The following is a 56,901-nucleotide window of genomic DNA, read 5'->3' on the forward strand; positions in this document are numbered from 1 at the left end:
GATCGTTCCCACCGCGCTCCGCATCGTCTGCGACCATCCCGGCGCGGCGGAGGCCGATTTCAGCTTCCTGCGCTATATCTGCTATGGCGGATCGCCGATGCCGACCGATCTGCTGCGGCAGGCGATCGCGATCTTCGGCTGCGGCTTCGCGCAGATGTACGGCATGACCGAGACGGCGGGCACCATCACCGGCCTCCCGCCGGAGGATCATGACGTCGCTGGCAATGACCGCATGGGCAGCGTCGGCCTGCCGCTGCCCGGCGTCGAGATCCGCATCCTCGACTCGGAAGGGAATGACGTGCCGCAAGGCGACGTGGGCGAGATCGCGATCCGCTCGCCGGCCAACATGGCTGGCTATTACAACCGCGCGCAAGCCACCGCCGAAACGATCGACGCAAATGGCTGGCTGCGCACCGGCGACGCCGGCCGGCTGGACGCGGACGGCTATCTCTACCTCGCCGACCGGATCAAGGACATGATCATCACCGGCGGCGAGAATGTCTATCCGGCCGAAGTCGAAAATGCGCTCTTCAGCCATCCGCACATTCAGGACGTCGCCGTGATCGGCGTTCCCGACCCCAAATGGGGGGAGGCGGTCCGGGCGATCGTCGTGCCCGTCGCAGGGACGCAGCCCGACCCCGCCGACATCATCGCCTGGGCGCGCGCCCGCGTCGCCGCCTACAAGGCGCCCAAGTCGGTGCTGTTCACCGACAGCCTGCCCCGCAACCCCTCGGGCAAGGTATTGCGCCGCCTGCTGCGCGAGCGCTCAACCTAAGATTTTCAAGAGTAGGGGCGACGGCGCAACCGGCATAGCCTCTCGCCCAAGACAGCAGATCAGGAGAGACGCATGAGCCGCAACCATAGCGGACCGCTGGAGGACCGCATCGCCATCCGCGAGCTTATGGAAAGCTATGCCGACGCGGTGAACCGGGTCGATCGCGATCTCATGACCAGCCTCTGGGCGGAGGAGAGCCATTGGGATCTCTCCCATTATCCGCAGCTCGGCGTCGTCTCCGGTCGCGATGCGATCATGGACCTCTGGGCCAGCGCCATGCCCGGCTATCCCGAACTCTCCTTCATCGCCATGCCCGGCATGATCCGCGTCGATGGCGACACCGCCGTCGCCCGCACCTATTTCTCCGAAGTCTATACCGACCCCGAAACCGGCAAGGATAAGCGCGCCCGCGCCTGCTACAACGACAAGCTCGTCAAGCAGAACGGCGAATGGCTCTTCGCCGAGCGCGTCTTCACCATCCTCCACCAGACCTGAGTCGGACTAACAGCAATGTGCATTGATTATAGCCGATAATATGTTGTTCCCCGGCGAAGGCCGGGGAACGCCGATAATTGTTCCCGCAAGGCCGGAATTTGCCGGCATCCTCTCTCCATATCGGATGCCGACAAGCGGAAGGGCTGGATCGTCCGGACGATCCAGCCCTTCTTGCAGTTTGTGAGGATCAGACGGCTCAGCGCGCCGTCATCCCCCCGTCGATCACCAGTTCCGACCCGGTCATGAAGCTCGCCGCCGGGCTGGCGAGGAAAGCGATCCCCTCGGCAATCTCCGCCGGCCGTCCCATCCGCCCCACCGCATGGCCCGCCGACACCGCCGCGCGCGCCGCATCCATGTCGGGGAACAGACCTTCATCGACATAGCGGGCGAAGATCGTGTCCATCATGTCGGTTTCGATCCCGCCGGGGTGCACCGAATTGACCCGGATCGGCAGCTTGAGCGCCGCGAACTCCAGCGCCGCCGACTTGCTGAACAGCTTCACCGCCCCCTTGCTCGCGCAATAGGTGGACATCATCGCCGCGCCGCGCAGCCCGCCCACGGACGACAGATTGATGATGGACGAACCGCCCTCGCGTCCCTCACCGCCTCGCGCCAGCAACGGCTGCGCCGCGCGGGTGCCCAGAAACACGCCCTCGACATTGATCGCGAAGCATTTGCGAAATTCGGAGAGGCTCGTCGCCGCGACGCTGTTGGTCACGCTGATCCCGGCGTTGTTCACCAATCTATCCAGTCGGCCGAACTCCCGCTCGATCCGGCCGATCACATCCGCCCACGCCGCTTCGCTCGTCACGTCCAGCGGCGCATACATCGCCGCCCCATCGACCTGCGCATTCACCCCGATATCGCTGGCGATCACCTGCGCCCCCGCCTCCGTCAGCGCGCCTACCGTCGCCCGCCCGATCCCGCCGGTCGCGCCTGTCACCAATGCTACCGTGCCGGTCAGGTCCGTCTTCGCCGTCATATCCTCTCCTCCTTCAGCGCGCGGTCCAGCCGCCATCGACCACAACCTCGCTGCCCGTCATGTAGCTGGCGTCGTCGCTCGCCAGGAAGGCGACCACCTTGCCGATCTCGACCGGCTGCGCCAGCCGCTTGAACGGCGTGGTCTGCGCCATCGCCTCGATCATTGCGTCCGCCGTTGTCCCCTCGCGCGCGGCCCAATTCTCGAACCCCTTGCGCAGCAAGGGCGTCTCGACAAAGCCGGGATGCACCGAATTGACGCGGATCGGCACGCCCGCATCGGCAAATTCCAGCGCGTTGGATTTGGTAAACAGCCGCACCCCGCCCTTGGACGCATTGTAAGCGCTCACCTCGCCCATCCCGACCAGCCCCATGATCGAGCTGATGTTGACGATGCTGGAGCCATAGGGGGTGGACGCCCCCGCCTTCGCCAGCAGCGGCTGGAACGTTTTGGTGCCCAGAAACACCGTATCGAGATTGAGCGTGATGAGCCGCCGCCAGTCGGCCAGCGCCAGATCCTGCACCTTGCCGGTCAGGTCCGCGCCGACATTGTTCACCAATATATCGAGCCGCCCGAAATCCTGCTCCACCCGCGCTCGCGCCGCGATCCAGGCGTCCTCGCTGGTGGCGTCGAGCTGGATATAGTGCGCCGCCGCCCGCGCCGCCTCGCTGTCCGGCGCGTCGAGATCGGTCGCATAGACGACCGCTCCGTCCGCCTCCAGGCAATCGCAGATCGCCTTCCCGATGCCGCGCAGCCCGCCGCTCACCAGCGCGATCCTGCCCTCCAGCCTGCCCGCCATGCCGCTCTCCCATATCTTTATCCAGCGTCCCGCCTTGTCCTCGCATGGGCGCACAGAGGCACCTGCTTCTTTTTGCAGGGTGACGCGCCCCGCGCCAGCCGGCATGGTCGGTCAAAGCCACAGGAAGAGGACGCCCCATGGACATGGAACGCTACGCGCAGGTCAAGGCCATGGTCGAGCGCATCTATCAGCTCAGCGCCACCGGCCAGTGGGACGCGGTCGACGCCATGCTGACCGACGATTTCGTCATCCATGAGGCGGAAAGCCTGCCCTTCGCCGGCTTCTACCACGGCAAGCGCGCGCTCCAGGAACTATACGGCAAGGTGTTCGGCTATTGGGACGATCCCGCGCTCGAAACCGGCGACATCTGCGTCGGCGAAGATCATGCTGTCGTCATGGTCGTCGTCACCGCCACGGCCAAGCATAGCGGCGAGCGGCTGCGGATGCCGCTCACCGAAGTCTTCCACCTGCGCGGCGACAAGTTCAGCGGCATCACGCCTTATTATTTCGACACCGCCGCCATCGCGCGCGCTACCGGCCTGATCCCGGCCTGAAGTCAAGGACAGGACGATATGGCAAATCTCACCGGCAAGGTCGCGCTCATCACCGGCGGCACATCGGGCATCGGCCGCGCCTGCGTCGAGCGGCTGGTCGCCGACGGCGCGCGCGTGGTCTTCACCGGATCGAATGCGGAAAAGGCGCAGAGCCTGTGCGACGCGACCGGCGCGACCTTCATCCGCGCGGCGGTGCAAAGCCCGGAGGACTGGGCCGCCGTCGAGCAACAGGTCGCCCGCGACTTCGGCCGGCTCGACATCGCCTTCGCCAATGCCGGCACCGAACGCGGCGACGCCAATGTCGAAGCGCTGTCGCTCGACGCCTGGAACGAGATCGTCGCGATCAACCAGACCGGCGTTCTCCTCACAATCCAGTCCGCCATCCGCCTGATGAAGGGCAATCCCGGCGGCTCCGGCGGCTCGATCGTCGTCAACAGCTCGATGAACGCCAACCGCGCGCTCAGCAACTATCTGAGCTATTCGGTGACGAAGGCGGCGGTGGTCGCGATGGTCAAGTCGGTCGCGATCCATTGCGGCCTCGAACGGCTCAATATCCGCTGCAACGCGATCCTCCCCGGCGTGGTGGAGACTGATCTCATCTCCAACATCATCGCTAAATGCCCCGACCCGGACGCCGCCCGCGCCGCTTATAACGGCATGTCGCCCATGGGCCGCATGGCAAGGCTGGAGGAAGTCGCCGGTCTTGTCGCCTATCTCGCCTCGGACGAGGCCGCCTTCATCAACGGCGCGGACTATGCGATCGACGGCGCGACCACGGCCGGCATGACCGGGGTCTGACCTGATGACGCAGCCGCCCCGCCACCCGCTGACGCTGGACGGCCGCGATCCCGCCAATCTGCGCGGCGACCCGATCACCGGCGATCGCTACACGTCGCGCGATTTCATGCAGCGCGAATGGGACCATATGTGGACCCGCATCTGGCATGTCGCCGGCCGCACCGCCGAGCTTGCCGAGCCGGGCGACTATGTCGTCCATGATTTCCGCCACGAGAGCGTGATCTGCGTGCGGCAGGACGACGGATCGGTCCGCGCCTTCTACAATAGCTGCGGCCACCGGGGGATGCGCCTCGCCGATGGCGCGTCGAGCGTCCGCGCCTTCACCTGCCCCTATCATGGCTGGACCTGGGGCCGCGACGGCGTTCTCGCCCACGCGCAGGACGCGCACGACTTCCCGCAGGGCAATCCCTGCGGCAAGCGCACGCTGCGCGAATTGCGCTGCGCGACCTGGGGCGGCTTCATATGGTACACGATGGACGATCAGGCACCCGACCTGCTCGACTATCTCGCGCCGCTGCCCGATCTCTACCGTGCCTATCCAATGGACAGCGCCGTCCGCGTCTTCTGGATGCGGATCAACCTTGATACCAACTGGAAGTTCGCGACCGACAATTTCTCGGAAAGCTACCATACCCGCACCGCCCATCCGCAGGTGCCGCCATGGATCGACCAGGATGTCGATACCGCCCGGCATGAAATGTATCCGGGCGGCCATGGCCGCACCGTCCAGCCGATGCGCCCATCGCTTAGCGACCGCCTGCCCGACGGCGTGCCGCACCCCTTCGATCACATCCTGCGCCAATCGGGCATCGATCCCGACGCCTATCCCGATTATGAAACGAAGGCGATGCAGGGCTGGCGCGACCTAAAGGCCGCCAAGCGCCGGCTCTGGCGCGAATGCGGCTACGTCCATTACGAACATATGGACGATGAGCAGATCACCGACAGCCCGCACACGGTGATCTTCCCCAATGTGACGATCAGCTTCCTGCCCGACAATCTCATCTTCTTCCGCACCGAACCGCACCCGGACGATCCGGGCAAATGCCATTTCGACCTCTGGTGCATGGCCTTCCCGGTCGCGGGGCAGGACGTGGTCGAATCGATCATGGCCGGGCCTCGGCCATTGCGAGAGGCGGAGCTTGAAGTCCGCGATTTCGACAATGGCCGGGGCGTGCCCGAACTTGCCGGACAGATCGTCTATCAGGACATGATGCTCGCCGAAGGGATGCAGCGCGGGATGCACTCGCGCGGCTACAGCGACGCCTATCTCGCCGCGCAGGAAACCCGCGTCCGCTACTTCCACGAAGTCCTGAACGACTATCTCGAAGGACGTCGCTGACGTCTCACATTAACGCGCATTCGCCAAGAAACCCTTGTTCCCCGGCGCAGGCCGGGGTCCAGTTCAGAGCGCGGGACTGGACCCCGGCCTGCGCCGGGGATCACATTTATTCTGCCCATCCTACAACAGGTCGAGCATCAGTAGGTCACCGAAATTCCGACCTTGCGCTGCTCGCCGATCCGCCGGGCGACCACCTTCTCCGCCATCCGCTCCAGCGCGATGCTGACCCGTCCGTCGCCCACTGGGATATTGTCCAGCATCAGGTCGTCGATCAGGTCGGGGAGGGTAGGATTGTCGAGCCGCGCCACCCCTTCGGCCGCATCGAGCCTGAGCCCGAGGAAAGACTGGATCAGCATCAGCGGCGCGCCCGCCGACCAGGCCTGCGGGCTGCACGCCACCGGATAGAAGGTCGGCCCCTGCGCCCGCCGCCTCGGAAAGCCGCAGAACAGCTCGGGCAAGCGCAGCAGATCGACATAGGTCGCCGCGCTCACCAGCCCCTCGAACACCTGCTTCGCTTCCCGCCGGTAGCCATAGCGCGAAAAGCCTGCCGCAATCAGTGCATTGTCGTGCGGCCAGATCGAGCCATTATGATAGCTCATCGGATTATAGCGCGCCTCGGTCGACGCGATCGTGCGGATGCCCCAGCCCGAAAAGGACGCCGGCGCCATCAATGTGCGCACCACGCTCTCCGCCCGCGCCTCCAGCGCCAGGCCGGTGAACAGCACATGCCCTGCGTTGGACGACCGCACCCGGCACGGCTTCTTCTCGCCGTCGAGCGCCAGCACATAGGTGCCGATCTGCGTATCGAAGAAAGCGGCGTCGAACCGCTCGCGCAACTGCTCCGCGCGCGCCGCATAGTCCGCCGCCCGCGTGCCATCTCCCCACGCCGCGAACAAGGCCGCCGCGCTCGTCCACGCGCCGTAGACATAGGCCTGCACCTCGGCGAGCGCGATCGGCCCCTTGGCGATGCTGCCGTCGGCATGGAACACCGAATCATGGCTATCCTTCCAGCCCTGATTGACGAGGCCCTGGTCGGTAAAGCGCCCATATTCCACGAAGCCGTCGCCGTCCCGGTCGCCATGCTGATCGATCCAGTCGAGCGCCGCCTGGATGTTCGGCCGCAGCGACGCCAGAAAATCCTTGTCCCCCGTCCGCTCCAGATAGGCTCCTGCCAGCATCAGGAACAAAGGCGTCGAATCGATGCTGCCATAATAATGGCGGAACGGAACCTCACCCAGTTCCGCCATTTCGCCATGGCGCACCTCGTGCAATATCTTGCCCGGCTCGGCATCGGACGCCGCGTCGAACGCGGTCGCCTGATGCGCCGCCAGATAGCCCAGCACCCCGCGCCCGATCGCCGGGTCGAGCCACAGCGTCTCCAGCGCGGTGATGATGGCGTCGCGGCCGAAGATGGTGCTGAACCAGGGGATGCCCGCATAGGGGTAGGGGCCATATTCGGTCTGGGTCGAGAGCATGTCGATGTCCGCGACCGAACGCTGCGTCACCTCGTTGAACAGGCTGTTGGACGATCGCAGCGTGCCGCCCCGCGACCGCGCCGCGCGCGCATCCTGCATCTTGCCGCGCAATGCCCGCAGAAATTCCTTGGGCAGGGGCGCGTCCGCCGCTTCCGCGTCGTCGCATGTCGCGCGCAGGAACAGCGTGCAGCGCTCGCCCGGCCGCAGGTCGATCTCGAACCGCGCTTCGCTCTCGGTCAGATGATCGGGCTTCGGGTCGAACCGCAGGTGCGTCTGCCGCAGCAGTTCGTCCCGGCCCCTATAGCCCAGCCTTACCGCATCCGCGCCGACCTCGGCGGGAAGCATCTCGCCCTTGCGCAGCCGGGTCATCCCCCGGATTTCGAACAGGTCGGCAAAGTCCGCCGCGAAGGCGAGGCTGATCGTCGCCCGCCGCGCCACGCTGTCGAAATTGCGCAGCGTGATCCGCTCGTAGATCGCCGCCTCGTGCAGGAAGCGCGTCCGCCGCATGTGCAGCAGGTCATGCTCGATCGCGACCCGCCCGTCCTCGCCATAGAAGTCCGGGTTGGTGAGGTCGCAGGTCAGCAGCGTATTGTCATCGCGCAGCGCCGAACTCAGCAGCATCGGCCGCATGCCGTTGATGGTCAGGAAGAGATGGGAGAGGTGCCGCGTGTCGCGATAATAGAGCCCCTCCGGGCTGCCGATCCCCGCGATCGCATCGCCGCTATGGTCGAATACTGCGAAGCTGTCACCATGCTTGAGCGTCCGCGGCCGCCGCTCGTGCAGAGAGGCGGTCGCGGGGATGAAGAATTGCGTCTGCGCCTGCGAGAGATTTTGGCCCGGCTCAAGGCCGGGTTCGACCTGCGGCATGGACGACATGGCGGCTCCTTAGGCTACGATCTGCAATTCGGCTTCCTCCCCCCGCTCCCGGCGCAGCCGCGCCGCTTCGGTGCGGGCGCCGGGCAGCGCATGGTAGAGCGAGACATAGTCGATCGCCATCCGCTCCGCCGTGAAGCGTGCGTCAAATGCGGCGCGCACGCCGCGCGGATCAAGGTCGGACAGGCGGGCGAGCGCCGCCACCGCCTCGTCCTCGCTGTGCACGATAACGCCCGACCGGCCATGGTCGATCACCTCGGGCACCGATCCGCAACGGAATGCAATAACCGGCGTGGCGCAGGCCATCGCCTCGATCATCACCAGCCCGAACGGCTCAGGCCAGTCGATCGGGAAGAGCAGGGCGCTTGCCCGGCCCAGGAAATCGGCCTTCTGATGCTCGTTGATCTCGCCGATAAATTCCACATTGGGGTAGAGATCGACGAGCGGCTTGATCTCGCTCTCCCAATAGGCGCGATCGACATTGTCGATCTTCGCCGCGATCTTGAGCGGCAGGCCGGCGCGGGCAGCAATGCGGATCGCCCGGTCGGGCCGCTTCTCCGGCGATATGCGACCCAGGAACGCCAGATAGCCGTCCTTGTCGTAGCGCGGCGGCAGAAGGTCACTCGGCAACCCGTGATAGACCGTGCCGGCCCAGTTGACCGGCGGCATCGGCAGCCGCTGATGGTCCGAAATCGACACCAGGCTATGATCGGGAAAGGCCCGGTAGAAGGGTGCGAGGTCGGGCAGGTCGAGCCGCCCGTGCAGCGTCGTGATCGTCCGCCCGGCGAAACCCTGCACCATCGGATGATGCAGCAGGTCGATGTGGAAATGGATGGCGTCGAACTCGTCGGCGCGCTGGCGCACCTGCTCCAGCAGGATCATATGATGCGGGATGGGGTCTTTGATCGCCGGGTTGAGCCGCACCGCCGTTTCAATGACCGGCACCAGTTCGGCGGCGGTGACAGAATCGCCGCTCGCGAACAGCGTGACCTCATGCCCCTGCCGCACAAGTTCTTCCGTCAGATAGGAGACGATCCTCTCGGTGCCGCCATAGAGTTTGGGCGGAACACTTTCGGCAAGCGGTGCAACCTGGGCGATCTTCATGCAGCGGTCCTTTGTCCTGGACGCCAACGGCATCGGCGCTGCGCCTCCAATCCGCGAAACGCACGCAGGTTGCGCAGTGATTTGCCGCGCTAAGCGCCGCCATTTCAGCTAACTAGCTGATTAAGAGGCATATCGAGCACCCAATCCTGATCCTTGTTAATGACATTTTTAAGGGAGGCACGGGTCGGATCACTATCGTTTGGCCGACGCCAGCGCTCGGTCACAGGCGGCGATCAGCCGGCGGAAATGCGCCTCCTCGCTGAAGCGCGCCGTAACGTCGCAATGCGCCGCCGCGCCCAGCGCCCGGCATAGCGCGTCGTCTTCCCACAGCCGCCGCATCTGCCGCGCCAGGTCGCCCGCATCGTCGGGCGCGAAGTGCAGCCCGGTCGCATCCTCGCGCACCGTGTCGCGCAGCGCGCCGATCCGCGCGGCAATCACCGGCACGCCCTGCGCCATCGCCTCGCCCGCCACGATGGCGAAAGTCTCGAACCAGCGGCTCGGCACCACCAGCGCCCGCGCGCCGCGATAGAAATCGCGCAACGTCGCGGGATCGCCGCCGATCGTCACCGACACGCCCTGCGCCTCGAACGGCGCGGGGTCGCACCCCGCCGGCCCGGCCATGCGGATCGGGATGCCGGTCATCCGTGCCGCCGCCAGCAGCAGGCTCACGCCCTTTTCCGGCACGAACCGCCCGGCAAAACCGATATAGCGCCCCTGCGCCGGATCGACTGGATCGGGGTCGGCGGGGATCGCGCATTCGTTGACGCTGATCCGCTCGGCCGGAATGTCCGCGTGGGTCGATAGCCAGCCCCGGCTGAACTCGGTCAGCACGATGAACTGGTCGACATGGCGGTAGAAATCCCGCCACCGCGCGATGCCGTGCCGCGCCGCGAAGGCCACGCTCTCGAAGCGGTTGCCGCGACAATTGCGCAGCACCACCTGATGCGCGCCCTTGTCGAGGCAGCGGGTGCACACGCCCCGCCCGTCATGATGGGTCGCGATCGGGCAGGTGATGCGGAAATCATAGGCGCTGTGGACCAGCGCGATCCCCGCTTCCGCGCACAGCTCGAACAGCCAGGGCGTCAGCAGCGGATAAAGTTCGTGCGTATGAACGATATCGGGCCGGTCGGCCGCGATCCGCGCCGCAAAATCCCGCATCGCGCCGGGCGCGTAAAGGCCATTGGCAAAGGCGCTCAGCTTTCCCGCAAGCCCCGGCGGCAGGTCGCGACTGTCCCGCTCGAAGGTAGAGACCTGCAATCCCCGCCGCCGCGACAAGGCGATCGTCGCGTCCCAGGCATTGTCCGCCCCGCCGCCGCCGCGATGGCGGTTGAAGACGTGCAATATCTTCACGCGACCGCCCGCCGCGCGAACAATGCGGGCCGATAGGTTTCCCCGATCAGCGCCGCGCTCGGCTTCTGCCCCGCCGCCTTCAGCGCCACGATCCGCCGGAACAGCGCGGCATAGCCATCGACCACCGCGTCCCAGCGGAAGTCGGCGTCCGCCCGCGCCTTCGCCGCCCGCCCGATCGCCGCCCGCCGTGCCGGGTCTTCGTCCAACGTCCGCAGGATCGCGGCCAGGTCACCCGCGCCCTTACCGAAATAGGGGTTGTCCGGCCCCACATTCTCGCGATGAAACACCACGTCGATCGGCACGCAGGCCGCGCCCCAGTGCATCGCGCGCAGCAGGCTGGGGTTGGTCCCGCCCACCTCATGCCCGTGCAGATAGGCGGCGCAATGGCGATAGAGCGCATTGAGCGCCCCGGATTCGAACACGCCGCCGACGCAGCGCACCTGCCCGTCATGCTCGGCCGCGACCGCGCGCGCATAATCGCTCTCATAGGGCACCGATCCCACCACGATCAGCGGCCGGTCGACCCCCGACGCGCGATATTCGCGGATGATGAGGGCGACATTATTCTCCGGCTCCATCCGCGCGACCACCAGATAATAATCGCCCGGCGTCACGCCATAACGGGTCAGCGCCGCCTCGTCGGGCGCATCGCCCACCGCGCCCGAATAGGGGATATAGGTCGACGCCGCGCCATATTCGGCCGCATAATAATCCTGCATCGCCCGCGAATCCGTGACCAGCCAGTCCGCCGCCCAAGCGCTTACCTTCTCAGCCCATTTATAATAACGCTGCTGCAACCGGCTCCATTTGCGCCGCTGCCAGCCCAGCCCATCGGTATGGATCACCACCGGCACGCCCCGCGCGCGCAGCGGCAGTACGAACGGCCCGTTCCCCGGATCGACCACGAAGACGAGATCGAAGCCGCGCAGGCTCGCATCCACTATGGCAAGGTTGCTGTGGACGATGCTCTCGAAACTCTTGCCGCCCGGCGCCGGCAGATAGCGGCAGCGCACCCCGTTCCACGTCGCGGGATGCGCCTCATAATAGCGGCTGCGGCAATAGACAGTAACGTCCATGCCATGATCCCGCACCAGCCCCGTCGCCAGCTCCTCAACCAAAGTCGAAAAGCCGCTATAGCGTGCCGGAATGCCCCGATCGCCGATGATCGCGATGCGCAAGGGGGCCTCAGCCATGGGGCTTGAACCCGATCCACACATCCTGCGCCATGCCGGCGGCTGGATCGGGCCGCATCATCGCCACCCGCTCGAACCCGGCGAGCAAAATGCGCCGCACCCATTCCGGCGGATGCAGCGCGAAATACCATTTCTTGCCCTCCGCGAACCGCTTCTGCGTTACGATCTCCCCTCGGGCATAGGCGTCCGCCTCCGCTTGCCGGGTCAGAAGATAGCGATAATGGTCGCCATGCGTCGTTGCGATCAGCATCCCGCCCGGCCGCAGCACCCGCCGCAATTCGGCGGTCCACGCATGGTGCATCGCTTCCGACAAATGGGTGAAGACCGAGAAATTATAGACCACATCCACGCTCGCATCCGCAATCGGCAGCGGCGGCGCGAGCCCGTTGAGCGCAAAACCGATCTCCGGCAGCTTCGCCCGACACCAGTCGATCGTCGCCGCATTATAGTCGGTGCCGCTGATCCTCCCCGCCCGCGCGCCCAGCAGCTCGGGCATATGCCGGATCAGCCGCCCCGGCCCGCATCCCCATTCCAGCACATGCAACGGCGCGTCGCCCGCCATATGGTCGCGGATCAGCCCGGCGAACACCCCGGCCTGAGCGCGTCCGCTGTCATGATAATCGGCCCAGTCGACCTTGTTATAGGCGTCGAAGGCCAGATCGGCCGGCGGCACCGCAAAATCGGGATAGGCCGCTACGAACGCCCGGTTGCGCGCCGCCGCCCCCGCCTGCTTGCGAACGAACGCCACACGGTCGAGCACCGGCAGCAGGCCGAGCGACCGGGTCGCGTTCAATATATGATATTTCATGGCTCGCTCCTCTTGGCGGTGGGTCGCGGCGCGTAGAGCCGCCGCACATAATCGGTATCGCCGCGCACCACGGCGAGCAGCGGGAAGGGCGCGTCGGGCTCGGCAAGGCGAAAGCGGTTGGCGCGGTCGCCCACCAGCTCGACCAGCAGCGCGCAGCCCACTCCGGTCGCCAGCCCCATCAGCACGGCGGCGACCAGCAGCAGCTTCACCTGCGGCGCATCGGGCTTTTCGGGCAGCGCCGCCCCCTCGACGATGCGGATGGCGGACGGCACCGCCTGCGCCGTGGCCGCCGTCACTGCCGCGGTCGTCAGCTTGTCCTGCAACGCCAGATAGGTCTTCTCCAGCAGGTCGTGGGCCCGGCCAAGGTCATGGCTGTCCTTCATCTTCTGCGGGATGCGGTCGATCACCGCGCGCTTGGCCGCCACCTCGGCGGACAGCGCCGCCAGCGCCGCCCGGTCGCCTGCCAGTTTCGCCTCCAGCTCGCCCTTGCGCGCGCGCAGCGCGTCATAGCCGGCGTTGCGCGCGATACTGGTCTGCGCCACCCCCGTCGCCGGCAGCGCAGCCAACTGCCCGTCCAGCGCCGCGATCCGCTCGTTCATATCGGCCACATCGGGCGAATCGGCGCGATAGCGGATCAGCATCGCGTCGCGCGCGCTCACCAGCTTCGCCCGCTCCTGCCGCAGCGCGGCCGCCACTGGATTATCCTGCACCAGCCGCGACGCGACCAAAGTCTGCCCCTCGCGCCCCAGCTGCGCGGCGACCGCGCCGAGCGATTTCTGCGTCTCGGCGATGGCGATGCGCCTGGCGTCCAGCTCGCCCTGCCGCCCGAGAAACTGCCCGATCTCGACCTTGTCCTTCTCGAACATCAGCAGCATGTCATTCTGCGTATAATAGCGCGCCATCCGCGCCTCGATCGCGCGCAGCCCCTGCCGCGCCCGATCCGCCTCCGCCGCCAGCGCCGCTTCCGCCTCGCGCGCTTCCGCGGCGAAGCGCTCGCGCCGCTGCGCGATATAGGTCGCCGCCACCTTGTCAGCGATGTGCGCAACGCGCGGCGAAGGACCGCGCACCGTCAGCAGCGCGACATGGCTGTCGGGCACCTGCGTCACGAACACGCCCGCCCGGAAATCGTCGAGCGTGAGCGCCCGCTCGATCTCCTGCGCGCTCGCCGCATAAGGAGACCTCGCGCGCCCGAACAGCGCCGCCTTGGTCGCGCGCCACGCCTGCCCCGGCCAGCTCTGCGTCCACAGCCAGGTCGCGTAGCGCAGCGGCGGATGATAGACGTCGCCATAACCCAGCCGCTCGTCGGCGATCACCTGTTTAAGCACCGGGCCGGCCGTCGCCAGCACCATCTCATCCTTCAGCGCGTCGCGCCGGAATACCGCCCAGTCGCCATAGAAAGCCTCGCGCTCGCGATCGTCGTCGGCCACGGCGGAGAGAGTGACGCTCGCCGAATAGACCGGCGGCCAGACGAGGATGTAGAGCCCCACCAGCGCCACCGTCAGCAGCGCGACCGCTATAACCAGCCGCCGATGCACCCGCGCCGCATAGGCGACGATCCGTCCCGCCCGGCGAAAATCGAAGCTATCCGCCTCGCTCATCGGTCGATCTCCTGAAGCAGCCGCAGCTGGACATAGGGCGCCATCAGCTGCGTCAGCCCGCCCAGCGGCGCATTGACCCAGGTCTGGAGGAAGCGGGCGAAGCGCGCCCCGCCGCTCTCCTGCACCACCAATATGTCGCCGGCTTGCAGCGGCACGTTCTGGAGCGTCAGCAGCAGCCCGGCATGGCCGCGCGCTTCGTTGCGCAGCACATGCGCGACGAGATGCCCGTCCGGCTCCAGCCGGATCAGCGCCACGCCCGCCAGCGCGGCCGACTTGCCCGCATCGCCCGCCAATATGATCGCCTGCGCCGCCGTCGGCGCATCGCGCAGCGCGACCGCGCCCGGCCGGCTCACCTCGCCCGCGACGAAGACCTTGGCCTCGCGCGGATTGGCGACGCCGACGCTCACCTGCGGATCGCGCACCCGCGCCAGCAGCGCCGCGCGGATCGCGGCGCTGGCCTGCGCCGGAGTCAGCCCGCCGATGGCCACATCGCCAGACCGGGGCAAGGTCACCATCCCGTCGGGCCGGACAGTCGCGCTGCGCGACAATTCGGGCATATGATCGACCATGATCTCGATCATGTCGCCCGGCCCCAGCAGGTAGGCTTGCTGGTAGCGCGCGGTCGACCGGATCACCTCCGGCGCGGCGGGCAGGGCTACGGACTCGCGCAGCCCGCCCGCGCATCCGCCCAGCAGCATCGGCACGATCAGCAGCAGGGCGGTCAAAAGGTTCGCGCGCGCCCTCATGCCCTCGCCCCTTTGAGGCGCAGCCGCATCGCCCAGGCACGCGGCGACAGCGGATGGACGGCGAGTGCCTGGCGCAGCGCCACCTTGGCCCCGATCGCGTCCCCTGCCTCCAGCCGCATCTCCGCCACCGCGCGATGCAGCCGCGCGACGATCTTCCGCCGCCGCCGCTCGGGCGCGCCGCTATAGCGCCGCCGCTCCAATATGCGCAGCATCGTGCCGACCACATCGGGGTTGCGCATCAGCCCGAGCGTGTTGCGCAGCGATCCCGCATGATGGCGGAACCCCACCAGCGGATCGGGGTCGAACCATCCGGTCGCGCCCATGTCGCCCAGCCGGGTGAAGATATTCAGTTCGAACGGGAAATTGCCATGGCAATCCGCATCCACGAAGCCCGACATATGCAGCATCCGGGTGCGGAACAATGTCCCCGAAATCGGCGTGAAGCCGCTCGCCATATGCGTCTCCAATATCGCAAAGCGCCCGCCCCGCCGTCGCCGCCTATGCGCCCGGCAATAGGCGGCGGTTTCCTTCGCGGACGGCCGTCCCGCTGAATCCATCAACCACGGATTGGCGACGAACAAGGCCGCGTCGGGCGCGGCCTCCAGCGCCGCCACCCCCCGCGCAAGCCAGTCGGGCGCAACGACATCATCGTCATGCAGGATGCAGAAAAATTCCGCCTCCCCCGCCTCCCCGAGCAGATAGCGCCCCTGCCCATATTCGCCGCCATTCTCCACCTGCTGCGCGAAGGCGAAGCGCGGATCGCCCAACCCCTCGACAAAGGCGCGGACCTGCTCGCCGACATCGCCCGGCGAGGCATTGTCGCTCACCACCGCGCGGAAATCGGCGAAACTCTGCGCGCGCAGGCTCGCCACCGCCTCGCGCACATAGTCGGGGCGGTTGTAGGTCGGGATGCCGATGAAGGCGCGCTCAGAAGAAATGGCGATGCTCCCTGTACCAGAGGAAGGTTTGCGACAGCCGCTGGTCCAGCCCCGCGCCCGGCCGCCAGCCCAGCTTCTCGGCCGCCAATGCGCTGGACAGATATTGCGCCTGAATCTCGCCATGGGCGTGGTTGCGCACCTCCGGCTCCAGGTCGGCGCGCCCCGCCGCCGCCAGAGTCCGGCGGGTGAGGTCCAGCACGCTCACCGGCTCGCCCGTTCCGAAATTGAAGGCGCGGCCCACCACGCCTTCGTCGCCCAGATGCTCGGCGACGCGCAGATAGCCCTCGACGATATCCTCGACATAGACATAGTCGCGCACCGGCGACCCGTCCGACCGGATCACCGGCCGCGCCCCGTCGATCGCGGCGAGGCAGGTGCCCGGCACGATGCGGTTGATATTGAGGTCGCCCGGCCCGAACAGATTGCCGCACCGCGTGATCGCGACCGGCAAGCTGTAGGTTTTGGCGTAGCTCAGCGCGATCAGGTCGGCGCAGCTTTTCGACACGTCATAGGGGTGCCGCCCCTGCAACGGAAAATCCTCATGATAGGGCAGCGCCGCATGGTCGCCATAGGCCTTGTCGGAGGAGGCGACGACGACCCGCTCGATCGTCGCCACCCGCCGGCATGCCTCCAGCAGCACCCATGTCCCCTTGATGTTCGCCTCGAAGGTGGAGAGCGGATTGCGGTTCGCCACGCCGACGATCGCCTGCGCGCCGAGGTGAAACACGGTGTCGACCGCATATTCGTTGAGCGCCCGCTCGATGACCGCATAATCCTCCAGCGCCCCGCGCACGATCTTGGCCCGCTTGGCGAGGTCGGTGGCGGCGAAGCGCGACTGCGGCACCATGTCGCGCACCAGCGCCACGACCTGCGCGCCCTGGTCGAGCAGTTCGGCGACCAGGCTTCCACCAAGAAAGCCGGTCGCCCCGGTGACGAGGCAGGTTTTGCCCCTCCAGAAGCCGCTCATGCCGCGCGCTCCTCGGGCTCGGGCGCGACGATCCACGGCGCTGAGCCACCGAGCGCCAGCAGCTCGTCCATCTCGACCACATCCTTGTAGAAGTCGAACGACTTGAAGAAGCCTTCGTGGCGGTAGGTGAAGGCGTCGCCCCGCGCGATCAGCGGCGGGATGATGTCGCGCTCCAGATTCTCGCCGTCCCACGTCTCGAACAGGCGCGGGTCCATCACCATGAAACCGGCGTTGATCCAGTAGTCGGCGATCAGCGGCTTTTCCATGAAGCGCGCGATCCCGCCATCCTGCCGGACGGTCAGCACGCCATATTGCGAATACATCGGCACCGACGTGATCGTCAGCCGCGCGCCATGCGCGCGGTGGAACGCGACCACATCGTGCATCGGCACGTCCGACAAGCCATCGCCATAGGTGGCGATGAACGGCCCGTCGATCAGGTGGCGGCAATTGAAGATGCGCCGTCCGGTGTCGGCATCCTCGCCCGTGTCGACGATCTCGACATGCGCGCCGATATCCTTGCCCTCGAAATAATCGTGCAGCACGTCCTGCCGATATCCCGCCGCCAGCACGAATTCGCGGAAACCCTGGCGGATGAAATTCTTGATGACATGGACCAGCACCGGCGTGCCGCCCAGCGGCAGCATGGGCTTTGGCAGATAGGTGGTGAAGGGGAAGGCGCGAATGCCCTGGCCCCCGCAGAGGATGACGACCTTCATGGCTTGGCTCCTTGTGGTGATGGAGGGAGAGGAAAGGTGGCGAGGCCGATGCCGAATTCCGGCCCGCTGACGCCCTGCAGGATCAGCGGCGCCAGCCGGTCCCGCGCGACATGCCCGCCGAACCAGAGCTTGAGCGCGCCGCTGTCGATCAGCGGCGCGGGCGCGAGGATTTCGCCATCGGTCCAGCGCGTGCTGTCCCGCGTCAGCAGCGGCGCTGCGTCCTCGATGAAGCGAATCCCGTCGGCCGACCGCGCATGGTGGATCGCCACCTGCTGCCATTCGGGGTCAGCGTGCCTGCGGACATGCGCGACCGAATAGAAGAGGTCGACGCCGCCGTCTTCGCGCGCCAGCGCGGCGGGCGACGCATAGCCGGCATAGCCCTTCGCCGCCGGATAGAGCGGCCCCTGGACCAGCACCTGGCGCGGCGCGCTGAAATGCACGCCATCGCCGGATTCGACCATGCCGATCGACTGCACCGGCGGCCCGCCGCCGTCCCGCGCGCCGACCGCCGAGAAATAGATGCGCATCCGCCCGCCCAGCACCACCGCGCCCGGCTCGCCGACCAGATAGCCGTCCCAGGCTTCCGCGCGCCCGCTCGCCGTCAGCAGCGTCCAGCGCGCCACGCGCCACGCGACCCCATCGTCCGACACCGCCAGCCCGATCGCCATCGGACTCGCTCCGCCTTTGGGATAGATGCCGGTAAACGCCATCCAATGTCGCCCGGCGAAGCGCACCACGCTCGGCGTCTCGATGCTGACATAGGGGCCGCCCGCTGGCGACAGCAGCGGCCCCTCCGGCGAGAGCGACCAGCGCACCCCATCCGCCGACACCGCGCGAAAGGGCAGGACCGGCGGCTCGAACGGCGCGTCGGTGCTGCTCGTCATATAAAGGACGTATCGGCCATTCTCGCGCAGCACGCTCGGGTCGTTCCACAGCGCCTGTCGCCGCATCGCGCCCGCCGCGATCACTGGCGCGTCCGCACTCACGCTGGCCGCCGCCATGGCGCGCGGCAGCACCGGCGCGGGATCGGGCTGCGCGCATCCGGCGACCAGCGCGACCAGGGTCAGGGCCGCGCGCATCAGTAGGCGTTCCGCTGCACGAACGGCACCAGCAGCGTCCGGGCGAGGATCGTCAGGTCCAGCCACAGCGACCAGCGGCGCAGATAGTCGATATCGTGCGCGACCCGCTGCTGCATCTTGTCCAGCGTCTCGGTCTCGCCGCGCCAGCCGCTGACCTGCGCCAGGCCCGTGATCCCCGGCTTGATCTTGTGCCGCACCGCATAGCGGCGGATCATCGGGCGGAAGGCGTCGTCCAGCGCGAGCGGATGCGGGCGCGGCCCCACCACCGACATGCTGCCCAGCGCTACATTGATGAACTGCGGCAGCTCGTCCAGCGACGTCCGCCGCAGCAGCGCGCCGACCCGCGTCACCCGCGCGTCGCCCCGCCGCGCCTGCGCGAAGCCGGCATCGCCCTCCACCCGCATCGACCGGAACTTCCAGATGGTGAAGGCCCGCCCGTCCAGGCCATAGCGACGCTGCCGGTAGAAGACCGGCCCCGGCGTGTCGAGCCGGATGGCGAGCGCGATCAGCAGCCCCAGCGGCAGAATCAGCGGCAGCGCGACCAATGTCACCGCCACATCCTCGGCCCGCTTCACCAGCCGCGACCAGCCGGCGAAGGGCGATTCGACGATGCTGATGACCGGCTGCCCCTGCACATCGTCCCAACGCGCGCCGATCAGGTCGAAGCGGAACAAGGGCGGGCAATAATAAAGCGAGGCGGTGGTATCGCCGAACCGCTCGATGATCCCCTTGATCCGCTGCTCCGCCGCCATCGGCAGCGTCACATAGATGCGGCTCACCGCGCCGCGCCGCGCGAGATCGTAGAGCCGGTCGACCGGCCCGCCGAACGGCCCTTCCTTGAGCGCCGCCGTGCGCCCGCTCACCGGCTGGCGGTCGTCATATATGCCGAGCGCTCTTATGCCCATCCAGCGTTGCCGCGCGAAAGTGGCGCAGAGCCGTTCCGCCGTCTCGGTCGCGCCGATGAAGGCGGCGTTGCGCTGGTCGTGTCCCAGCGCGCGCCAGCAGCGCAGCGCCATCCGCACCGCGACGCGCGCCCCCAGGATCGCCGCGAGCGCGCTCGCATACCATCCGATCGCCACGCCCGCCGGCGGCGCGTCGCCCATCAGCGCGGTCAGCGCCATCAGCAAGGCGAAACTCAGCGTCCAGTGCGCGGCGAGATCGGCCAGCTCGTGCCGCAGCCGCACCATCCGCCACGACCGGCTCAGGTGAAAGGCCGGCGCGGTCAGCTCCAGCAGCGCCAGGCACAGCAGCGCATCGACCGCGACCGGCCGCCCCGGCGACCATCCGCCCCGCGCCGCCAGCATCAGGCAGCCAAGGATCAGCAGGCTATCGACCAGCCGGCAGAAACGCCCCAGCGCCTTGCCCCACTGGCCGATCGGCCCGCCCGCCCTGAAATCCGCGTCCCAACTCGGTTGATGCATGTTCCGCTCGCGCCAAGAGGAGGAAATACTAAAAATGCGAAATATTATAAGAGTAGATCATGTGTTTTACAGTAAATATTCATGTATATCTGCGAATCACCAGAAGATGAAAAATGAAAACGCGATGCGGTTCTAGGTGGATTAACCATGATAAAATTGGATGTTTCATTTTGATCCAGATGATTTTGGCAAGTTGATCCAATATTTCACTGAAGGAATAATAGGACGCTGCGGCTCATCAACGATTCTTCATGGCGCAGTTCCGCGTCAGGATCGGCCGGCAAAAGAGGCAAGCGTCAGCCATGTTGTGCACATTGGGCTTTCATCGCGCGGATCAGGCCGTCGCCTGGAATGGCGGCATCGGCTTTGCGCGCTGCCGCGACTGCGCGACCGACCTCGTGCAACGGCCGGGCGCGCGCTGGCGAGCGGTGCCGCGCGGCTATGCCGTGGTCTGGCGCCCGGCCGTACCGGTCACGGCGCCTGCCGCCCGCCTCGCCCCGCCCGCCGGCGCGCCCGCCTCACGCGATTATCGTCACCTCGTTCGCCGCCTCGCCGCACAGGGCAGCCCGCGCATCCTCCTCCTCAGCGCCGAAAGTTTGCTCTCGGTCGCCAACGACACGCTGCTGCTGCTCGCGGCCATGCTCCAGGACGAGCTGCGCGGCCGGCTGCTCCTGATCGACGCGACGCTGGCGGAGGACGGGATCAGCGCCTCGCTCGGCGCGGCTGGCGCGGCGGGCCTGTCCGACATTGCGGGCGACGATCCATGGCTCGCGGTCGAGCGGATGCGGATGCTGGCCCGTCCCGACCTCTATCTCCTGCCCGCCGGGCGCCATCCCGCCAGCGGCGCGCCGGATCGGCTCGCGGCGATGCTGCCCTTCCTCGCCCGCCATTTCGACCATCTGCTGATCCAGCAGCGTTCGATCGCCGCCGACACGCGCAACCTCGCGCTCGCGACGCGCGCCGACTGCGTGGTTCTGGTGGCGGAAGAAGGCCGCACCCCCATGGCCCGACTCCACGCAGCCAGCGCCCTCTATGCGTCAAACGGCATCGCGCCTGCCGGAGTCATCCTGGCTGCCAGCGACCCGCGCCATGGCGTCTGACGCGCTGCCCTCCCGCATGATCCTGCCGCTCGCGCTCGCCGCCGCGCTGCCCGCCGCCCTGATCGTCGCCGGCGGAACCGCCGCCCGCGCGCCGCTTGCGCTCGCGGGGACAGCGCTGCTCGGCGGTGCGCTCTGGGCCAGTGGCAACCCGCGCCTCGCCTGCCTCTGGGGTATCGGCCTCACCGCGCCGCTGGCGCTCGCCAAGCGCTTCTTGCCCGTGCCGCACATGGGCGGCGCAGGGGCCTATGCGATCGAGGCGGTGGACATCTTCCTCGTCGCGCTCGCTTTGTTCCAGCTCCGCGACGGCATCCGCTTGAGGCTCCCTCCCCCCGCGCTCTGCTGGGCAGGCACGATCCTGCTCGGTCTGCTGGGCGCGCTTACAGGCCCCTATCGCCAGCTTGCCCTGCTCGAAGCGGCGCAGATGACCAAATCGCTCTTCCTCTTCCTCATCCTCGCCGCCGAACTGGTGCGCGTCCCCCGCTTCCTCCATCTGTTCGCCTCGCTCTGCTGCGGCCTGCTGCTCCAGGCGGCGGTCGGCATCGCCCAATATGCGAAGAAGGGCGATATCGGCCTCCAGATGCTCGGCGAAGCGACGATGACCACGCTCGATTACGCCAACCGCGCCACCTATATGGATGGCGGCGCGACCTTCCGTATCGGCGGCCTGCTGGGGCACCCCAATATCCTCGCCGGCTTCCTCGCGATGCTGGGCCCGCTGCTGCTCGCGATGCTGATGACCCGGCTGACGCTCCCGGCGAAGGCGGCAATTGGCATTGTGCTTGGCCTCGCCCTGCTGGCGCTGCTCCTCACCCTGTCACGCTCGGGCTGGCTGGCCTTCGCGCTCGCTGTTCCGATCGTCATCGCGCTAATGCTGCGCGATCGCCGCACCCGCCGCCGCGCGCTTGCCGTCACAGCGCTCGCCGGCACGATCGGCGTCCTCGCCGCGCTCGCCGCCGCCCCCGCCATCGTCCGCCGCTTCACCCGCAGCGATCCCGGCGCGGTCGACTTCCGCTGGGAATGGATGGGCGTGGCCTGGGACATGGTGCGCGATCATCCGCTCACCGGCGTCGGCCTCAACAGCTTCGTCTTCCACCTCCCCGGCCGCACCCAGCATGGCGGGGCGGAGGGGCTGACGCGCAGCTTCGGCGCGAACTGGCCCGTCGTCCACGACATCTATCTGCTGATCTGGGCGGAGCAGGGCACGCTCGGCGTCGCCCTCTTCCTCCTCATGCTGGCGCTTCTGCTCCGCACCGGCTGGCGTAACGCCCGCGCCGGCATTGATCCGATGCTCCACGCGCTCAACGCCGGCGCGCTCGCCGGCCTCTGCGCCAATATGGTGGACGGCTTGGGCAGCTTCTTCCTGCGCCAGATGCCCGCCGGCCGCACCTTCTGGATCCTGGCCGCGATCATCGTCGCCGTCGATCGCTGCCGGCGGAGACAGGCTGTATGAACCAGCTGCTCCGCAACGGCGTCAGCCTCATCGCCGGCCGCATCCTCCTGTCCGCCGCGCGGATGCTCGCCGCGCTCGCCGTCGCCCGCCTCGCCGGGGCGGAGAGTTTCGGCGCCTATGCCTTCCTTCTCAGCCTCATGGGCCTTGCCGAATGGCTGGTCGATTTCGGCCAGACCGACATCGCCGTCCGCGACATAGCCCGCCGCCCCCACCGCCGCGCCGCGACCCTCGCCGCGCTCGCCCGCGCCAAACGCTGGCAGGGCGCCGCCGCCGCGCTGGCCCTGCCGCTGCTGCTGATCGCGAGCGGGCAGGGGGCCATAGCGCTCGCCGCCTGCGCGGGCAGCGTCGCCATCCTCGCCATCGCCGCGCTCCAGCCGGCGCGCGTGACGCTCCGCTTCGCGCTGCGGATGGACCGCGACATCGGCGCGGAGCTTGCCGGCGTCGCGCTGATGCTCCCGCTGCTCCTCCTCGCCAGCCTCGCCCGCGCCCCGCTCCCCCTGTTGATCGCCAGCCTCGCCGCCGGCCGCCTGCTGCAAGCCGCGCTGACGATCCGCTGGGCCGGTCCCCTCGGCCCACCAGCCTCGCGCCGCATCACGGCCTTCAGCCTCGCCCGCCGCGCCGCACCCCTGGGAGTCGCCGGCCTGCTCGTCCTCCTCTACGACGCGCTTGCGCCGCTGCTGCTCGCTCGCCTGACCGACTGGCGCGCGGTCGCCCTCTTCGCCGCCGCCACCCGTTTCACCAGCCCGGCGCTGGTCGCGATCCAGGCGCTGAACGGCGCCTTCTTCCCTATCCTCTCGGGCCAGTGGCGGCGCGATCCCGCCGCCTTCGCCGCTACGCAGCAGGACGCGCTGTTCCTCGCCATGGCGCTCGCCGCCCCGCTCTTCGCCGGGCTGCATGTCGCGGCCGACGCGATCATGCGCCTGCTCGGCCCCGATTTCGCCGCCGCCGCGCCGCTGCTCCGGCTCATGGCCTGGGTGCTGCTCGCCCGCGCCGTCACCACCGCCATGTCGCCGCTGATCCTCATCGCCGGGCGGCAGGGCAGGGCGATGCGCCTGACCCTCGCGGCGCTCGGCGCACAGCTCTCCGCGCTGCTCCTGCTCGTCCCCCGCTTCGGCGGACTGGGCGCGGCGATCGGCTACCTCGCGATCGAACTCACCCTCGGCACCGTTGCGGTGTCGGCCCTGGCGCAGTCCAGCACCGGCGTCCGCCTCGACTGGCGGCCGGTCGCGGGCGTTGCCGCAGCCGCCATCCTAATCGCGCTGCTGATCGGCGCGACCCCGCTCGGCGGCACGCTCACCGGCGGCGCACTCGCCGGCCTGCTGACCGTCGCAGTTACGTTCGCCCTCGGCCACCGCCGCCTCGCTGCCCTGCGCCTACAGGAGCGCCCCGCATGACCGTCCCCCGCATTGCGATCGCCTGCCCTGGCGTCGGCCTCGTCCAGCGCGGCTTCGAGCGGCTGTTCCGCGACCTGTTCGACGAGATGCGCGACGACTTCGCCATGACCCTGTTCAAGGGCGGCGGACCAAAAGCGCCCGACGAGATCATCCTCCCCTTCCTCGCGCGCGGCGGCCGGGCGATCCGCTACCTGCCGCTCCACCGCCTGATCGGCCGCACCCCGATGCACGCCGAATGCCTGACCTTCGCGCTCGCGCTGCTGCCGCATCTGATCGCCGGCCGATACGACATCGTCCATGTCATAGACCCCCCGCTCGCGCGCCTGCTCTTCCACCTGCGCCGCCTGCTGCGGTTGCGCTTCCGCCTCCTCTATACCGAGGGGACGGCGATGCCGCCCGGCGACTATCCCCCCTGCGACCGGCTGCACCAGATGTCGGCGGCGACGCTGAACGACGCGGTGGCGCACGGCCATGACCCTCGCGCGATGGCCCTCATCCCCTGCGGCTACCGCCCTGATCGCTTCGTCCCCAGCGCCGACCGCGCCACCCTGCGCGCCCGCCACGGCATCGCCCCCGACCGCTTCGTCATCCTCTGCGTCGCCGCGCTCAACCGCGCGCACAAGCGCACCCATCATCTCATCGACGAAGTCGCCGCCATGCCGGGCGAGCCGCTGCTCTGGCTGGACGGCAGCCTCGACCATGGCGACCCGGACCTGCCCGCCTACGCCCGCGCGCGGCTGGGAGACAATGTCCGCGTCACCCATGTGCCGAGCAGCGAAGTAGCCGATCTCTTCGCCCTTGCCGACGTCATGCCGCACGCCGCCACCTTCGAGGCATTCGGCATCGCGATCGTGGAAGCCGCCGCCGCCGGCCTCCCCATCCTCACGCACGACGCCCCGCATTTCCGCTGGCTGCTGCCCAATCCCGCCTGCTGGATCGACATGATGGCGCCCGGCGCGCTCGCCGCCGCCCTCACCCGCCTGCGGCTCGACCCCACTGAACGCAGCGCCCGGCTCATGCAGGGCTATGCCCGCACCACCTACGCCTGGCCCGCCCTGCGCCCCGCCTGGGCCGCCCTCTACCGGAGCATGATGCCATGACCGCCCGCCTCGCCATCGTCATCGTCAACTGGAATGTCCGCGACCTGCTGCGCGATTGCCTCGCCGCCGTCGCCGCCAGCAACGGCCTGCCCGACGCAGCGGTCGACACCATCGTCATCGACAACGCCTCGCATGACGGCAGCGCCGCCATGGTTGCCCAGGACTTCCCCTGGGTCCGCCTCATCGAAAGCGGCGCGAACCTCGGCTTTGCGCGCGGCTGCCAGCTTGGCTACGAGGCGACCGACGCCCCAATCGTCATGCTGCTCAACCCGGACACGGTCGTTGATCCCGACGCCGTCGCTTCGATGCTCGCTACGATCGAGGAAGACCCCATGATCGGCATCCTCGGCTCGCGCCTCCGCAACAGCGACGGCAGCTTCCAGCGCGCGTCGGGCGGCGCTTTCCCCACCCTCGCCAACCTCGCCTGCAACTATCTCTTCATCGGCCGCCTGCTGCCCCGCCGCTGGCGACCCCCCGCCGTCTATCTGGACGACGACCCGCCCGGCGTCCGCCCCATCGACTGGGTCTCGGGCGCATCGCTCACCTTCCGCCGCGCGGCTGTCGGCCCCACCGTCTTCCATCCCGCCTTCTTCATGTTCGGAGAGGATATGGAACTGTGCCACCGCGTCGCGAAAGCCGGCTGGCGCGTCCGCTATTCCGCGCGGCAGAGCATCACCCACCATCACGGCCAGAGCTTCGCCCGCGTGTCCTCGATGGACGTGCTCGCCAGCGTCTATAAAGGCCCGCGCTTCTTCTTCCGCCAGGGCAGGGGGCCGTTCGCTCGCGCCGCCTATGATGCGATCCTCTTTACCGGCTATGCCGCGCGCTGGGCCGCCTTCAGCCTGCTCGGCGCGCTCCGCCGCAACCCCGACCATCGCGCCATGGCGCGCTTTTCCCGCCGCTATCTCGGCGTGATGGCGGCCACCATTTTCCACCGACAGGAGGCAAGGCCATGAACAAGGGCGTCAAGAAGATACTCGTGACCGGCGGGGCGGGGTTCCTCGGCTCGCATCTGTGCGACCGGCTGGTCGCCGCCGGGCATGACGTGCTGTGCGTCGACAATCTCTTCACCGGATCGCGCAGCAACCTCACCCAATTGCTCGACCGGCGCAATTTCGAGTTCATGCGCCATGACGTGACGGTGCCGCTCTATGTCGAGGTGGACGAAATCTACAATCTCGCCTGCCCGGCATCCCCGCTGCAATATCGCATCAACCCGGTGCAGACGACCAAGACCAGCGTCCATGGCGCGATCAACATGCTGGGCCTCGCCAAGCGCACCGGCGCGAAGATCCTCCAGGCGTCGACCAGCGAAGTCTATGGCGACCCTTCCGTCCACCCCCAGCCGGAGGAGTATTGGGGCCATGTCAATCCCATCGGCCCGCGCGCCTGCTATGACGAGGGCAAACGCTGCGCCGAAACCCTGTTCTTCGACTATCACCGCCAGGGGCAGGTGAAGATCAAGGTCGCGCGCATCTTCAATAGCTACGGCCCGCGCATGGACCCGGCGGACGGCCGCGTCGTCTCCAACTTCATCTGCCAGGCGCTGACCGGCCAGCCCATCACCCTCTACGGCGACGGCGCGCAGACCCGCTCCTTCTGCTATGTCGACGATCTGGTCGACGGCCTCATCCGCCTGATGGACAGCCCCGACGCCATCACCGGCCCGATCAACATCGGCAATCCGGGGGAATTCACCATCCGCGAACTCGCTGAAACCGTGCTGGACCTCACCGGCTCCCGCTCCCCCCTCATCTGTAAACCCCTCCCCGCCGACGACCCGCGCCAGCGCCGCCCGGACATCGCCCGCGCGCAGGCGGACCTTGGCTGGAGCCCGAAAATCCCTTTGCGTGAAGGGCTTGCCCGCACCATCGCCCATTTCGACGATCTGCTCGGCGGCCCGACCGCCGCTTTCCCCCTGCTTCAGGGCGACCTGCTGCTCCCGCCGCCGCACCCGTCCGCGGCGCGGCAGCTCGGTTGGTGAGAAGGCTTCCTTGCTATTGCAAATGACTTGCAGAATCGCATTTGTCTGACTAGGGAGCGGGAAACCGAACAGGGGAACCCGCTCTCTCATGCCTGCCTTGCTGACCATCGTCGCCGCCACTGCCGCCGCTGTCCCCGCCGCCGAAGCCCCTGCCGCGCCTGCCGATACCGAGATCATCGTCACCGGCGAGCGGACCGAGGGGCAGGATGATTATGCGGTCAAGAAACAGACGACGACGATGCGCTTCCCGCTGTCGCAGCGCGAAACGCCCCAGTCGGTCAGCGTCGTCACCCGCGCCCAGATCCAGGATTTCCAGCTCAACGACATCAACGACCTGCTCAAGACCGTGCCGGGCGTTCAGGTGCAGGCGCAGGAAACCGACCGCATCTATTATTCGGCGCGCGGCTTCGACATCCAGACCTTCCAGATCGACGGCATCGGCCTGCCCTTCGCGTTTGAAGTACAAACGGGCTCCATCGACACCGCCATCTACGACCATATCGACGTGGTGCGCGGCGCGCCGGGGCTGCTCTCCTCCACCGGCAACCCGTCCGCCGTCGTCAACTTCATCCGCAAGCGCCCGACAAAAACCTTCCAGGCGAGCGGCAGCGCGCAATATGGCTCCTACGACCATCTGCGCCTCGACGCCGACGTCAGCGTGCCCTTGACCTCGGACGGCAGCATCCGCGCCCGCGCGGTCGGCGCCTATCTCGACGAGGACAGCTATCTCGATCGCTACGGCCTGCGCCGCTGGACCGGCTACGGCATCGTAGAGGCCGATCTCGGCCCGCAGACCACCGTCACACTCGGCTACGGCCATCAGGATCATCAGAGCCGCGGCGCGACCTGGGGCGCGCTCCCGCTCTATTATACCGACGGCACCCGCATCGACCTGCCGCGCTCGGCCAACAGCGGTCCCGATTGGGCCGGCTGGAACGTGATCGACCGCCAGATTTTCGGCGATATCGTCCATCATTTCAACGACGACTGGCATGCCAAGCTCACCGTCGTCCGCCGCTCCGTCAGCGAGGACGATCGCCTCTTCTACGTCTATGGCAACCCCAGCGCCGCCTTTGCCGACGGCATCGACCCGGCCCTGAGCGCCACCGGCGGCAATATCCGCAGCTATCCGGGCGCCTTCCGGGCGGAAACCCGCAACCTCACCATCGACGCCTATGTCGCGGGCAAGGTCGCGCTGTTCGGCCGCGACCATGATGTGATGGTCGGCGTCAACCGCAGCGCCCAGCGCTATGTGCAGACATCGGGCTATGATTATGGCGCGATCGGCCTCGAACTCTCGATCGACGACGTGCTGAGCGGCACCACGCCGGAACCGAACTTCCCGACCGTCTTCAACACCAGCGTCGCGGAAAGCGGCGACCGCACCACCAAGCGCGAAACCGGCTACGGCCTCATCCGCCTGAGCCTTGCCGATCGCTTCAAGCTGATGCTCGGCGGTAACCTCACCCACGCCACCAGCGAGGGTTTCTCCTATGGCGCCAACATGGCCTATGACTGGACGCGCTTCCTGCCCTTCGTCGGCGCGACGCTCGACCTCACCGACAGCATCAGCGCCTATGCGAGCTTCGCCACCATCTTCAATCCCCAGACCCAGACGACCGCCAACCGCGAACTGATCGACCCGATCAAGGGCGACAATATCGAGGCGGGCTTCAAGGGCGAATGGATGGGCGGCCGCCTCAACGCCAGCCTCGCCATCTTCCAGGCGCGCCAGAAGAACACCGCCGAAGCCGCCGGCTTCGACGCCACGATCGGCCAGACCATCTATCGCGGCGTCGACGCCAAGTCGCAGGGCATAGAATTCGAATTCGCCGGCCTGCTCGCGCCGGGGCTTCAGGCGACCGGCGGCTACACCATCATGCGCGTGCGCGGAGAGAATGACGAGCCGGTCCGCACCTTCGTCCCCCGCCAGCTCGGCCGCCTCACCCTCACTTATTCGCCGCCCGCGCTCCCGGCGCTCAAGGTCGGCGCGGCGGTGCAATATCAAAGCAAAATCTATCTCGAACCCGGCACCGTCTCTGTCACCACCGGCGCGCCGATCCGCATCACCCAGCCGCGCTATGCCCTGCTCGACCTGCTCGCCAGCTACAAGCTGACCGACAATCTCCAGATCAGCGCCAACCTCAAGAATGTGACCAACGCCAAATATCTGACCGCGCTCAATTATGACCAGGGCTATTATGGCGCGCCGCGCACCATCCTCGGCACGATCAGCCTGAAATATTGACCGGGGGAGGGGAGAGGATGACCGCCAATTCGCGCCGCTGGATACGCATCGCCTTCGCCGGGCCGGGCGCGGTGCTGATCGCGCTCGTCGTGATGGCGGGCATGGCGCTGTGGCTGCCCGGCGGCGCGGCGGGCATCGACAATCTCGTGCTGCCGCTCATCCTCGCGCCGCTCCTCTGGGCCGGCCTCTTCTTCCACGCCTGCCTCGACCGCAGCCTCGCGCGGGTGGCGATCATTGCCTTGGGGCTGCTGCTGGTCCATTCTGCCCTTATCGCCCACAAATTTCTCGATAAAAGCGCAGCGTCCACGGAGGCCCATCGATGATCCACCTGCCCAAGGCTGAGACCAAGGCGATGGTCGCCGTCCATGGCTGGTCGGGCATCCTGCTCGGCCTGCTTCTCTATGCCGTCGTGCTGACCGGCACCGCCGCTGTCTTCGCCGAGGAGATCGGCGCATGGTCCGCCGGCCATGTCGCCACGCAATCCGCCTTCGAGCGTCCCATGGCCGACACGCTGCGCCGGCTGGGCGACGAGACACCCGCCCAATATCGCGAAGCCGTCGACCTGTTCGAGACCGGCGACCATGATCTTGGCCTGTTCTTCCACCGGCATGAAATGGATGGCGGCGAACTCATCAGTCGCGGGCTGTTCTATGTCGTGGGGCAGGACGGCCGCGTCATCCACCGCCAGGCCGGCACCAATGAGGATGTCTATGGCGCGCGCAACGACAATGCCTTGAGCGCCTTTCTGGTCGACACCCATGTCCGGCTCCATGTCCCCAATCCCTGGGGCCTGCTGCTGACCGGCATTCTCGGCCTCTCGATGCTGGTCGCGGCAATCTCGGGTCTGCTGATCCACCGCCACCTGTTCAAGGACATCTTCACCCTGCGCCGATCGGGCAGCGCCGTGCTGGCGAACCGGGACGCCCACAGCGTCGCCGGCACATGGAGCCTGCCCTTCGCCTTCGTCCTTGCCTTCACCGGCAGTTTCTTTTCCTTCTTCGGCACGGTTGGGATGCCGGTCGTCGCGATGGCCGCGTTCGGCGGCAATGTGCAGGCGCTGACCGAGGCGGTCTATGGCAATCCCGGCCGGCCCGATCCCCGGCCCGCTACGATCGGCAATATGGACCGGATCAACGCCGACGCCATCGCCCGCGCCGGCGCGATCCCGACCTTCGTCACGATCGAGAATGTCGGCCGCGCCGACGCGAAGGTCACCACCTACCACCCGCCAAAGACCGCCGCCATCGCCCCCATGTCGCTGCTTTACGATGGCGCGACCGCCGCCTTCCTTCAGGAAAAGCCGCTGATCGGGCCGAAGCCGTCCGCCGGCGGCACCCTTGCCGCGATCATGTCGCCGCTCCATTTCGGCAATTTCGCGGGATTGCTGTCGAAGGCGATCTGGTTCGGACTGGGTTTCGCCATGTGCTACGTCACCTATACCGGCATCCGCCTCTGGCTCGTCCGGCGGGAAGGGGGCGTGCGCTCCTTCGCCTGGTTGGAGCGGACCAACATGGTCGTGGGCCTCGGCCTCCCCTTCGCGCTCGCCGCCGCCGCCGCCGCCTTCCTTCTCGCCATGCCCTTGGGCAGCGCGACCTGGTGGACTCCGGCGGGCTTCCTCGTCGGCGCGGCGCTTGCCGTCGGGGCAGGGGCCATCGCCCCGGACGCCGCGCGTCTCGGCACATGGTTGCGCGGCGCGACCGGCGCGCTGCTCCTGCTGCTGCCGCCTATGCGCCTCCTCACCGGCGGGCCGGGCTGGAGCACCGCGTTCGCCGCCGGCCAGTCGATCATCGTCACCCTCGATGTCGCCTTCCTGCTCGCGGGCGGCTGGATGCTCTGGCAGCTGCGCGGCACGGCACGCACCCCCCGTCCGTCGCTCGCGCTGCAACCGGCCGAATGATGCTCACGCTCGTCGCCATCCTCGCCTCCGCTGGCCTTATCCTGCTTCTCGGCCTCGGCGACCCCAAGCGCCGCCGCGCTGCTGGGCAAGGGGAGGGGCATGGGGCCTCCCTGCGCCGGCTGCTCGCGGTCGCCGCCCTGCTCCCCGGCCTTGCCTTCCTCCTCTATGGCGACGCCGCCGCCTTCCTCCTCTGGCTGGGCGGCACGGCGGTCGCCGGCTGGGGCATTTCCGCGGCCCTCCCGGCGGCTCCTACAAAAGTGCGATAATCTAAATTATGTTAAATCTTTGACCTCGCAAACCGCGATTCGGCTGTCCCACTCGCTGTTCGCTTTAGAAGTCTGAACGCCGATCCGCGACCACCGCATCGATGAAATCCATGACCGCCCTAACCCTCGGCAGCCGCTGCATATCGGCATGGACTGCCAGCCAGTAGCTGCGCTGTATCTCGACCTCGGGCAGCAGCCGCACCAGCGCCGGATCGCCCTCCGCTGCGAACAGGTGCAGCACTCCCAGCCCGAAACCCCCCGCCACCGCCGCATGTTGCGCCGCGATCGAGGTGGACCGGAATACCGGCGTCGCATCGGCGGACACTTCCGACAGGAAACGCAATTCGGGAATGTCGATCCGCGCGTCGATATACCAGGCGAAAGGATGGTCGGACAGACGATCGGCCGTCACCGGACCCTGCGCGTCCAGATAGGCGCGAGAGGCATAGAGCCCCAGCCGATAGTCGATCAGGTGCCGCGCCACCACCGGGCCACTGGCCGGCCGGTTCAGCAGCACCGCCACGTCCGCGTCCCGGTTCGCCAGGCTCACCATCCGCGATTCGGGCGCGAGTTCCAGCCGCAGCTCCGGGTGCGCCCGGTGCAGCCGGTGAATCTGCGGCGCGACCAGATAGGTGCCGAACGCCTCGGGCGTCGCCAGCCGCACCGCCCCCGTCACCCGCGCGTCGCCGCCGCCCAGCGTCTCGGTCGCGGCGGCCATCTCGCCCTCGATCCGCTCGGCATGGTCGAGCAGCTTCTGCCCCGCCTCGGTCAGCTGCACCCCGCGCGGCCCCCGGTCGAACAGCCGGCTTCCCACCGCCGCCTCCAGATTGCTGAGCCGCCGCGCCACGGTGCTATGGTCGAGGCCCAGCCGCCGCCCCGCACCGGCCAGCCGCGCCGTCCGCGCTACGGCAAGAAAAAGGCGGACATCATCCCAGTTCAGCGCCGACATATATGCACAGCCCTATCGGCAATTTCCTATGTTCCTGTGGCAATTTGCATGGACTAAACCGCCACTCAGCACAAGCATCACGCCACAGGAGAGCCGCCATGCGTTTGATAAGCCACTTCATCGACGGGGAAGCCGTCTCGCAGCCCGACCGCCTGGGCGACGTCTTCGCCCCCTCCATCGGCCAGGTGCAGGCGCAGGTCGAACTCGCCGACATCGCCATGCTGGAGCGCGCCATTGCCAGCGCCAAGGCGGCGCAGCCCGAATGGGCCGCCACCAACCCGCAGCGCCGCGCCCGCGTCATGTTCGCCTATAAGGCGCTGATCGAAGATCATATGAACGAGCTGGCCGAACTGCTCGCCTCCGAACATGGCAAGGTCGTGTCGGACGCGAAGGGCGACATCCAGCGCGGCCTCGAAGTCGTCGAGTTCGCCTGCGGCATCCCCCATCTCCTCAAGGGCGAATATACCCAGGGCGCCGGCCCCGGCATCGACGTCTACTCGATGCGCCAGCCGCTCGGCATCGCTGCGGGCATCACCCCGTTCAACTTCCCGGCGATGATCCCGCTCTGGATGTCCTCGGTCGCGATCGCCTGCGGCAACGCCTTCATCCTCAAGCCCTCGGAGCGCGATCCCTCGGTACCCGTCCGCCTCGCCGAACTGATGATCGAGGCGGGCCTGCCCAAGGGCATCCTCAACGTCGTCCATGGCGACAAGCTGATCGTGGACGCGATCTGCGACCACCCGGATATCAAGGCGGTCAGCTTCGTCGGCTCGTCCGACATCGCCAACTATGTCTATCAGCGCGCCGCCGCCGCCGGCAAGCGCGCCCAGTGCATGGGCGGGGCCAAGAATCACGGCATCGTCCTGCCCGACGCCGATCTCGACCAGACCGTCGCCGACCTGCTCGGCGCGGCCTATGGCTCGGCGGGCGAACGCTGCATGGCGCTCCCCGTCGTGGTCCCGGTCGGCGAGAAGACAGCCGAAGCGCTGCGCGCCAAGATCGTCGATGGCATCGAAACGCTTAAAGTGGGCATCTCGACCGACGCCGAGGCCCATTATGGCCCGGTCGTCAGCGCCCAGCACAAGGCGCGGATCGAAAACTACATCCAGATGGCGGTGGACGAGGGATCGGAACTGGTGGTCGACGGCCGGGGCTTCTCGCTCCAGGGCTATGAGGAAGGCTATTTCCTCGCCCCCACCTTCCTCGACCGGGTGACGCCCGCCATGCAGAGCTATCAGGACGAAATCTTCGGCCCGGTGCTCCAGATGGTCCGCACCGACACGTTCGAGGAAGCGGTCGGCCTCGCCACCCGCCACCAATATGGCAATGGCGTCGCGCTCTTCACCCGCAACGGCGACGCCGCCCGCCGCTTCGCCAGCGAAGTCGAAGTCGGCATGGTCGGCATCAACGTGCCGATCCCGGTGCCGGTCGCCTATCACAGCTTCGGCGGCTGGAAACGCTCGGGCTTCGGCGACATGGACCAATATGGCATGGACGGCGTGCGCTTCTACACCCGCACCAAGAAGGTGACCCAGCGCTGGCCGAGCGGCGGGTCGGTGATCGACCAGAGCTTCATCATCCCGACGATGAAATAAACCGGGGCAGGGGCCGGGACGCTCAGCCGTCCCGGCCTTACCCCTTCATGTCGATGGTGGCGATCAAGCCGCCGTCGTCGGCGTTCCGCAGCCTCACCGACGCCTCGAAACTCATCGCCAGCGACCGTGCGATGGTGAGGCCGATGCCGGTGCCGTGCCGCCCGCCCGGCTGCCCGCCCCGGCCGCGCGTGAAGGGCTCGAACATCTGGTCGAGCTGGTCGGCGGGAATGCCCTCGCCATGGTCGCGCACCTGGATCATCAGCCGGCCATTGCCCCGCGCGCAGCTGATCTCCGCCCCGCCGCCATATTTGACGGCATTGTCCACGAGGTTGCCGATGCAGCGGCTCAGCGCATTGGGCTTGACCCGCACCGTGCCCCCGCAGCCGCTGACGAAGCGCACTGGCTGGCCCAGTTCCTGCGCGTCCTCGGCCATGCTGGCGAGCAGCGAGTCAATGTCGAGCAGCGACCATTCTTCCCGCGCCTCGGTGCTGCTGGCCAGGTCCAGCCCCTCGCGCACCAGAGTCTGCATCGCCTGATGATCGGCCAGCAGCCGCTCGCGCAATTCGCCATTCTCGACCAGCTCCAGCCGCAGCCGCAACCGGGTGAGCGGCGTCTGGAGATCATGGCTGATCGCCGCGAGCAGCTGCGTCCGCTCGGCAAAGCCCGCCCGCGCCCGCCGCTGCATCAGGTTGAAGGTGGAAAGCGCCGCGCGCACCTCTTCCGGCCCGGTTTCGGGTATCTCCTCGGGGTCGAGCGAGAGCGAAAAGGCTTCCGCCGCCCGTTCCAGCCGGCGCAGCGGCTTCGACACGAAGCGCGCGACCAATATGGCGAGCCCCGCCGACGCCATGACGATGACGATCAGGTAGAGCGGGTTGAACATGGTGCTCGGCGGCTTGGCGATACGCGGGAAGGTCAGCGCCATGGCGCGCCGCTGCCCGCCCATGTCGGTGAAGCGCACGATCCAGCAATCGGGGCGCGGCGCGTCGATCAGCCCCGCCGCTCGGTTCTTGCGCAGATTTTCCGGCAGGCAAAGCCCCATCGGCACTTGCCCCGCCTCCGCCTGCGATTGCGGCCCGAACCGCTCTTCGAGCGCGTCGATCAGCCCCGCGTCCGGCTCGCTCAGCGCCACGCCTTCGGGCGCGGGATAGGCGCCGACGATATTGTGCGCCGCCATCATCGCTTCGACCCGCTTGGGATCGCGCCGCAGCCGTTCGGCGATGTCGACCGCGCTCGCCACCACCCGCTGCCGCCGCACCCGCTCGAAATCGCGGTGCCGCGCCTGCTCCGCCACCAGCAGCCCGATGATCGCCGCCACCGACATGCCGAGCGTCAGGATCAGGAAAATCTGTCCCGCCATGCTGCGGAAGAAAGCGCGCCCCCGCTGCGCCCAGCGCGCCATCATGAATAGTCCACCCCGCTCGCCAGCACATAGCCTTCGCCCCGCACCGTCAGGATCAGCTCGCCGCCGCCGGGGATTGCCGCCAGCTTCTGCCGCAATCGGCTGACCTGAAGGTCGATCGATCGATCGAACGCCGCCGTCGCCCGCCGCTCAGGCAGCAACGTCTCGCGCGCCAGCACGACATTGGGCTCCTCGATGAAGCGGCTGAGCAGCCGGAATTCAGCCGAGGACAGCATCACCAGCCGCCCGTCGGGCGCGACCAGTCGGCGCTGTTGCAGGTCCAGCCGCCATGGCCCGACATGGGCGTAGCGCGCCGGGCTGCGCCCGCCGCCATTCTCGGCCCGCCCCCGCCGCAGCAGGTTGCGGATGCGCACCAGCAATTCGCGCGGCTCGAACGGCTTGGTCAGATAATCGTCCGCGCCCAGTTCCAGCCCCAGCACCCGGTCGATCGCGCTGCCCCGCGCCGTCACCATGATGATCTGCACCTCGGAGCCTTCGCCCCGCAGTTCGCGGCACAGCGCGAGCCCGTCGCCATCGGGCAGGTTGAGGTCGAGGACGATGAGGTCGACCGGCTCGGCCGCCATCAGCGCCCGCAGCTCGCCGATGCTCGAAGCGCCCAGCAGCCGGTAATTCTGCTGCCGCAGCTGCGCGACGATCAGGTCGCGAATGTCGGCATCGTCATCGACCACCACGATCGTCGCGCCGCCTTTGGGGTTGAAGTCCGGCATCCCTCCTTCCTAACGCCCTCCTGCGGCCGAGTCTGCCCCCGCGCGCGGATGATACAGGCTGATACAGAGCGATACGCACCCGCGACGTAATGACGACAAGTTGCTCTTTTGCGTGACGGGCGAAATGGGGATGAGGGGGCGGTCGGCAGCCCCGCCGACGCCAGCCGGAGCGTCCGCCCTGCGCCTTGCCGCATGGTATCCTCCCCCGAGCCCCCCCTCGCCATGCGGCCGGGACAAGCGAGCGGCGGCGCTCCGACTGGCAAGCCCAAGGATGTGCGTATCGACATGCCCTCGCCCTTTTCCTTCCAGAGTCTTCGGGTCGCGCCGCTGGCTTTTGCTCTTCTGACAAGCGGCTGCGGAGAGAAAAAGCCGCCGCAAAAGGGTGCGGTGGAAGTGGGCGTGGTGACGCTGGCGGCGCAGGATGCGACGGTATCGACCGAACTGCCGGGCCGCACCGTCTCCACCATGATGTCGGAAGTGCGGCCGCAGGTGGCGGGGCTCATCAAGCAGCGCCTCTTCACCGAAGGCGCGATGGTGCGGGCCGGCCAGCCGCTCTACCAGATCGACCCCCGCCTCTATCGCGCCGCGCGGGACGAGGCGCAGGCGGCGCTGATGAGCGCGCAGGCGACCGCCGTCGCTGCCCAGGCCCGCGCGCAGCGTTACCGGAGCCTCGGCGACACCGAGGCCGTCAGCGCGCAGGACCGCGACGATGTCATCGCCACCGCGCGCCAGGCGCAGGCGGCGATCGCGCAGGCGCGCGCCAGCCTCCAGACCAGCAGTGTCAACCTCGATTTCACGCTGGTCCGCGCGCCGATCAGCGGGCGGATCGGCCGCACCCTCTTCACGCCGGGCGCGCTAGTGACGACCAGCCAGGCCGATCCGCTGACGACGATCCAGCAACTCGACCCCATCTATGTCGACATCACCCAGTCGAGCGCCCAGCTGCTCCAGCTGCGCCGCTCGCTCGCGGCGGGCAAGACGCTGCCGGCCAGCGCGACCATTCGCCTCAAGCTGGAGGATGGCACGGATTATCCGATCGAGGGGCAGGTCGAATTCGCCGAGCCGATCGTGGATGTGAACAGCGGCACCGTCACCCTGCGCGCCCGCTTCCCCAATCCCGACGGGCTGCTGCTGCCCGGCATGTTCGTCCGCGTGATCGCGCCCCAGGCGGTCGTGCCGCGCGCCATTCTTGCCCCGCAGCAGGGCATCAGCCGCGACCCCAAGGGCAACGCCACCGCGCTCGTCGTGACAAAGGGCAACAAGGTCGAGCGGCGTACCGTGACAGCGGGGCAGGCGATCGGCGACAAATGGCTCATCACCGCCGGCCTTAAGCCCGGCGACCGGCTGATCGTCGAGGGCACCGACAAGGTGAAGCCCGACGATGTCGTGAAGCCCGTTGCCGTCGCGACCGCGAAATAGGTCGGGCCGATGCTCAGCCGCTACTTCATCGACCGGCCGATCTTCGCCTGGGTCATCGCCATCGGCATCATGCTGGCGGGCCTCGGCGCGATGTTCTCGCTGCCGATCGCCCAATATCCCGACATCGCCCCGCCCGGCGTCTCGGTCAGCGCCACCTATCCCGGCGCGTCCGCCGACACCGTCGAATCGAGCGTCACCCAGGTCATCGAGCAGCAGCTGACCGGGGTCGATGGGCTCATGTATTTCTCATCCTCCTCCTCGTCCAACGGCCAGGCGCAGATCAGCGTCACCTTCCAGAAGGGCACCGATCCGGACACAGCGCAGGTGCAGGTGCAGAACCGCGTGCAGCAGGCGCTCAGCCGCCTGCCCAACGCGGTGCAGCAGCAGGGGCTGACCGTCACCAAGCAGCAGACCGACTTTCTGATGCTCGTCGGCCTCTACGACGAAACCGACACCGCCAGCCAGGCCGACATCGCAGACTATCTGGTCAATAATTTCCAGGATTCGATCGCCCGTATCGACGGCATCGGTTCGACCCGCATTTTCGGCTCGCAATATGCGATGCGGGTCTGGCTCGATCCCTATAAGCTCGCCGCCGTGGGGCTGATGCCCTCGGACGTGCAGAGCGCGATTGCAGCGCAAAATGTCGAGGTCTCAGCCGGCCAGATCGGCGCCGATCCCGCGCCCAAGGGGCAGCAGATCAACGCCACCGTCACCGCCCGCGCCCGGCTCCAGACGCCCGAACAGTTCCGCGCCATCATCGTCAAGACCCAGAGCGACGGGTCGATCGTCCATCTCTCGGATGTCGCCCGCGTCGAGCTGGGCAACGAGAATTACACGACCTCGGCCCGGATCAACGGCCATCCCGCCTCGGGCATCGCGCTCCAGCTCTCGCCTGGCGCGGACGCGCTGAAGACCGCTGAACTGGTGAAGGCCAGGGTCGCCGATCTCTCGGGCGCGCTGCCGCACGGCTACAAGGTCGTCTATCCGCGCGACACCACCCCCTTCATCAAGCTGTCGGTCGAGGAAGTCGTCCACACGCTGCTCGAAGCCGTCGGCCTCGTCGTCGTGGTGATGTTCGTCTTCCTGCAAAGCTGGCGCGCGACCCTGATCCCCGCCATCGCCGTGCCGGTGGTGCTGCTCGGCACCTTCGGCATCCTCGCCTTGTTCGGCTACTCGATCAACACGCTCACCCTGTTCGGCATGGTGCTCTCAATCGGCCTTCTGGTCGACGATGCGATCGTCGTGGTCGAGAATGTCGAGCGACTGATGGAGGAGGAGGGGCTGTCTCCCCGAGACGCGACTATCGTCTCCATGTCCGAAATTGGCGGCGCGCTGGTCGGCATCGCGCTCGTCCTTTCGGCGGTGCTGCTGCCGATGGCCTTTTTCGGCGGATCGACCGGCGTCATCTACCGCCAATTCTCGATCACCATCGTCTCCTCGATGCTGCTCTCGGTGCTGGTCGCGCTGGTCCTCTCGCCCGCGCTCTGCGCGACGCTGCTGAAGCCCGTCGATCCGGAGAAGAAGCAGAAGGGTTGGGCCGGCAGGTTCAACCGCTGGTTCGAGCGGATGACGAACGGCTATATCCGCCGCACCGAGCAGGTGATGGGCCGGCGCGCGCTGTTCTGGGGCGTCTATGTCGTGCTGCTCGCCCTTCTGGTGCTGATCTTCATCCGACTGCCGTCCAGCTTCCTCCCCGTCGAGGATCAGGGCCAGGTGATGGTCCAGATGACGCTGCCCGCCGGCGCCAAGTCGAGCCGCACGGCGGCGGTCGCCGAGCAGGTGCAGAATTATTTCTCCAACGATGAAAAGGACAATGTCGCCTACACCTTCATCCTCACCGGCTTCAGCTTTCAGGGGCAGGGCGAGAATGTCGGGCAGGGCTTCATCAACCTGGCGCCCTGGGAGGAGCGTAAGGGCGCGGCCAACAGCGCAACCGCCATCGCAGGGCGGGTCAATAAGGAATTGTCGGCGATCCGCGACGCCAAGATATTGGGCATGACCCCGCCGCCGATCCGGGGCCTCGGCCAGTCGAGCGGCTTCACCTTCGAGCTGCTGAACAGCGGCGGCCTGCCCCGCGAACGCTTTCTCGAACTGCGTAACCAGCTCCTCGCCGCCGCGCAGAAAGACCCGCTGCTCGCCGGCGTGCGCGCTGCGACGCTGGAAGATACGCCCCAGCTCAAGATCGACATCGATTCGGAGAAGCTCTCGGTCCTCGGCCTCACCCAGCGCGACGTGGACGATGTGCTCCGTTCGGCCTGGGGCAGCACCTATGTCAATGACTTCCTCGATCGCGGCCGGGTGAAGCGCGTGTTCATGCAGGCCGACGCCCCCTATCGCGCCTTGCCGACCGATCTCGACAATTGGATGGTGCGCTCCGCCAGCACCGGGCAAATGGTGCCCTTCTCCGCCTTCGCCACGACCCGCTGGGTGATGGGGCCGACCAGCGTGCAGCGCTTCAACGGCCTATCTTCCTACGAGCTTCAGGGCCAGGCGAGCGAAGGCGCGAGTTCCGGCGAGGCAATGGACCGCATGGTCGAACTGCAAAAACAGCTCCCCGCCGGCACCAGCTATGCGTGGAGCGGACTCTCCTATCAGGAAAAGCTGTCGGGCGGGCAGGCACCGATGCTCTACGCGCTGTCGGTCCTCGTCGTGTTCCTCTGCCTCGCGGCTCTCTACGAAAGCTGGTCGATTCCGCTCGCGGTGCTGCTGGTGATCCCGCTGGGACTGATCGGCGCGGTGATCGCGGTGTGGGCGCGCGGGCTGGAGAATAATATCTTCTTCCAGGTCGGCCTGCTCACCACCATGGGTCTTGCCGCCAAGAATGCGATCCTGATCGTGGAGTTCGCCGAAGCGGCCCACCGGGAAGGGAAGGACGCCTTTTCCTCCGCGCTGGAGGCCGCCCGGCTGCGATTCCGCCCGATCCTCATGACCTCGCTCGCCTTCATCGTCGGCGTCATCCCGCTGGCGATCGCGACCGGGGCCGGCGCGCAGAGCCGCGTGGCGATCGGCACCGCAGTGGTCGGCGGCATGACGACCGCGACCTTGCTCGCCATCTTCTTCGTGCCGCTCTTCTTCTTCACCATCGCCAAGCTGTTCGGATCGGACAAGCCGCGACCCGCGCCGACGCCAGCCGCCGGAGTTCCGGCATGACCCGCGCGCTGTTCACCGCGCCCGGCCTGCTCGCGCTCGCCGCCTGCAACGTGGCGCCCGCCTATGTGCGCCCGGCCGCGCCAGTCCCACCCGCGCTGCCGACCGGCGAAGCCTATGCGCCACGCACCGAAGCCAAGGCCGGACTGGCCTGGACCGAACTGGTGCAGGACGTAAAGCTCCGCACGATTATCGAGCGCGCCCTTGCCAACAACCGCGACCTGCGCGCCGCGCTCGCCAATGTGCAGGCGGCGCGCGGCCTCTACCGGGTGCAGCGCTCGGCGCGGCTGCCGACGATCACGGCGGACGCCGGCGCGAATTTCAGCCGCCAGAACGACCAGCGCCAGAATAGCTACAGCGCCGATATCGGCTTCAGCGCGTTCGAGATCGACCTGTTCGGCCGCGTCCGCAATCTCACCGAATCGGCGCTGCAAACCTATCTCGCGACGCAGGAGGGCGCGCGCGCCACCCGCATCAGCCTCATCGCCGAGACCGCAAGCGCTTATGCGACGCTGGCTGCGGACCAGGATCTGCTGGCCCTGTCCCGCCAGACCCAGGCGAGCGCGGAGCGGACCCTGGCGCTCACCCGCTCGCTCAACGCCGCGGGCCTTGCGGGCAAGCTCGACGTCTATCAGGCGGAGACCACCGTCGAGCAGGCCGCCTCTGATGTCGCCGCCAACGTCACCCAGGTAGCGCAGGATCGCAACGCGATCGACCTGCTGGTCGGCGCGCCGGTCGAGGACGCTCTGTTGCCAGGCCCGATCGACAGCCTGATCCCCGCCATAGCCAGAGCGCCGGCGGGTCTCTCCTCCGCCATCCTGCTCCAGCGCCCGGACGTGTTGCGGGCCGAACATCAGCTCATGGCCGCCAACGCTGACATTGGCGCGTCGCGCGCGGCCTTGTTCCCGACGATCAGCCTCACCTCGGCGATCGGGGTCGCGAGTTCCGCTTTGTCCGCCCTGTTCACTGGCGACGCCTTCGCCTGGTCGGTCAGCCCGTCGGCGCGGCTGCCGATCTTCGGCGGCCCCAATCGCGGCAACCTCGCCTATAGTGAAGCGCAGCGCGACCTCTATGTCGCCCAATATGAGAAGGCTGTGCAGACCGCCTTCCGCGAAGTCGCCGACACGCTCGCCCGCGACGGCACGATCGACGCGCAGCAGGCGGCGCAAAGGCGGCTGGTGCTGGCGAGCGAACGCGCCTTTACCCTGGCCGAGCAGCGCTACCGATCGGGGATCGACAATTTTCTGACCGCGCTCAGCAGCCAGCGCGCCCTCTACGCCGCGCGCCAGTCCGCCATCGCCACCGACCTGGCGCTCGTCAGCAACCGTATCGCCCTCTACCGCGCGATCGGCGCGGACCAGTAGATTTTATTCGCCGCCAAGCCATGCCGGCATGTCACGCCTGGCATGGAGGATACGCCAGACATCAACATGATCCGGCTGCTCGACATAGAAGATCAGATAGGGGAAGCGGGCCATCGCCTTGCTGCGGAGACCGGGCAGGTCGAGTTCATGCGCATAACGCGGCGATCCCAAGCCAGGCCGAGCGGCAATTCTACGATAGCCGGCTTCCAGCGCATCCACGAAACGCAGCGCCAAATCCGCGCCGCCTTCCTGTGCATAATGTTCGACAATCATCTCCACATCGGCCAGCGCCCGGCCGCGTGGGATGACAGGCTTGGCGCTCACCGCAGGGGAGAGATACGGTCGCGCAGCGCGTTGAAATAGGTCCGATCCGCGATATTGCCCGGCGCGCTGGCAGCGCCCTCCAGCAGAAGGCCTCGCAGTGCCTGCCGATCCCGATCCTTGCGGATCAGCTCGCGCACATATTCACTGCTCGTGCCATAGCCCCTGCCGGCTACTTGGTCATCGACGAAGCTCTTCAGCGTTTCCGGCAAGGAGATGTTCATCGTGCTCATGACGCCTTCCTAGAGATTTGGCAATTTTTGGCAAGCACAGGTATTTGCCACGCCATCGTACCAGGTCGTATCATTTCATTTTGCTACGGTTTATCGCTCTTTTCCGGCGCTGCGCTTATGATATTCTTCAGAAAAAGAATTTGGAGAGAGAGCCATGCTGTTTCTGGCACGGTGCTTGGACTGGATATGCCACGCCTTTGCGTCAGGTGCGCAGGATGAGGTGCGGCTCAACCAGCTGATATGTCCCCTCGCCCAGCGCCGAGATGCGGACAGCCGCATTCGCTGATCGCGCCGCCTGTCCCTATCAAAAAAAAAGGCCGATCAGAAGACCGGCCCATGAAGTTTTAGGAGAGGATGCCTGAAAGGCAGCTCCCTTGTCGCTGGCCAAGACATTGTTCGCAAGTGCAAAAAATGCGCCTGGCGATTGCAAATTCTGCATGGGCGGAGAAGTCGCGCTTTCCGTAGCGTCAGAGTCGCCGCTATGTCCGCACCCGCAACGTCGCACCCGCCGCAACCACGAGCGTAGCCCCTGCAAATGCCATGGTCCAGATCGGATCGCCGGGGAAGAATCGTGTCATCACCGACCCCATGATCGTCGCTACCAATAGTTGCGGCAGCACCACGAAGATGTTGAACAGCCCCATATAGACGCCCAGCTTCGCCTGCGGCAGGCTGGACGCCAGCATCGCATAGGGCATGGCGAGGATCGATGCCCAGGCGATGCCGATGCCGACTTCGCTCAGCAGCAACAGGCGCGGATCGCGCACGACCAGGAAGCTGGCGAACCCGGCCGCCCCGGCCAGAAGGCACAGGGCATGGGTGCGCGCCTGGCCGAGCCTGGCCGACAGGCGCGGCAACAGGACCAGCGCCGCCACCGCCGCCGCCCCATTATAGACCGAAAACAATACCCCCACCCAATTGCCGCCGGCCTGATAGGCGGCGCTCGCCGGGTCGGCCGATCCGAACATATATTGGGCCACAACCGGCGTCGTATGGATCCACATGATAAACAGCGCCGACCAGCTGAAAAACTGCACCAGCGCCAGACGGCGCATGATCGGCGGCATCGCCGCGACATCGCCGACGATATGGGCGAGCATCGTCTGTCCCCGGCCGGCCCGCGCCAGCAGGACGGCGGCGATGCTGGCGACGCCATAGCCGGCGAGCAGCGCCGCCAGCAGATAGACTTCCTTCTCCATGGCCCAGAGATCGACGAGCAGCGCCACCAGTAGCCCCACCCCGATCCAGCCGAAGGAGGGGGCAAGTGCGCGGCGGGACAGATCGGGCGTCGCGATCGGCTCTGCTTCCTCGGCGAAGGCGCGCATCTGTGCCGGCGTATATTCCTGGGTCGTCAGGATCGTCCAAAGCACCGCGCCGAACAGCGCCGCTCCGCCCGCCCAGAAGCTGTAGCGGACGGTGTCCGGTATCTCGCCGGCCGGGGCGACATTGGCGACGCCCAGATGGTCGAGCAGCCAGGGAAAAAGCGATCCCACCACTGCGCCCGCGCCGATGAAGGCGGTCTGCACCGCATAGCCGGCGGTATGCTGGTCCTTGCGCAGCATGTCGCCGACGAAAGCGCGAAACGGCTCCATCGATATGTTGAGGCTGGCGTCGAGCATCCACAGAAGCATTGCCGCCATCAGCAGCGCCTGGCTCTGCGGCATGGCGATCAGCGCAATGGCGGACAGGAGTGCACCCGCCAGAAAATAAGGCCGCCGTCGCCCCAGCCGCCCCAGCCATGTCCGATCGGACAGATGGCCGATGACCGGCTGCACCAGGAGGCCCGTCAGCGGCGCTGCCACCCACAAGGCGGACAGATTGTCGATGCTGGAGCCGAGCGACTGGAAGACGCGGCTCATATTGGCGTTCTGCAGCGCAAAGCCGATCTGAATGCCGAAAAAGCCGAAGCTGATATTCCACAGGCCGGCAAAACCCTGACGAGGCTTTTCCATGCCCCTTCTCCCTCTCCTCATGCAATCATCTGCGCTGACATGAGGAAGGGGGGCGGGCAAGATGCGCATACGAATTCACCCGCCTCGCCCGGCAGGGGCGAGCCGCCTATCCTTCGGCGCGCAGGCGGGCGGCCAGTTCGGCGATTTCCTCCGGCTCGAGCAGCCAGGTGCGGGTCGCCCGCCCTTCGCGATGCACCGGCTGGGTGAGCAGCACGCGCGCCTGCGCACGCGCGTGGGGCTTGTAGAGCGCGAAATGGGTCGCGCAATCGCGGATGGTACCGATCAGCGGCGGCTTGCCGTCGAGGTCGATCATTGTCGCGGGTTGATCCCAGGGGATGGCGGCGACGCCTTTTGTCTTGTCCATTCTGCTCCGAGACCATGGCCGGGCCGCAAAATCAAGAGCGCGACGCTTGACCCCATCCGCCCCCCAGCGCCCGAAAGAGATCGACCTGGGCAAAGGAGAGGGCGCGGGTTGCCGTAGCAAGGTCCGCTTCAGCGCTGGCGAGGGTGCGTTGCGCATCGAGGACGGTCAGAAAGTCGATCCGCCCTTCGCGCTGGCGGGCGAGGCTGATCCGCGTGGCGCGCGCGGCCTCGTCACGCGCGGCGGTCAGCGTCTGCGCCCGCTCGATCGCATGGGCATAGACGGACAGCGCGCGCTCGGTTTCCTCCAGCGCCTGGAGCACGGCGCCATCGAACTGCGCCAGTGATGCCGCGCTGTCGGCCTTGGCCGTGCCAATGCGCGCGCGGATCGCTTCCTGATTGGGGAAGGCCCAGCTGATGAGCGGCCCGAGCAAGAAATTGAGCGGCCCGCCGCCCAGCAGGCTATTGCCGCCCAAGGCCGTCGTGCCGACCGACCCGCCCAGCGTGATGCGCGGATAGAGGTCCGCCGTCGCGACGCCCACCCGCGCCGTATCGGCCGCCAGCCGCCGCTCGGCCGCGCGCACATCGGGACGGCGCGCCAGCAGCGCCTGCCCGTCGCCGACCGGGATGGGCTGGGCGAGCTGCGGCGTGCGAACCGCGGCGCGCACCGTGGGGGGCAGCTCCTGGGGCGTGCGCCCGGTCAAGGTCGCCAGGCGAAAGAGCGCAGCGTCGCGATCGGCCTCAAGGCCCGGAATCGCTGCCTTCTGCTGGTCGCGCAGGGCGGTCACGCGGATCACGTCCAGCCGATCGGATCGGCCGACCTCGAACCGGGCGCCGGTAATGCGGATCGACTGGTCGAGCAAAGCCACCGTCCGCTGCGCCACATCCAGCCGCTCGGCCGTCGCGGTCACGTCCAGATAGGCGCGCACCGTGTCGGCGATGACCGCGACGCGCACACCGTCGGCATCGGCCTGCGCCGCAGCGAGGTCACCCCGCGACGCTTCCACGCCGCGCTTGACCCGACCGAACAGATCGACCTCGTAGCTGATGTCGAGCCCGCCATCGAACACCCAGTTTTCCCGGTCGATGCCGGGCAATGACTGCACGTCCGACGTGCGGGTATAGTTGGCTGACGCGCCGAGGCCGGTCCGGGGCAGGCGATCGGACTTCGCCCCGCGCAGCGAGGCGCGCGCCCGCTCGATCCGCGCCACCGCCACGCGGATATCGGCATTGGCGGCAAGCGCATCGTCGACGAGCCGGTTGAGCAGCGGGTCGCGATAGAGCGTCCACCAGCGATCCTGCGCGGCGGCGGTGCTGACCGCCGGGCTGGCCGCCCCGATGAAGGGCGCGGCGGCGGTGGTGGGGGTGGCCGGCGCCTGGTAATCCGGGCCGGCGGCGCACGCGGTGAGCGCGCTCGCGCCCAGCAGCACGGCAAGCAGATGTTTCGTCATGGTCCTTGTCCTCATTCGGCCGGCTGCAACGCAGCGTCGGCTTGACCGGGCCGGCGGCGGGCGAAGCGATCGCCCAGTGCGCGGCACACGACATAGAAGGTGGGGGTGAAGAGCAGGCCGAAGGCAGTGACGCCAGCCATGCCGAAGAAGACGGCCGTGCCCAGCGCCTGCCGCAGCTCCGCGCCGGCCCCTTCCGCGATCACCAGCGGCACCGCCCCCAGGATGAAGGCGAAGCTGGTCATCAGGATCGGGCGCAGGCGGGTCTGCGCCGCCTGGACCGCCGCCTCCACTGGCGAAAGACCTTGTTCCTCCTCCGCCTGCTTGGCGAATTCGACCACCAGGATCGCGTTCTTCGCCGCCAACGCGATCAGCACGACGAGGCCGATCTGCGTCAGGATATTATTGTCCATGCCCCGCAGGTTGATCCCCAGCATCGCCGCGAACAGGCACATCGGCACGATCAGGATGATCGACAGCGGCAGCGTCAGGCTTTCATATTGCGCCGCCAGCACCAGGAAGACGAAGAACACGGCCATGGCGAAGACGATGCCGGCGGTGTTGCCCGCGCTCTTCTGCTGATAGGCGATCCCCGTCCATTCGCCCGCATAGCCTTCGGGCAGAGCAGCGCTCATCTTCTCGATGGTCGTCAGCGACTGGCCGGACGAATAGCCCGGCGCGGTGTCGCCGTCGATTTCGACCGCTGGCATCAGATTGTAGCGGACCACGCGATAGGGGCCGGTCTTGTCGCGGAAGGTCGATACCGAACCGATCGGCACCATGCCCCCGCTGTTGGACCGGGTCTTGAGATTGGCGATGTCCGCGACGCTGCCGCGATGCTCGGCGTCCGCCTGCGCGGTGACGCGATAGGTGCGGCCGAGCAGGTTGAAGTCGTTGACGAAGGCGGAGCCGAGATAGACCTGCATCGCTTCGAACACGCGCTGCGGCGGCACGCCGATCAGGTCGGCTTTCGCCCGGTCGACATCGGCGTAGATGCGCGGCGTGCTAACGTCGAACAAGGTGTAGACCATAGCGAGGCCGGGGGTCTGGTTCGCCTTGCCGATGAAGTCGTTGGCGACGCGGTTCAATTCCGCATAGCCGCGGTCCTGCCGGTCCTCCAGCATCAGGCGATAGCCGCCGGCCGAACCGATGCCCTGGATGACGGGCGGCGGCACGAGCAGGATGCGCGCCTTGTCATAGCCGGCGACCGCCTTGTTGGCCTCCGCCATGATGCCGGCATAGGTGGCGCCCTCCTCCTCACGCTCGGCGAAGGTCTTGAAGGGGAAATAGATGGCCGCCGAATTGGGCGCCTGCGTCTGCGAGGGGCCATGGAAACCGGCGAACATCACCGCGCCGCGCAGCCCCTTGATCGGCAGGATCTTCTCCGCCACCTCGCGCGTCACCTTGTCGGTGCGTTCGAGCGACGCGCCGGAGGGAAGCTGGACCACGGCCAGGAAATAGCCCTGATCCTGCGACGGAATGAAGCCGGCGGGGGTGACCCAGAACAGTGCGCCGGTGGCGACGATCAGGCCAGCATAGGTCATCAGCATCTTCTTGGGCCGCGCGACCAGCCAGCGGGTGAGCCGCCCATAGCCCGCGCTCATCCGGTCGAAGCCATTGTTGAAGGCGTCGACCGCCACGCCCATCTTCTGCCGCCAGAGCGGATCGCCGCTGCGGTCGCGCGCACCATGCTTGGCGTGCAGCAGCAGCGCAGCAGCGGCGGGCGACAGCGTCAGCGACAGGATCAGCGAGATGATCGTGGCGGTCGAGATGGTGACGGCGAACTGCTGGTAGAAAGCGCCCGAAATGCCGGTGATGAACAGCGTCGGCACGAACACCGCGCACAGCACAAGCACGATCGCCACCAGCGCCGCCGACACTTCGTCCATCGAGGTGCGCGCGGCTTCCAGCGGGCTCATCCCCTGGGCGATATTGCGCTCGACATTCTCGACCACCACGATCGCGTCGTCCACGACGATACCGATCGCCAGCACCAGCCCGAACAGCGACAGGTTGTTGAGCGAATAGCCAAGGCCGGCAAGGATGGTCGCGGTGCCGATCAGCGACACTGGGATAGCGATGATCGGGATGATCGCCGCGCGCCAGTTCTGGAGGAAAACCAGGATCACGAGAACGACAAGCAGAACAGCCTCGAACAGCGTCCGATAGACCGCGTCGATCGACTGGCTGATAAATTCGGTGGGATTGTAGATGACGCTATATTCGAGCCCCTTGGGGAAGCGCTGCGACAGGGCGTCCATTTCCGCCTTCACCTTCTCCGCCGCGTCGAGCGCGTTGGAGCCGGGGCGCTGCATCACAGCAATGACGACGGTGGGTTTGTTCGAGAGATAGGTGTTGACGCCATAATCCTGCGCGCCAAGCTCCACGCGCGCGACGTCGCGCACGCGCACCTGGCGGCCGTCCGCATCGGAGCGGATCACGACCTCGCCAAACTGCTCGGGCGTGGTCAGCCGACCCTGCATCTCGACGCCGAGCTGGAAAGCCTCGCCCCGGTCATAGGGCGGCTGGCCGATCGAGCCCGACGAGACCTGCACATTCTGCGCGCGCAACGCCGATACGATTTCGCCGGCCGTCAGATCGAGCGCGGCGGCGCGGCCGGGGTCGATCCAGACACGCATCGCATAGTCGCGCGATCCGAACAGTTGCACGTCGCCCACGCCGTCCAGCCGGGCGAGCCGGTCGCGTACCTGCGTCAGCGCATAGTTGGACAGGTAATCGCGGTCGAACGTGCCGTCGGGCGACTGGAGGTTCACGACCATCAGGAAGTCGGGCGTCGTCTTGCGGGTGACGACGCCGAGCCGCTGCACTTCCTCGGGCAGGCGGGGCACGGCGACGGCGACGCGGTTCTGCACCAGCACCTGCGCGGCGTCGAGGTCGGTGCCGATCCTGAAGGTTACGGTGATCGTCACCTTGCCGTCGCCGGTGGACTGGCTGCTCTGGTAGAGCATATCGTCGACGCCGTTGATTTCCTGCTCGATCGGCGCGGCGACGGTGGACGCCACCGTCTCGGCCGAAGCGCCGGGATACTGCGCCGAAACGGTGACGGTCGGCGGCACGATGTCGGGATATTGGCTGACCGGCAGCCCGATGAAGGCGAGCGCGCCGACCACGGCGATGACCACCGCGATCACGGCAGCGAAGATCGGCCGGTCGATGAAGAAGCGGGAGAAGCGCATCGGAACTGTCCTGTGCGATAGGCAAAGCGCGGCCCTGCCCCCCGGACGGGCCGGGAGGGAGGCGCGGTTGTGCTTTGAAGAGCGTTAGCGGGCGAAGGTCGCTTGCGATGCCGCCGGGGCACCTGCGTCTGTAGCGGAGATCGCGGCAGAAGCGGCCGCCTGGGGTTTGACCGGGGCGGCGCGCGTCGCCACCTTGGACCCCGGCATTGCCGCCTGGAGGTTGCCAACGATCACGCGATCTTGCGGCGACAGGCCCGACCGGATGATCCGCAGCCCGTCCACAACAGGGCCAAGCTGCACCGGCTTGGCGGCGACCACATCGTCCCGACCAACCACCAGCACGGTCTTGCGCGCCTGATCGGACTGGATCGCTTCGTCCGGGACCAGCAGCGCGTTCACCTTGCCCCCGTTGGACAGGCGCATATTGCCGAACAGGCCGGGAGTAAGGAACAGGTCCGGGTTGGACAGCACAGCCCGGCCCCGGATCGTGCCCGAACGCGGATCGAGGCCATTGTCGGTAAAATCGAGCTTGCCCTTCCAGCGATAACCAGCCTCGTCCTGAAGGCGGATTTCGATCGCGCCGCCGTCGCCCGCCTTGTCGCGCTGGCTTTTCAGGAACAGCGCTTCGGACGCATCGAAGGTGAAGTAGATGGGATCGAGCGCATTGATGGTGGTCAGCAGGCTCGCGCCGCTGCCCTCCGCGCCCGAGACGAGATTGCCGATGTCGACGCGGCGGTCCGACACCCGACCCGAGATGGGTGCCCTGACCTGCGTGAATTCGACATCGAGCGCGCGCTGGCGGGCGCGGGCGTCGGCGGCGGCGAGCGCCGCCTGCGCCGCCTGGAGCCGGGCGCGCAGCGTGTCGATCTCGCTCGCCGAGACGGCCTCGTCGCCGGTCAGCCGCTGGACACGGGCATAGTCGGACTGGGCAAGGGACAGTGCGCTGCGGGCGCTGGCGACATTGGCGCGCGCTTCTGCAAGGGCGGCGAGGAAGGGGCGCTGGTCGAGGGTGAAGAGCAGCTGCCCCTTGCGGACGATGTCGCCATCGCGGAAGTGGATGGCGGTGACCGGGCCGGAGACGCGCGGCCGCACCTCCACTGTCTGGCTGGGGGCGAAGCGGCCGACATAATCGTCCCACTGAACCACCGGCCGCACCAGGGGCGCTGCCACCGCGACCGTCACCATGGGCGCGGCGGACGCCTGGGCTTCGGGCTGGCCGATGAATTTCCATGCCATTCCGCCCGCCACGACGAGCGCCAGCGCCCCCCAGATCAACGGCTGCCGCCGCCATCGCGCGTTTTTAGGCTGAGCCGCGCTCGCCGGCGTATCGGCATCGATCTTCACGATCATGTTCATGCGTAAGTCCCTTTATTGTGGCGCGCGGCGCTGATCGCAGACAGCAGCAGTTCGAGCTGCCCGTCGCTGAAACCGGCCTTGCGGAAGCGGGTGATGGCAGAGAGGCGGACGGCAAAGCCGTTATGCCAGGCTTCCACTGCGAGGCGGCGCAGCGCTTCCAGCCGCTCGCTTGCGAGATGGAAATGCGGCTGCGGGCCGAACAGCAGCGTTTTGAGCCGGGTCTAGGCACCGGGATCGCGCAGCGAGGACAAGCCATCGGTGCGCGCAAGCGACACGATCTGCCACTCTTCGGCCGAAAAGCCCGTCGCCAGCGCCTTGATGCGCGCCGCGACGGCGGGCAAGCTGATGCCATCCCCGGCCGCGGGCAGCGGCTGGGCAAAATCGATATAGGCCATGATCCATTCCCCTTGGGTCACGCGCCGCTTCGATCGCGAAAGCCGCCGGGCGATCGCGGAAGAAGCGGATGGACGAGCGCCATCATCCAATCGGCGCGCGATCGGCATGGCGGGATGATGATGAAGTGGGGTCAGTCAGCCGCGCGAACGGCCGTCAAACCATCAGATACAAAGAATAATCTGCATTTGGCCTCCTTCGAGGCAGCGCCTCAACCGGATTTCATACTCATCGGTATATAATGCAGTGCAGCGACTCGTCAACCGCTTTCTGTACCGATCGGTAATTTTTCTGAACGGCCAATGACGTCAGGCGCTCGGCCACATGGCGAGCGTGGTTTCGACGAGCTGTTCCAACTGCGCCCGCGTCGCGCCGCCGCTGGCCTGTACGCCCATGCCCTGCATCACGGCGGACAGATAGCGCGCGAGCGCCATCGGCTCGACCGAGGCAGGGAGGTCGCCTTCGGCTTTGGCACGCGCGAAACGCTCGATCAGCGCCTGGTGCGACGACGCCTGACGGCTCAGCACGTCGGCCTTGATCGACTCGGCCTGGGTCGTGCAGGCGACCATGCTGATGACGCCCAGGCAAGCGCGCGGGTCGTTGCCGGCGGTTTGAATATCGAGCGTGCCGCGCAGCAGCCGTTCGGCCACGCCCCGCGCCGTGGGCGCGTCCAGGGCCGAGCGCATATAGCAGAGCTTGTCGCGCTCGTAGAGATCGAGCGCCTTGTGAAACAGGGATTCCTTGTTTCCGAAACAGGCATAGAGGCTGGGCTTGGTGATGCCCATGGCGTCCGTCAGCTCGGCGAGCGACGCGCCTTCATAGCCCTTTTCCCAGAAGACCTGGAGGGCGGCAGACAGCGCTTCCTCGGGATCGAACTCCCGTGGCCGTCCGCGTGTGACCTGTTCCGCTGCGCTTTTCATACCGGTCGGTATATAGGTGGCCCGTCCTGCCTTGTCCAGTTGCTCACATCTGCCGCAGCGCCCGCGCCGGCCGCACCGAGAGCAGCGGCAGCGACCCGGCAAGACCGATGCCGAGCGTCAGCAGTGCGCCGCCGCCCAGCGTCGCCAGCACGATCGCCCAGTCGGGCGCCCACCGGAAATCGAAAATCTGGACGATGACGACCCAGGCGGCAAGGCTGCCCAATCCCAGCGCCACGCCCGCCAAAACCGTAGCGAGCAGCCCATATTCCAGCGCCTGGCCCAGCAGCAACTGCCCGCGCGTCGCACCCAGCGTCTTCAATATCACGCTGTCATAGCTGCGTGCCTGGCGCGAAGCGGCGATCGCACCCACCAGCACGGCAATGCCGGCTAGAATCGCCACCGACGCCGCGACCAGGATCGCGCGCGCCATTTGCGTCAGGATCGTGCCGATCTGGTCGATCACTTCGCCCACCGCGATCACCGACACGCCGGGGAAAGCGGCGAGCAGCGCACGGGTGACGGCAGCGTCGTGGCCTGCGTCCATGGTGATGGTCGAGGCCAGGCTGTGCGGCGCGGATTGCAGCGTCGCGGGCGGGAAGACGAGGATATAATTGAACCCCATCGTGTCCCAATTGACCTTCCGAAGCGACGCGATCCGCGCCTCGATCTCACGACCCAGGATCGAAATGGTCAGCGTGCCGCCGACACCGATGCCGAGCGTCTTGGCCGCTTCGGCATCGAGGGAAACGAGCGGCGGGCCGCGATAGTCCTTCGGCCACCAGCGCCCGGCCACCAATTCGCTGCCTTCGGGCAGGACCGCGCTGTAGGTGACGCCACGCTCGCCGCGCAGGAACCATGCGCCTTCTGGCAGTTCGGCGAGATCGGCGACGCGCTGCCGGCCATAGGCGGTGATCGTGCCGCGCAGCACGGGCACGATATTGAGTTGCGCTTCGGGCGCCTCTGCGCGGACAAGGCGCTCGAAGCGCGCCTTTTGCGGGGCGGGAATATCGAGCACGATCTGCGCCGGCGCTTTCTTTGGCACGACGTTGCGGATTTCGCTGTCGAGGCTGGTCTGGATGCCGGCGAGCGTGACGAAAAGAGTAAGCGCTAACCCCAACGCGACGATCAGGGCTGCGGTCTGTGCGCCGGGGCGGTGCAGATTGGCGAGCGCGAGCCGCAGCAACGGCCGGCGCGGTCGGGGCAGGCGACGCGCGATGCGGCTGACGGCCAGACCGAGCGCAAGAAGCAGCAGGAGAACAAGCCCGACCGCGCCGAGCACGGACGCGGCGAACAGTGGATCGCGCGCGCTGACGAGCGCCAGCCCTATGAGCAACGCGGCGGCCAACGTCATCGCCGCAACACCGCGCCGGTCGATCCGCGCCCCTCCTTCGATCGCGCTGCGGAAGATGGCGGCGGCCGGCTGTGTGCGCGCCCGCCCGAGCGGCGGGAAGGTGAACAGGAAGGCGATCAACAAGCCATAGCCGGCGCTGGTGGCGAGCGGCAGGGGGTGAAGGCGGAAGCCGGGGCTGACGGGCAGGACGTCACCGGCCAGCGCCACGATCAGCGGCGGCAACGCCGCCCCGACGATCAGCCCCGCGCCGATGCCCAGCAGCGCGACCGCGCCGATCTGAAGCCGATAGATGCGCGCGATATCGGCCGATGTCGCGCCCAGCACCTTGAGCGTCGCAATCCCGCCGCGCTTGCCGGCGAGATAGGAAGCGACGCCGTTGCTGACGCCGATCCCGGCGATCACCAGCGCGGCAAGGCCGATCAGCGAGAGAAACTGGCCCATGCGTTCGATGAAGCGGTTGGCGCCCGGCGCGGCGCGATCGCGCTCCTTGAAGGTCCAGCCCTCGCCGGCGCGCGCCTTTTCCCAATCCTTGACGACCGTCGCGGGATCATAGCGGGGCTCCAGGCGGATGCGATATTTGCTGCTGTAGAGGCTCCCCGGCTGGATGAGGCCGGTGCGCCGCAGCCCGTCGAGCGACACGATCGCGACCGGCCCCAGGGTGAAGCCCTCACCCAGGCGATCGGGCTCCTGTGCGATGACCGCCTGAATGGTGAAGAGCGCGCCGCCATAGCGCAGCTGGTCGCCGGGACGCAGAGCGAGCCTCTCCGCGAGCGCCTCTCCGATCAGTATCCGGTCGGCCGCAAGCGGCTGATAGTTCCCGCTTCGCAGCGTCACCGCGCCATAGAGGGGATAGGCAGCATCCACGCCCTTCAATTCAGTGAGGATCGCCGGCGGGACTGAGTCTGTGCCTCCCCCTACACGCTGCGCCATGGCGCGCAGGCGGATCGTCTCGCTCAGGATGCCGAGTTGGCGGAAGGCTTCCTTGTCGCCAAGGCTCGCCTCGCGCTGGGTCATGCCGATCTCGACATCGCCGCCCAATATGACCCGGCCCCGGTCGCGCAGTTCCTGGGTGATGGCGGCGGTCAGGCTGCCGATCGCCGCCAGCGTGGCGACGCCCAGGAACAGGCAGAGGAACAGCAGCCGCAACCCGCGAAAGCCCAGATGCAGGTCGCGCCGCGCGATGCGCCAGCTGGCGCGCCAACCAAGCCCGCTCATGCGGCCCGATCCGCGACGATGCGCCCGTCCTGCATTTCGATGATGCGCTGGCAGCGGCGGGCGAGCACAGGGTCGTGGGTGATGATGACCAGCGTGGCCGCCGCTGCCGCCTGCCGGTCGAACAGCAGGTCCATGATCGCCGCACCGGTCGCCGCGTCGAGATTTCCGGTCGGCTCGTCCGCGAACAGCAGGGTCGGCCGGCCCACCACCGCCCGCGCGATCGCGACGCGCTGCTGCTCGCCGCCCGAAAGCTGGGCGGGATAATGGTCGATGCGGTGGCCGAGGCCCACCGCGCGCAGTTCCTCCGCCGCCATAGCGAAGGCGTCGGCATGGCCGGCAAGCTCCAGCGGCACGGCGACATTTTCCAGCGCGGTCATGGTGGGCAGCAGGTGGAAGGCCTGCAAGATGATGCCGATCCGGCCGCGACGGGCGCGGGCGAGCCCGTCTTCGTCCAGCGTCGTGAAATCGACGCCGCCTACCCGCACGCTGCCGCCAGTTGCCCGCTCAAGCCCCGACAGCACCGCCATCAAGGAGCTTTTGCCCGACCCGGACGGCCCCAATATGGCGAGGCTCTGCCCCAGGGGGATGGCAAGATCGACGCCCTTCAGGATCGACACCGGCGCATCGCGTGTTCCAAGCATCAGGGTGACATTCGCCGCGTCAACGGCGATAGGGGCATCGACTGTGTCGGAAAGCATGAAGAAGGAGCGCTCCTTGGCAGGCAGGTTGATGCAATATGGGGCGCTGGCGCTGTTTGTCCATCTGGCCGCTTGTTCGGACGGCGCGCCGCCGCCGCCCCCTGCGACCAGGGGCGAGCAGCCCGACACGGCAGCGACGCCGGCGGCAGACGAGCGGCTTGTAGTGGCGTTCGGCGACAGCCTCTATGCCGGCTATAATCTGGACCAAGGCAAGGGGCTTGCCCCCGTACTGGAGCGGGCGCTCGGCGCTCGCGGCATCAAGGCGCGGGTCGTCAATGCCGGCGTATCGGGGGATACGAGCGCGGCAGGGCTGGCGCGGCTCGCCTTCACGCTCGACGGGTTGCCGCGCAAGCCCGATCTGATGCTGCTGGGGCTTGGCGGCAATGACATGCTGCGCGGCCTCAGCCCCATGGAAACACGCGCCAATCTGGACGCGATCCTGGCCGAGACGCAGAAGCGCGGCATCAAGGTGGTGCTGACCGGGATGCTGGCTTCCGCCAATATGGGACCGGATTATGCAGCGGCGTTCAACCCCATCTACCCGGAACTGGCGCGGAAATATGGGGCGGGACTCTACCCGTTCATGCTGGACGGGGTGATCGGCCAGCGAAACCTGCTGCTGCCCGACGGCATCCATCCCAACGACAAGGGCGTGACGGTGATCGTGGGCAAGCTCGCGCCGTTGGTGGCAGATGCTTTGAGGCAGGAGACGTAGCGGGGCGGCCTTTGCAGGCCGCCCCGCCGCCGCATCACTGCGCCTTCTTGTCCATATAGCCGTGCATCTTCAGCCAGGCGGCGAACGCCTCGAACCAGCCGGTGCTGGTCGTCTTCTTGGGATACATGCCGAAACCGTGGCCGCCCTGCTCATAGAGGTGGAACTCGACCGGGCGCTTGGCGGCGCGCCAGTCGTCGATCAGCTTGAAGTCGCGTCCGCCAAATAGCGGATCGTCCGCCGCGATCGCCGCGAACATCGGCGGGGCGTCGGCGGGCACCGTCATCGTCCCAAGCGGGCCGTAGACATTGCCGACAAAGGCGGGCTTCGCATCGGTGGACAGGGCGGTGGCCATGGTCAGCATCGCGCCGGCGGAAAAGCCGATCATGCCGACCCGGTCGGGATCGACATGCCATTGCGCGGCGCGGCTGCGGACCAGGCGGAAAGCGGCCTTGGCGTCCTCTAGCTGCGGCGCGAGGTTCATCGCGGCGCGGTTGGCTGCGGGGAGTGGATTGCGCGCAGCGCCGGCGAACATTTCCGCCATCGACCTTTCAAAGCCGGCCATGTCGGCCGGCGTCTGGTTCAGGCGATATTTGATGACGAAGGCGGCGATGCCGCGCGCGGCCAGCGCCTTGGCCACGTCATAGCCTTCATTGTCCATCGAGAGCGTGCGGAAGCCGCCGCCCGGC

The 56,901-nt window shown here is 67.5% G+C and carries 50 protein-coding genes (2 of these 50 cut by a window edge); 20 read left to right on the forward strand and 30 right to left on the reverse strand.

The window, feature by feature from the left end:
• Both V2B31_RS15150 and V2B31_RS15155 read left to right on the forward strand, forming a co-directional pair.
• On the forward strand, positions 1 to 775 hold the 3' portion of the coding sequence (locus V2B31_RS15150) for a fatty acid--CoA ligase (protein WP_328279976.1). 743 nt of this gene lie to the left of the window's left edge; only the last 775 of its 1,518 coding nucleotides appear in the window; its start codon lies off the left edge, out of view; its stop codon occupies positions 773 to 775.
• A gap of 72 nt (positions 776 to 847) precedes the next feature.
• Positions 848 to 1,270: a nuclear transport factor 2 family protein gene (locus tag V2B31_RS15155; protein ID WP_328279978.1), complete on the forward strand. Its 423-nt coding sequence runs from the start codon at positions 848 to 850 to the stop codon at positions 1,268 to 1,270.
• A 196-nt stretch (positions 1,271 to 1,466) separates the two neighbouring features.
• On the opposite strand, the gene V2B31_RS15160 is transcribed toward V2B31_RS15155, so the two are convergent.
• Positions 1,467 to 2,252, reverse strand: coding sequence for an SDR family NAD(P)-dependent oxidoreductase (locus tag V2B31_RS15160; RefSeq protein ID WP_328279980.1), 786 nt, complete (start codon positions 2,250 to 2,252; stop codon positions 1,467 to 1,469).
• 13 nt (positions 2,253 to 2,265) lie between these two features.
• Positions 2,266 to 3,048, reverse strand: a complete 783-nt coding sequence (locus tag V2B31_RS15165; RefSeq protein WP_328279982.1) for an SDR family NAD(P)-dependent oxidoreductase — start codon at positions 3,046 to 3,048, stop codon at positions 2,266 to 2,268.
• 137 nt (positions 3,049 to 3,185) lie between these two features.
• On the opposite strand from V2B31_RS15165, the gene V2B31_RS15170 reads away from it, so the two are divergent.
• The 3 genes from V2B31_RS15170 to V2B31_RS15180 are packed head-to-tail and all read left to right on the forward strand — an operon-like array spanning position 3,186 to position 5,742.
• Entirely contained in the window at positions 3,186 to 3,602 is a 417-nt protein-coding gene (locus V2B31_RS15170) for a nuclear transport factor 2 family protein (protein ID WP_328279984.1), read from the forward strand.
• Positions 3,603 to 3,620: 18 nt separating this feature from the next.
• A complete protein-coding gene (locus V2B31_RS15175; RefSeq protein WP_328279986.1) occupies positions 3,621 to 4,400 on the forward strand; it encodes an SDR family NAD(P)-dependent oxidoreductase in 780 nt (259 codons plus the stop codon).
• Between the two features lie 4 nt (positions 4,401 to 4,404).
• Complete coding sequence (locus tag V2B31_RS15180) at positions 4,405 to 5,742, forward strand: aromatic ring-hydroxylating dioxygenase subunit alpha (RefSeq protein WP_328279988.1); 1,338 nt, start codon at positions 4,405 to 4,407, stop codon at positions 5,740 to 5,742.
• 137 nt (positions 5,743 to 5,879) lie between these two features.
• Here V2B31_RS15180 and V2B31_RS15185 read toward each other — a convergent pair whose 3' ends face one another.
• The 12 genes from V2B31_RS15185 to V2B31_RS15240 all read right to left on the reverse strand — a co-directional run bounded on the left by V2B31_RS15185 (position 5,880) and on the right by V2B31_RS15240 (position 20,013).
• Positions 5,880 to 8,093, reverse strand: a complete 2,214-nt coding sequence (locus V2B31_RS15185; protein WP_328279990.1) for an amylo-alpha-1,6-glucosidase — start codon at positions 8,091 to 8,093, stop codon at positions 5,880 to 5,882.
• A 9-nt stretch (positions 8,094 to 8,102) separates the two neighbouring features.
• A complete protein-coding gene (locus V2B31_RS15190; protein WP_328279992.1) occupies positions 8,103 to 9,194 on the reverse strand; it encodes a glycosyltransferase family 4 protein in 1,092 nt (363 codons plus the stop codon).
• A gap of 192 nt (positions 9,195 to 9,386) precedes the next feature.
• Complete coding sequence (locus V2B31_RS15195; protein ID WP_328279994.1) at positions 9,387 to 10,544, reverse strand: glycosyltransferase family 4 protein; 1,158 nt, start codon at positions 10,542 to 10,544, stop codon at positions 9,387 to 9,389.
• Positions 10,541 to 11,737, reverse strand: coding sequence for a DUF1972 domain-containing protein (locus V2B31_RS15200; RefSeq protein ID WP_328279995.1), 1,197 nt, complete (start codon positions 11,735 to 11,737; stop codon positions 10,541 to 10,543). The genes V2B31_RS15195 and V2B31_RS15200 overlap by 4 nt, the downstream gene beginning before the upstream one ends.
• Positions 11,730 to 12,545 carry a class I SAM-dependent methyltransferase gene (locus V2B31_RS15205; RefSeq protein ID WP_328279996.1) on the reverse strand — a complete coding sequence of 272 codons (816 nt, stop codon included), beginning with the start codon at positions 12,543 to 12,545 and terminating at the stop codon, positions 11,730 to 11,732. Before V2B31_RS15205 ends, V2B31_RS15200 begins: the two co-directional genes overlap by 8 nt.
• Positions 12,542 to 14,143 carry a GumC family protein gene (locus V2B31_RS15210; protein ID WP_328279997.1) on the reverse strand — a complete coding sequence of 534 codons (1,602 nt, stop codon included), beginning with the start codon at positions 14,141 to 14,143 and terminating at the stop codon, positions 12,542 to 12,544. Before V2B31_RS15210 ends, V2B31_RS15205 begins: the two co-directional genes overlap by 4 nt.
• A complete protein-coding gene (locus tag V2B31_RS15215; protein WP_328279999.1) occupies positions 14,140 to 14,889 on the reverse strand; it encodes a polysaccharide biosynthesis/export family protein in 750 nt (249 codons plus the stop codon). Before V2B31_RS15215 ends, V2B31_RS15210 begins: the two co-directional genes overlap by 4 nt.
• The gene (locus V2B31_RS15220) at positions 14,886 to 15,929 is read right to left on the reverse strand and encodes a glycosyltransferase family 2 protein (RefSeq protein WP_328280116.1); all 1,044 of its coding nucleotides are present in this window, start codon (positions 15,927 to 15,929) and stop codon (positions 14,886 to 14,888) included. Before V2B31_RS15220 ends, V2B31_RS15215 begins: the two co-directional genes overlap by 4 nt.
• Positions 15,817 to 16,794 (reverse strand): NAD-dependent epimerase/dehydratase family protein, encoded by a 978-nt coding sequence (locus V2B31_RS15225; RefSeq protein ID WP_328280001.1) that lies wholly within the window; start codon positions 16,792 to 16,794, stop codon positions 15,817 to 15,819. The genes V2B31_RS15220 and V2B31_RS15225 overlap by 113 nt, the downstream gene beginning before the upstream one ends.
• Positions 16,791 to 17,513 (reverse strand): nucleotidyltransferase family protein, encoded by a 723-nt coding sequence (locus V2B31_RS15230; RefSeq protein ID WP_328280003.1) that lies wholly within the window; start codon positions 17,511 to 17,513, stop codon positions 16,791 to 16,793. Before V2B31_RS15230 ends, V2B31_RS15225 begins: the two co-directional genes overlap by 4 nt.
• Positions 17,510 to 18,592 carry a hypothetical protein gene (locus tag V2B31_RS15235; RefSeq protein ID WP_328280005.1) on the reverse strand — a complete coding sequence of 361 codons (1,083 nt, stop codon included), beginning with the start codon at positions 18,590 to 18,592 and terminating at the stop codon, positions 17,510 to 17,512. The genes V2B31_RS15230 and V2B31_RS15235 overlap by 4 nt, the downstream gene beginning before the upstream one ends.
• A complete protein-coding gene (locus tag V2B31_RS15240) occupies positions 18,592 to 20,013 on the reverse strand; it encodes an undecaprenyl-phosphate glucose phosphotransferase (RefSeq protein ID WP_328280007.1) in 1,422 nt (473 codons plus the stop codon). The genes V2B31_RS15235 and V2B31_RS15240 overlap by 1 nt, the downstream gene beginning before the upstream one ends.
• 302 nt (positions 20,014 to 20,315) lie before the next feature.
• On the opposite strand from V2B31_RS15240, the gene V2B31_RS15245 reads away from it, so the two are divergent.
• The 10 genes from V2B31_RS15245 (at position 20,316) to V2B31_RS15290 (ending at position 31,452) form a co-directional block, all read left to right on the forward strand.
• The gene (locus tag V2B31_RS15245; protein ID WP_328280009.1) at positions 20,316 to 21,113 is read left to right on the forward strand and encodes a hypothetical protein; all 798 of its coding nucleotides are present in this window, start codon (positions 20,316 to 20,318) and stop codon (positions 21,111 to 21,113) included.
• Complete coding sequence (locus V2B31_RS15250; RefSeq protein ID WP_328280011.1) at positions 21,103 to 22,563, forward strand: O-antigen ligase family protein; 1,461 nt, start codon at positions 21,103 to 21,105, stop codon at positions 22,561 to 22,563. Before V2B31_RS15245 ends, V2B31_RS15250 begins: the two co-directional genes overlap by 11 nt.
• Entirely contained in the window at positions 22,560 to 23,957 is a 1,398-nt protein-coding gene (locus tag V2B31_RS15255) for a lipopolysaccharide biosynthesis protein (RefSeq protein ID WP_328280013.1), read from the forward strand. Before V2B31_RS15250 ends, V2B31_RS15255 begins: the two co-directional genes overlap by 4 nt.
• A complete protein-coding gene (locus V2B31_RS15260; RefSeq protein WP_328280015.1) occupies positions 23,954 to 25,057 on the forward strand; it encodes a glycosyltransferase family 4 protein in 1,104 nt (367 codons plus the stop codon). The genes V2B31_RS15255 and V2B31_RS15260 overlap by 4 nt, the downstream gene beginning before the upstream one ends.
• The gene (locus tag V2B31_RS15265; protein WP_328280017.1) at positions 25,054 to 26,013 is read left to right on the forward strand and encodes a glycosyltransferase family 2 protein; all 960 of its coding nucleotides are present in this window, start codon (positions 25,054 to 25,056) and stop codon (positions 26,011 to 26,013) included. The genes V2B31_RS15260 and V2B31_RS15265 overlap by 4 nt, the downstream gene beginning before the upstream one ends.
• On the forward strand, positions 26,010 to 27,041 hold the full coding sequence (locus V2B31_RS15270; protein ID WP_328280019.1) for a UDP-glucuronic acid decarboxylase family protein: 1,032 nt from the start codon (positions 26,010 to 26,012) through the stop codon (positions 27,039 to 27,041). Before V2B31_RS15265 ends, V2B31_RS15270 begins: the two co-directional genes overlap by 4 nt.
• An 88-nt stretch (positions 27,042 to 27,129) precedes the next feature.
• Positions 27,130 to 29,289, forward strand: a complete 2,160-nt coding sequence (locus tag V2B31_RS15275; protein ID WP_328280021.1) for a TonB-dependent siderophore receptor — start codon at positions 27,130 to 27,132, stop codon at positions 29,287 to 29,289.
• A 17-nt stretch (positions 29,290 to 29,306) separates the two neighbouring features.
• Positions 29,307 to 29,612 (forward strand): hypothetical protein, encoded by a 306-nt coding sequence (locus V2B31_RS15280; RefSeq protein WP_328280023.1) that lies wholly within the window; start codon positions 29,307 to 29,309, stop codon positions 29,610 to 29,612.
• On the forward strand, positions 29,609 to 31,186 hold the full coding sequence (locus tag V2B31_RS15285; protein WP_328280025.1) for a PepSY-associated TM helix domain-containing protein: 1,578 nt from the start codon (positions 29,609 to 29,611) through the stop codon (positions 31,184 to 31,186). The genes V2B31_RS15280 and V2B31_RS15285 overlap by 4 nt, the downstream gene beginning before the upstream one ends.
• Positions 31,183 to 31,452 (forward strand): hypothetical protein, encoded by a 270-nt coding sequence (locus V2B31_RS15290; RefSeq protein WP_328280027.1) that lies wholly within the window; start codon positions 31,183 to 31,185, stop codon positions 31,450 to 31,452. Before V2B31_RS15285 ends, V2B31_RS15290 begins: the two co-directional genes overlap by 4 nt.
• 64 nt (positions 31,453 to 31,516) lie before the next feature.
• On the opposite strand, the gene V2B31_RS15295 is transcribed toward V2B31_RS15290, so the two are convergent.
• A complete protein-coding gene (locus V2B31_RS15295) occupies positions 31,517 to 32,401 on the reverse strand; it encodes a LysR family transcriptional regulator (protein ID WP_328280029.1) in 885 nt (294 codons plus the stop codon).
• Positions 32,402 to 32,499: 98 nt separating this feature from the next.
• Here V2B31_RS15295 and V2B31_RS15300 point away from each other — a divergent pair, with 98 nt between their 5' ends.
• Positions 32,500 to 33,996, forward strand: a complete 1,497-nt coding sequence (locus V2B31_RS15300; protein WP_328280031.1) for a CoA-acylating methylmalonate-semialdehyde dehydrogenase — start codon at positions 32,500 to 32,502, stop codon at positions 33,994 to 33,996.
• Positions 33,997 to 34,033: 37 nt separating this feature from the next.
• On the opposite strand, the gene V2B31_RS15305 is transcribed toward V2B31_RS15300, so the two are convergent.
• Together V2B31_RS15305 and V2B31_RS15310 are read right to left on the reverse strand one after the other, a co-directional pair.
• Entirely contained in the window at positions 34,034 to 35,398 is a 1,365-nt protein-coding gene (locus V2B31_RS15305; protein WP_328280032.1) for an ATP-binding protein, read from the reverse strand.
• Entirely contained in the window at positions 35,395 to 36,123 is a 729-nt protein-coding gene (locus V2B31_RS15310; protein ID WP_328280034.1) for a response regulator transcription factor, read from the reverse strand. Before V2B31_RS15310 ends, V2B31_RS15305 begins: the two co-directional genes overlap by 4 nt.
• Before the next feature lie 285 nt (positions 36,124 to 36,408).
• On the opposite strand from V2B31_RS15310, the gene V2B31_RS15315 reads away from it, so the two are divergent.
• Genes V2B31_RS15315 through V2B31_RS15325 form a run of 3 tightly spaced genes read left to right on the forward strand, consistent with a single transcriptional unit; the run spans position 36,409 to position 42,056 of the window.
• A complete protein-coding gene (locus V2B31_RS15315; protein WP_328280118.1) occupies positions 36,409 to 37,542 on the forward strand; it encodes an efflux RND transporter periplasmic adaptor subunit in 1,134 nt (377 codons plus the stop codon).
• Positions 37,543 to 37,551: 9 nt separating this feature from the next.
• The gene (locus V2B31_RS15320) at positions 37,552 to 40,695 is read left to right on the forward strand and encodes an efflux RND transporter permease subunit (RefSeq protein ID WP_328280036.1); all 3,144 of its coding nucleotides are present in this window, start codon (positions 37,552 to 37,554) and stop codon (positions 40,693 to 40,695) included.
• The gene (locus V2B31_RS15325) at positions 40,692 to 42,056 is read left to right on the forward strand and encodes an efflux transporter outer membrane subunit (protein WP_328280038.1); all 1,365 of its coding nucleotides are present in this window, start codon (positions 40,692 to 40,694) and stop codon (positions 42,054 to 42,056) included. The genes V2B31_RS15320 and V2B31_RS15325 overlap by 4 nt, the downstream gene beginning before the upstream one ends.
• A gap of 3 nt (positions 42,057 to 42,059) precedes the next feature.
• On the opposite strand, the gene V2B31_RS15330 is transcribed toward V2B31_RS15325, so the two are convergent.
• From V2B31_RS15330 to V2B31_RS15385, 12 genes are all read right to left on the reverse strand, one after another.
• Positions 42,060 to 42,380 carry a type II toxin-antitoxin system RelE/ParE family toxin gene (locus V2B31_RS15330; protein WP_328280040.1) on the reverse strand — a complete coding sequence of 107 codons (321 nt, stop codon included), beginning with the start codon at positions 42,378 to 42,380 and terminating at the stop codon, positions 42,060 to 42,062.
• Positions 42,377 to 42,610, reverse strand: coding sequence for a type II toxin-antitoxin system ParD family antitoxin (locus tag V2B31_RS15335; RefSeq protein ID WP_328280041.1), 234 nt, complete (start codon positions 42,608 to 42,610; stop codon positions 42,377 to 42,379). The genes V2B31_RS15330 and V2B31_RS15335 overlap by 4 nt, the downstream gene beginning before the upstream one ends.
• A gap of 479 nt (positions 42,611 to 43,089) precedes the next feature.
• The gene (locus V2B31_RS15340; RefSeq protein WP_328280043.1) at positions 43,090 to 44,562 is read right to left on the reverse strand and encodes an MFS transporter; all 1,473 of its coding nucleotides are present in this window, start codon (positions 44,560 to 44,562) and stop codon (positions 43,090 to 43,092) included.
• A 106-nt stretch (positions 44,563 to 44,668) separates the two neighbouring features.
• Positions 44,669 to 44,926, reverse strand: coding sequence for a hypothetical protein (locus V2B31_RS15345; RefSeq protein ID WP_328280045.1), 258 nt, complete (start codon positions 44,924 to 44,926; stop codon positions 44,669 to 44,671).
• Between the two features lie 31 nt (positions 44,927 to 44,957).
• Complete coding sequence (locus V2B31_RS15350) at positions 44,958 to 46,373, reverse strand: TolC family protein (RefSeq protein ID WP_328280047.1); 1,416 nt, start codon at positions 46,371 to 46,373, stop codon at positions 44,958 to 44,960.
• An 11-nt stretch (positions 46,374 to 46,384) separates the two neighbouring features.
• On the reverse strand, positions 46,385 to 49,567 hold the full coding sequence (locus tag V2B31_RS15355) for an efflux RND transporter permease subunit (protein ID WP_328280049.1): 3,183 nt from the start codon (positions 49,565 to 49,567) through the stop codon (positions 46,385 to 46,387).
• An 84-nt stretch (positions 49,568 to 49,651) separates the two neighbouring features.
• Entirely contained in the window at positions 49,652 to 50,923 is a 1,272-nt protein-coding gene (locus V2B31_RS15360; RefSeq protein WP_328280051.1) for an efflux RND transporter periplasmic adaptor subunit, read from the reverse strand.
• Positions 50,920 to 51,060, reverse strand: coding sequence for a hypothetical protein (locus V2B31_RS15365; protein ID WP_328280052.1), 141 nt, complete (start codon positions 51,058 to 51,060; stop codon positions 50,920 to 50,922). The genes V2B31_RS15360 and V2B31_RS15365 overlap by 4 nt, the downstream gene beginning before the upstream one ends.
• 84 nt (positions 51,061 to 51,144) lie before the next feature.
• Positions 51,145 to 51,426, reverse strand: a complete 282-nt coding sequence (locus V2B31_RS15370; protein ID WP_328280054.1) for a hypothetical protein — start codon at positions 51,424 to 51,426, stop codon at positions 51,145 to 51,147.
• 198 nt (positions 51,427 to 51,624) lie between these two features.
• Positions 51,625 to 52,236 (reverse strand): TetR/AcrR family transcriptional regulator, encoded by a 612-nt coding sequence (locus V2B31_RS15375; protein ID WP_328280055.1) that lies wholly within the window; start codon positions 52,234 to 52,236, stop codon positions 51,625 to 51,627.
• 43 nt (positions 52,237 to 52,279) lie between these two features.
• Positions 52,280 to 54,802, reverse strand: coding sequence for an ABC transporter permease (locus V2B31_RS15380; protein ID WP_328280057.1), 2,523 nt, complete (start codon positions 54,800 to 54,802; stop codon positions 52,280 to 52,282).
• Positions 54,799 to 55,500, reverse strand: a complete 702-nt coding sequence (locus V2B31_RS15385) for an ABC transporter ATP-binding protein (protein ID WP_328280059.1) — start codon at positions 55,498 to 55,500, stop codon at positions 54,799 to 54,801. The genes V2B31_RS15380 and V2B31_RS15385 overlap by 4 nt, the downstream gene beginning before the upstream one ends.
• Between V2B31_RS15385 and V2B31_RS15390 the strand changes: the two genes are divergently transcribed.
• A complete protein-coding gene (locus V2B31_RS15390; RefSeq protein WP_328280061.1) occupies positions 55,499 to 56,215 on the forward strand; it encodes an arylesterase in 717 nt (238 codons plus the stop codon). The two genes, V2B31_RS15385 and V2B31_RS15390, sit on opposite strands and share 2 nt — an antisense overlap.
• Positions 56,216 to 56,249: 34 nt before the next feature.
• Here V2B31_RS15390 and V2B31_RS15395 read toward each other — a convergent pair whose 3' ends face one another.
• A protein-coding gene (locus V2B31_RS15395) for an alpha/beta hydrolase (protein ID WP_328280063.1) crosses the window boundary here: on the reverse strand, positions 56,250 to 56,901 show its 3' portion. The gene runs 287 nt beyond the window's last position; the window shows 652 of its 939 coding nt (coding positions 288-939); its start codon lies beyond the right edge, outside the window; it ends in the stop codon at positions 56,250 to 56,252.

This window comes from Sphingobium sp. (assembly GCF_036170395.1).
In the GTDB taxonomy this organism is placed as follows: domain Bacteria; phylum Pseudomonadota; class Alphaproteobacteria; order Sphingomonadales; family Sphingomonadaceae; genus Sphingobium.

Bases quoted from the DNA above. Each gene is read 5' to 3' on its own strand.
- V2B31_RS15155 (WP_328279978.1), top strand. From the start codon at position 848: ATGAGCCGCAACCATAGCGGACCGCTGGAGGACCGCATCGCCATCCGC.
- V2B31_RS15160 (WP_328279980.1), bottom strand. From the start codon at position 2,252: ATGACGGCGAAGACGGACCTGACCGGCACGGTAGCATTGGTGACAGGC.
- V2B31_RS15165 (WP_328279982.1), bottom strand. From the start codon at position 3,048: ATGGCGGGCAGGCTGGAGGGCAGGATCGCGCTGGTGAGCGGCGGGCTG.
- V2B31_RS15170 (WP_328279984.1), top strand. From the start codon at position 3,186: ATGGACATGGAACGCTACGCGCAGGTCAAGGCCATGGTCGAGCGCATC.
- V2B31_RS15175 (WP_328279986.1), top strand. From the start codon at position 3,621: ATGGCAAATCTCACCGGCAAGGTCGCGCTCATCACCGGCGGCACATCG.
- V2B31_RS15180 (WP_328279988.1), top strand. From the start codon at position 4,405: ATGACGCAGCCGCCCCGCCACCCGCTGACGCTGGACGGCCGCGATCCC.
- V2B31_RS15185 (WP_328279990.1), bottom strand. From the start codon at position 8,093: ATGTCGTCCATGCCGCAGGTCGAACCCGGCCTTGAGCCGGGCCAAAAT.
- V2B31_RS15190 (WP_328279992.1), bottom strand. From the start codon at position 9,194: ATGAAGATCGCCCAGGTTGCACCGCTTGCCGAAAGTGTTCCGCCCAAA.
- V2B31_RS15200 (WP_328279995.1), bottom strand. From the start codon at position 11,737: ATGGCTGAGGCCCCCTTGCGCATCGCGATCATCGGCGATCGGGGCATT.
- V2B31_RS15205 (WP_328279996.1), bottom strand. From the start codon at position 12,545: ATGAAATATCATATATTGAACGCGACCCGGTCGCTCGGCCTGCTGCCG.
- V2B31_RS15210 (WP_328279997.1), bottom strand. From the start codon at position 14,143: ATGAGCGAGGCGGATAGCTTCGATTTTCGCCGGGCGGGACGGATCGTC.
- V2B31_RS15215 (WP_328279999.1), bottom strand. From the start codon at position 14,889: ATGAGGGCGCGCGCGAACCTTTTGACCGCCCTGCTGCTGATCGTGCCG.
- V2B31_RS15225 (WP_328280001.1), bottom strand. From the start codon at position 16,794: ATGAGCGGCTTCTGGAGGGGCAAAACCTGCCTCGTCACCGGGGCGACC.
- V2B31_RS15230 (WP_328280003.1), bottom strand. From the start codon at position 17,513: ATGAAGGTCGTCATCCTCTGCGGGGGCCAGGGCATTCGCGCCTTCCCC.
- V2B31_RS15235 (WP_328280005.1), bottom strand. From the start codon at position 18,592: ATGCGCGCGGCCCTGACCCTGGTCGCGCTGGTCGCCGGATGCGCGCAG.
- V2B31_RS15240 (WP_328280007.1), bottom strand. From the start codon at position 20,013: ATGCATCAACCGAGTTGGGACGCGGATTTCAGGGCGGGCGGGCCGATC.
- V2B31_RS15245 (WP_328280009.1), top strand. From the start codon at position 20,316: ATGTTGTGCACATTGGGCTTTCATCGCGCGGATCAGGCCGTCGCCTGG.
- V2B31_RS15250 (WP_328280011.1), top strand. From the start codon at position 21,103: ATGGCGTCTGACGCGCTGCCCTCCCGCATGATCCTGCCGCTCGCGCTC.
- V2B31_RS15255 (WP_328280013.1), top strand. From the start codon at position 22,560: ATGAACCAGCTGCTCCGCAACGGCGTCAGCCTCATCGCCGGCCGCATC.
- V2B31_RS15260 (WP_328280015.1), top strand. From the start codon at position 23,954: ATGACCGTCCCCCGCATTGCGATCGCCTGCCCTGGCGTCGGCCTCGTC.
- V2B31_RS15265 (WP_328280017.1), top strand. From the start codon at position 25,054: ATGACCGCCCGCCTCGCCATCGTCATCGTCAACTGGAATGTCCGCGAC.
- V2B31_RS15270 (WP_328280019.1), top strand. From the start codon at position 26,010: ATGAACAAGGGCGTCAAGAAGATACTCGTGACCGGCGGGGCGGGGTTC.
- V2B31_RS15275 (WP_328280021.1), top strand. From the start codon at position 27,130: ATGCCTGCCTTGCTGACCATCGTCGCCGCCACTGCCGCCGCTGTCCCC.
- V2B31_RS15280 (WP_328280023.1), top strand. From the start codon at position 29,307: ATGACCGCCAATTCGCGCCGCTGGATACGCATCGCCTTCGCCGGGCCG.
- V2B31_RS15285 (WP_328280025.1), top strand. From the start codon at position 29,609: ATGATCCACCTGCCCAAGGCTGAGACCAAGGCGATGGTCGCCGTCCAT.
- V2B31_RS15290 (WP_328280027.1), top strand. From the start codon at position 31,183: ATGATGCTCACGCTCGTCGCCATCCTCGCCTCCGCTGGCCTTATCCTG.
- V2B31_RS15295 (WP_328280029.1), bottom strand. From the start codon at position 32,401: ATGTCGGCGCTGAACTGGGATGATGTCCGCCTTTTTCTTGCCGTAGCG.
- V2B31_RS15300 (WP_328280031.1), top strand. From the start codon at position 32,500: ATGCGTTTGATAAGCCACTTCATCGACGGGGAAGCCGTCTCGCAGCCC.
- V2B31_RS15305 (WP_328280032.1), bottom strand. From the start codon at position 35,398: ATGATGGCGCGCTGGGCGCAGCGGGGGCGCGCTTTCTTCCGCAGCATG.
- V2B31_RS15310 (WP_328280034.1), bottom strand. From the start codon at position 36,123: ATGCCGGACTTCAACCCCAAAGGCGGCGCGACGATCGTGGTGGTCGAT.
- V2B31_RS15315 (WP_328280118.1), top strand. From the start codon at position 36,409: ATGCCCTCGCCCTTTTCCTTCCAGAGTCTTCGGGTCGCGCCGCTGGCT.
- V2B31_RS15320 (WP_328280036.1), top strand. From the start codon at position 37,552: ATGCTCAGCCGCTACTTCATCGACCGGCCGATCTTCGCCTGGGTCATC.
- V2B31_RS15325 (WP_328280038.1), top strand. From the start codon at position 40,692: ATGACCCGCGCGCTGTTCACCGCGCCCGGCCTGCTCGCGCTCGCCGCC.
- V2B31_RS15335 (WP_328280041.1), bottom strand. From the start codon at position 42,610: ATGAGCACGATGAACATCTCCTTGCCGGAAACGCTGAAGAGCTTCGTC.
- V2B31_RS15340 (WP_328280043.1), bottom strand. From the start codon at position 44,562: ATGGAAAAGCCTCGTCAGGGTTTTGCCGGCCTGTGGAATATCAGCTTC.
- V2B31_RS15345 (WP_328280045.1), bottom strand. From the start codon at position 44,926: ATGGACAAGACAAAAGGCGTCGCCGCCATCCCCTGGGATCAACCCGCG.
- V2B31_RS15350 (WP_328280047.1), bottom strand. From the start codon at position 46,373: ATGACGAAACATCTGCTTGCCGTGCTGCTGGGCGCGAGCGCGCTCACC.
- V2B31_RS15355 (WP_328280049.1), bottom strand. From the start codon at position 49,567: ATGCGCTTCTCCCGCTTCTTCATCGACCGGCCGATCTTCGCTGCCGTG.
- V2B31_RS15360 (WP_328280051.1), bottom strand. From the start codon at position 50,923: ATGAACATGATCGTGAAGATCGATGCCGATACGCCGGCGAGCGCGGCT.
- V2B31_RS15370 (WP_328280054.1), bottom strand. From the start codon at position 51,426: ATGCCGATCGCGCGCCGATTGGATGATGGCGCTCGTCCATCCGCTTCT.
- V2B31_RS15375 (WP_328280055.1), bottom strand. From the start codon at position 52,236: ATGAAAAGCGCAGCGGAACAGGTCACACGCGGACGGCCACGGGAGTTC.
- V2B31_RS15380 (WP_328280057.1), bottom strand. From the start codon at position 54,802: ATGAGCGGGCTTGGTTGGCGCGCCAGCTGGCGCATCGCGCGGCGCGAC.
- V2B31_RS15390 (WP_328280061.1), top strand. From the start codon at position 55,499: ATGAAGAAGGAGCGCTCCTTGGCAGGCAGGTTGATGCAATATGGGGCG.
- V2B31_RS15385 (WP_328280059.1), bottom strand. From the start codon at position 55,500: ATGCTTTCCGACACAGTCGATGCCCCTATCGCCGTTGACGCGGCGAAT.